Below are 57,671 nucleotides of genomic sequence, written 5' to 3'. Positions count from 1 at the left end.
ATTTTTATAACTTCAATAGCATACAATATGTGACCGCGTGTGTCAACACATGTTGGGGGATTCTTTTATCGTTGTGTTTAGCTTATTCAGCTAAGAAGCTGGATAAATCAACGTCGACACTTGGGCCGAACGTTGACGCGATAGAAACGTGTTGGACGTAAGTGCCCCGCACAGAAGCTGGACGCGCACGAACAACCGTTTCAGCGATTGCCTTTAAGTTGCCAACTAACTTGTCAGCGTCAAAGGAAATCTTTCCGGCAGGAACCGCCACGTTACCGTCCCGGTCAGTCCGGTAGGTCACTTGACCGTTCTTAGCGTCGGAAACCGCCTTGGTGACGTTCATGGTAACCGTCCCCGTCTTAGGGTTAGGCATTAAGCCCTTAGGTCCTAAGACCCGACCTAAACGACCAACTTGGGCCATCATGTCTGGCGTTGCGATGGCAACGTCAAAGTCCAACCAGCCGTCTTGGATGCGTTCAACTAAGTCCTGTTCGCCGACGACGTCAGCACCGGCAGCTTGCGCAGCCTTAGCTTGGTCACCCTTAGCAAACACAATAACCGTGGTTTCTTTACCAGTTCCGTTAGGCAGAACTAAAGCGCCACGTAATTGTTGGTCGGCTTGCTTGGTGTCGACGTTCAGCTTGAAGGCAACTTCAACGGTTGCATCAAACTTAGCGAAATCAATCTTCTTTACTAAATCAACGGCGTCGTTAAGCGCGTAAACCTTACCGGCTTCCACTTGCTTAGCAGCGTCTTGATACTTTTTACCTCGTTTTTGAGCCATGTTTGTGTATTCCTCCTTGCAAATGTGGTTGTAACGGATAAACCTCCCACTTGACACCTTTCATTTTCGTGAAGTGTCCGACTATCCGAAAACTGAGCTTAACCTTCGACCGTGAAGCCCATGCTCCGGGCAGTACCTTCAATCATGCGCATAGCTGCTTCAACGTCAGCTGCGTTTAGATCTTGCATTTTAGTCTCAGCGATTTCCTTAACTTGATCCTTGGTTACCGTAGCAACCTTGTTCGTGTTAGGTTCGCCAGAACCCTTTTCAACACTAGCAGCCTTCTTCAACAGCACAGCTGCTGGGGGAGTCTTAGTGATGAAATCAAAGGAACGATCTTCATAGACGCTGATCACAACGGGAATGATCATACCAGCTTGGTCAGCGGTACGAGCGTTGAATTCCTTCGTGAAGCCCATGATGTTGATCCCTGCTTGACCCAGTGCTGGTCCAACTGGGGGAGCTGGGGTTGCTTTGCCTGCAGGAATCTGCAATTTAACTACGTTAGCTACTTTTTTAGCCACGAGACAATACCTCCTTAAGTCCGTGTGTGGTAACTGGAACCGATCATTTTAGGTTCCTCCCACGTTTAACAGATGCGTAACCGGTACGCATACCTGAAGAGTTTACCACACATCACCCGGCGCCACAAGGGCTTTTTTACCGGGAGTCAATCGTCGTTTAGTTAGGCGCTTAAGCCAAGATGGGATCGACTTGGTCGAAGTTGAGTTCGGTGCTGGTTTCCCGACCGAACATGTCGATGTTGACCTTCAACTTCATCTTTTCGTTGTCGACTTCGGTGACCTTGCCGACCATGTTACTGAAGGCCCCGTCCACAATGGTCACAGAGTCCCCGATGGCCACGTCTAAGTGCGCGTGGCGAGCGGACATGCCAATAGTCTGCATGATGCGTTCCACTTCATCGGGCAGCAATGGCGTTGGCTTACTCCCTTGCCCGTGAGAACCCAAGAATCCAGTCACACCCGGCGTGTTCCGGACGATATACCAAGATTGGTCACTCATGACCATTTCGATGAGCACGTAGCCCGGGAAAGTCTTTTCCATCGTGACCTTATCCTTACCGTTCTTGACCTCGTGTTCCTCTTCTTCCGGGACCACGACCCGGAAGATGTTGTCCTGCATCCCCATGGATTCAGACCGGGATTCCAAGTTCGCTTTGACCTTGTTTTCGTAACCGGCGTAGGTATGCAGCACGTACCATTGCTTTTCTTCTGATTCAACCATTATTTGGTGCACTCCTTTTTTTAGCCAAAATAAAAAAACTTCGCACTACACGAAGTTCCCGTTAGATTCAATATAGCATATTTTTCCGTGTTTGGCCACCAAGACCTTCCCGTTTAGGAAACGAACTTGAGTCCAAACTGGACGACCCAGTCAACGACCGCAAAGAAGATGGCGAACATAATTGAAATGCCCACGACCGTTCCCGTGTCATGCCGGGTCTGCTTAACGCCGGGCCAGGAAACTTGTTTCATTTCTTGACCGACCGCCTTAAAAAATCGGATTAACCGCATGGTGTTGCCTCCCTAACCAATATCTATGGGGCTTACCGCGTTTCACGATGAAGCGTGTATTTCCCACAGTGTTTACAAAACTTATTAACTTCTAACCGTTGCGTCCGGGTCGCGCTTGCTGCGATGGTGTAATTTCGGGACCCGCAAACTGAACAGGCCAAAGCGATCTTTCGCTGAGACATCCTGCCACCACCTTCACTTATCTTCTAGTATAACGAATACTGCAATAGCTTACCATCGTTTTTTACCAGCGTCAATCATTCCGCAAGTAATTGCCGCAGCTTTCGTCGACAGCGGTGCAGCGCCGCCACCACCCGTTCTTTAGGCCATCCCGTTTGCACACTGATGGCTTCCGGGGTTGCCTGCTTGAGCAAGGCGCAAAAGACCGTGCGTTCGACCGGCGATAACCGGGGTAACAGTTGGCCGACCGCCTCTTGGAGTTCGAGGCCCTCACGGACGGTCACCCGGTGATCCACCAGGGTATCCGCAAAAAAGCTACCCTGGGCTTCCACCGAAATCGTCCGCGCCCGCCGCTTTTGCGCCTGACTCTGGCGAATCAAATCATACACTCGGTGCGTCAGTGACAGACGGTAAAAAGCCCCAAAGCTTCTTGACCGCTGGGTGTTGAAGCGGTGCGCCCCGGCGTACAAGACCAGGCGGGCTTCTTGTTCCCAGTCGTCGGCATCGTGGCCCGGCAGATAAAACTGTCGCTGTAACCGGGCCAACACCGGGCGATAACGGGTAAAAAGAATTTGAATTGCCTGTGAATCGTCGTTTCGTTTGATCAACTCAATCAACTGCAGATCATCTAACCCTTCCATTGAAAAAAGCCTCCCCTAGTAAACTTTCTTCAGTCTACCGGGTGGGCTTTTGTTGCCGAAGCGAACGCACGTTTATTTCTTCCGCGGTCGTTTCAGCTTGGCATGTTTCGCCGCCGGGGAACCCGACAGTCGATCGCGCAATTTTTCAAGTTTATATAATTGTTGGTCGTTCCAGGGCGATTTGCGGACCAGGCCCTTGTCGGCGTACTCCCGAGCGGTCTGCTTGACCTCATTTTGCGCCCGTTCGATATCGCGGAGGAGTTCCCCCGCTGGAATCCGCAGGGCCCCTTCGGAGAAGATGGTCCACTGTTCGGCCTGGTCACTAGTGGCCACCGTCACCTGAGTGAAGCGCGTCTGCAACTTCTTGGCTAACTTTTCAATGTAGCTATCCGCCGTCTCGTCACGGTTGGTCCAGGTCACGTGCAGGTCGTACTGCCGGTAGGTCTTGGAGATCCCCGGTACGTACATCGCATCAAACACCACGTAAATGATGGATTCCCGGAGCTTGTGGTAGTTCGCCAGCATGTTGAGTAACTGGTCGCGGGCTTCCGGTAACCGTTCTTGCTGCTTCAGTCGGCCGAGTTCGGGCCAGTTGCCGATCATGTTGTACGCATCGACAATTAAAATGTCCTGTTTCATGTCCCTCACCCTTCTCCTGTCGGCTTAGTGTTGGAGCGGATGACGAGAACTATAGCCTTGATACATCAAGAGTCCCGCCGCCACGCTGGCGTTCAAGCTTTGAACCGTTCCCACCATCGGAATGGTCAACGTCTGGTCCACCGTTTCCTTGAGCAATCGCGAGATGCCCTTGCCTTCGTTACCAATGATGAGCCCCACGGCGCCCTTGGCGTTCCAGTCACGGTAATCGGTCCCGGCCATGTCGGTCCCGAAGATCCACATGCCGCGCTGTTTCAAATCATTGACCGTGTTCACTAGGTTAGTGACCCGGGCAACCGGCACCGTTTCGATGGCCCCGGTCGAGGTCTTGGCCACCGTCGAGGTCAAGCCCACGGCCCGGCGCTTGGGAATAATGATTCCGTGGACGCTACTAGCATCGGCCGTTCGCAAAATCGACCCCAGGTTATGCGGGTCTTCGATGTTATCCAAAATCAAGAAAAACGGGTCTTCGTTATGCTTGACCGCGTTAGCGTAGAGGTCGTCGATGGTGGCATAGTCAAACGCCGCCACGCCTAAAGCGACCCCCTGGTGGTTCTGGTGGTCAGTCAACTGGTCCAACTTTTGCTTAGGGACCTCCGAAATCACTAGGTGCCGGCGTTGCGCCAATTGCCGAATCTCATCAATGGCTTCCGACTTGAGGCCACTTTGTAAAAAGACTTTATTGATGGTTTGTTGACTGCGTAAAGCGGCCACGGCCGGGTGGCGGCCAATCACAAAATCAGTTTGTTCGTCTGCCATTATTCCGTCCGCCCCGCTTCCACTTGTTGAATGCACCAGTTACTAAGTTCATCGACGCGATCTTGTTGGCCACTCAAGGCTAAATAGCCCATCAAGGCTTCAAAACCGGTCGAGATCCGGTAAGTCACCACGTCAGTGTTCTTGGCGTGGGTGTAACTCTTGGCGTTACGGCCGCGTTTGAAGACGGTCCACTCGTCGGCGGTCAACAAGTCGTCGGTCTCCATCAGTGAGATCAACGCCGCTTGGGCCTTGGCCGACACATAATGGGTCGCCGTTTTTTGCAGGTGGTTGGGCTTAGCTAAGCCCTCTTCAATCAAATGTCGGCGAATGATGACTTCGTAGGCCGCGTCACCCATGTAGGCTAAAGCCACGCCGTTGAGTTGTTGATAAGCTGTATTGGTTGTCATGAATTTCCTTTCTTCCACCGGGTGCCTTGGGGTGTATCCTCGAGGATGATCCCCTGGGCCTTCAGTTGTTCACGAATTTCGTCGCTACGCTGGAAGTCCCGGTTCTTACGGGCTTGAACCCGTTCTTGAATTAATGCTTCGATACGGTCGTCGTCTAAGGTCGCCGCTGCCGTTAACTCAACGCCAAAGACGCTGAGCAGATTGAACAACGTTTGACGCATAAACGTCAACGTGTCCTTAAAGACCACGGGGCGTTCGGCGTACACGTTGCCCAACCGGGCCAATTCGTAGACCTCGGCGACCCCGTTTTGAACGTTGAAGTCGTCGTCCATGGCGTCGGTGTAGTCGGCCGTGATTTGGCGTACTTCTTGTTCGATCTTCGGGTCGTGCCCCGCTTCGGCGTCTTGCAACCGATAGCCCATGTTGTCGTAGGCCGTTTGTAACCGTTCCAAGTTCCGCGAGGCGGTATCTAAGTTCTGCTGGGTGTATTGAATCGGCCGCCGGTACTGGGTCGTGGCCATGAAGAACCGTAAGCCCCGTGCGTCCACGGTCTTCAATAGGTCATGGACCGTCACGAAGTTGCCCAGTGACTTACTCATCTTCTGATTCTCGTCACCCACGGTCACAAACCCGTTATGGAGCCAGTAATGGACAAATGGCTTGCCGGTCTCAGCTTCACTTTGGGCCAGTTCGTTTTGGTGGTGCGGGAAGATCAGGTCTTCACCGCCCCCGTGGATGTCGAAAGTCTCCCCTAACAGGTCCGTCGACATCACGGAGCACTCGATGTGCCAGCCGGGACGTCCGGCCCCCCAAGGCGACGGCCAGGAAATTTCGCCCGGTTTAGCGCCCTTCCATAAGGCAAAATCCACGGGGTCTTCCTTACGGTCGGTCTCCTCGTCGGCGGTGTGCTGCGAGGCCCCCGCCTCTAACTCGTCGATGTTTTGGTGAGCCAACTTACCGTAATCGGCAAACTTGCGGGCCCGGTAATAAACATCGCCGTCGGCCGGGTACGCGTAACCCTTCTGGACTAACTTTTGCACGAACTCGATAATCTCTTGGATATAATCGGTCGCCCGGGGATTGGCCGTGGCCGGCTCAACGTTCAACGCCGCCGTGTCTTCCTTAAAGGCCTGGATAAACTTGTCCCCTAATTCGGGCACTGTGATGCCTTCCTTACGGGCTTCATTGATCATTTTATCGTCCACGTCAGTAAAATTAGAGACGTACTTGACCTGATACCCGCGGTATTCAAAATACCGCCGGATCGTGTCGAACGCAATCACGCTGCGTGCGTTGCCAATATGAATATAGTTATAGACGGTTGGTCCACAGACGTACATATTCACGACGCCCGGGGTGATGGGTTCAAATGGTTCTTTTTGTCGCGTCATGGTATTAAAAACTTTGAGCATTCCCGAGGCTCCCTTCACGTCACTTTACACTAGTTAGGTCCATTGTAGCATATTCCGGGCTCAACTCAGAGACTGACGTTACGTCAGAGCACAAACAAAAGGGCCCAGGGGGTAACCCCCAGACCCTCATGGCGGCGTGATCCTTAACCGCCTGATGATGACTAGCCTCGTAGTGCTAGTCGTCACGTGTGTTTGTTGTTTAAGTTAAGCACCCAATTGGTCCAAGGTTTCTTGGATGTGAGCTAAGGCCGTCTTGCGACCCACCAATTCGATGGATTCTGGCAATTCTGGTCCGTGCATTTCGTGGGTCACCGCAATCCGAATCGGCATCCAAAGTTGGCGACCCTTGATGCCAGTTTGGGCCTGGACCTTCTTGATGACGTGGAAGATTTCCACAGAATCAAAGAGGTCGAGCTTCTTAATCTCAGCGGCGAACGCCTTCAAAACAACCGGGGCGGTTTCGTTACTGATTTCAGCTAAAGCGTCCCCTTCAACCTTGTCTGGTTCCTGGAAGAAGACGGAAGCCATGTCGTTGATTTGCGCCATGTAGCTCATTTGCCGTTTGTACAAGTTGATCAGTTGCCGGGCCCATTCGATAGTGGCCGTGTCCGGGTTAGCTGGCAAGTTGCCCGCCTTGATCAATTGCTTCATGGCTAGGTCGGCCACAACGCTAGAATCGGCTTCCTTCACGTACCGGTTGTTCAACCATTCCAGCTTATCGCTGTCAAAGGTGGCCGGGGACTTGCTCAAGCGGTTTTCGTCGTACATCTTGATGAACTGCTTGCGCGTAAAGATTTCGTCTTCGCCGACCGGTGACCAGCCCAACAACAGGATGAAGTTGAACATGGCTTCTGGCAGGTAGCCCAAGTCCCGGTATTGTTCAATGAATTGAAGGACGGACTCGTCCCGCTTGGATAACTTCTTCCCGGTATCCTTGCTGATGATCAAACTCATATGCCCGAACTTCGGGGCTTCCCAACCAAAGGCTTCATAGATCATCAATTGCTTCGGCGTGTTGGCCACGTGGTCATCACCCCGGAAAACGTGGGTGATGGCCATTTTGTGGTCATCCACAACGACGGCAAAGTTGTAGGTTGGCATCCCATCACGCTTGGCGATGACGAAGTCGCCGCCGATGGTATCGGAGTTGAAGGACACCTTGTCCTTGACCATGTCGTCCCACGCGTAGACCTTATCCTTCGGGACCCGGAAACGAATGACCGGCTTCAAGCCCTTGGCTTTGGCCGCGTCGATAGCCGCTTGGCGTTCCTCATCGGACATCCCCGCATATTCGTATTCGTAATGGGGCATTTCGTTGCGGGCCTTTTGGGCTTCCCGGTCGGCTTGAAGTTCCTCTTCCGTCCGGTAAGATTCGTAAGCCTTGCCTTCATCTAACAGTTGTTGGATGAGGGGCGTGTAGATGTCGCGCCGTTCGGATTGCCGGTAAGGACCATAGTCGCCACCGACGTCGGGACCTTCATCCCAGTCCAAACCGAGCCACTTTAAGTTGTCCAACTGGCTCCGTTCACCGTCCGCGATGTTGCGCTTAGTATCCGTGTCTTCGATCCGAATAATAAACTTACCCTTGTTGTGGCGGGCAAACAGATAATTGAAAATTGCCGTCCGCGCGTTACCGATGTGCAGATGTCCAGTGGGGCTCGGTGCATAACGAACCCGAATTGCATTTTTAGCCAAATTGGTTGCGCCTCTTTCTCGTTTTTTTTAGTTGGTGTCGGGTCACCCCGACGTATCCACAGTGCTTTAAGTGTACAATGCTCATCACCAAAAATAAAGGGGTAGTGGCGTTTTGTTGTCAAAGCCCCTTTCCCGGTCGGCGGACACCTCGTTACTTATTGCGTCGCTTGCCAGATGGCTTGTGATCCTCAATGCCCCGTTCGGAGTGGACCGGTTTGGCGAAAATCATCCGCCCCGCATCCGTCTGAATGGCACTGGTGACCACGACGTCCAATTGCTTATTGATGAAGTACTTCCCATCTTCGACCACGACCATGGTGCCGTCGTCGAGGTAGGCGACCCCTTGCTGCCGTTCGGTCCCGTTCTTGACCACCATCACGTGGAGGTTCTCTCCCGGGATGACCCGCGGTTTCAAGGCGTTGGCTAAGGAATTGATGTTTAAGACCTGCACGTTTTGGAACTGGATGACCTTGTTCAAGTTGTAATCGTTAGTCACGATGACACCGCCATCTTTCTTGGCCAGTGCAATCAGCTTGCTGTCGACTTCGGGGATGTCCTCGAAGTCCCCATCATACATCTCGATAGGCATTACGTGTTCATTTTGTAACTTGTTCAAGATATCCAATCCTCGCCGACCACGGACCCGTTTGACCGAGTCGCTAGAATCGGCGATGTATTGTAACTCGTACAATACGAAGTTCGGCACCAACAGCGTTCCTTCCAAGAAACCCGTCTTGGCCAAGTCATAAATGCGGCCGTCGATTAAGATGTTGGTATCCAAAATTTTATAATGGTGAAAATTGGGTTCAGCTGGTTTGTCTAAGACCTTGTCGTTGGTCTCATCGTTGCTCTTCTTAGTTTGTGGTTGGAATAACTTGCGCCATTCTTCAACCCGAATCTTACTGAGCCGAGTCCCCAAGCGAAAGCCAAGATACCCCAACAGAAGCATCAAGATCCACGGAATGACCGTGCTGATGAAAAACGACGGCACCCGAAACAAGAACTGCGAGATCAATAACGCCAGCGCTAAGCCGACAATCGTTAATAAACTTCCGAAAATTAAGGTCATGGGATCTTGCCGGTTCAAATACGCTTCCAGGCGATTCACGCCCTGGACTAAACTGCCGGCAAAAAACGCTCCCAGAATGAGGAAAATAATAGCACCAAGCAAAATATTGACCAGAATATTATCAACGAACAGGCTCGTCACGCCAAAAGCCTGCCACATCCGGGGTAAATACGCTGCCCCTAGCACCGCCCCAATAATGGTAAAGAGGATCAAAACTACCGTTCGCTTCCGATTCTGCATAAACTCACCTCCTTTCATTGCAATTGGCTTATACGCCCAATGCTAACTTCAACGCTTGATGAAGCGTGGACACACCAATCACGTCGATGCCTGCCGGGGGCGTCCACCCCTGCAGGTTGTTCTTCGGCACAAAGATACGTTGGAACCCTAACTTCTTGGCCTCGGCGACTCGCTGCTCGATGCGGCTGACCCGGCGAATCTCACCGGTCAACCCGACTTCACCTACGAAACAATCCGTCGGTGCCGTCGCCGTGTCCCGATAACTAGACGCGATACTCAACGCAATCGCCAAATCGATGGCCGGTTCGTCGAGCTTGACGCCCCCGGCGGCCTTCAGAAAGGCGTCTTGGTTTTGGAGCATCAGATTGGCCCGCTTTTCGAGCACCGCCATCAATAGTGAGACCCGGTTACGGTCCAAACCACTAGCCGTTCGTTGGGCGTTACCGAAGACCGATGGCGTGATCAACGCTTGAACTTCCACTAGAATCGGGCGGGTCCCCTCCATGGAGACCACGATGGCCGACCCGGTCGCATCTTTCAACCGTTCTTCCAAGAAGATTTCCGACGGGTTGGCGACTTCGTAGAGGCCACCCTCCTTCATTTCAAAGATGCCCAGTTCATTGGTCGACCCGAACCGGTTCTTCACGGCCCGTAAGATGCGGTAGGTGTGGTGCAGGTCCCCTTCAAAGTACAGGACCGTATCCACCATATGTTCCAAGATTTTCGGCCCGGCGATGGCACCGCCCTTGGTCACGTGCCCCACGACGAAGATGGTAATGCCGTTGGTCTTGGCAATCTGCATCAATTCACCAGTCACCGCGCGAATCTGGGAGACGGACCCAATCGCCGAATCAATACCCGGCGCCTGCATGGTCTGCACGGAGTCGATGACCACGTAGTCCGGTTGCATCTCTTCGATGTTCGCCCGGATGCTGGCCATGTCCGTTTCCGGATATAAGTACAAATGCTCGGCGTTGACCACCAAACGGTCGGCCCGCATCTTGATTTGACTGGCACTTTCTTCGCCGGAAACGTAGAGAACCTTGCCGCCCGTAGCGCTCAGTTGCCCGGACACTTGCAGGAGTAAGGTGGATTTCCCGATGCCGGGGTCGCCACCAATCAGGATCAACGAACCTGGCACGATGCCGCCACCGAGTACCCGGTTGAGTTCCCCCATCTGGGTCTTTACCCGGGTCTCAGTCGTGTGCTTGATTTCACTCATCAGTTGTGGGTGGGTGTGCTGCCCGCTCACCGTGACCCGAGTAGATTGTGGCTTGACTTCCGGCGTTACTGTTTCTTCGATCATGGTGTTCCATTCCCCACAGTTGGGGCAGCGGCCCAAATAACGGGGCGAGCTGTAATCACAATTTTGACAAACAAATTTAGTTTTAACTTTGGCCACGGCCATCCCCCTATTCTCTAAGTTTATTCTAGCATATCGGCCAGGTGGGACCCACTAGTCCGTTACTGCTGATCCGACGACCCAAAACCCCCAGTCCGTTGCTGTTGCGGTGCTTGTTCAGCATCGGCCAACCGAAACGGCATGAAAATGCCTTGCGCGATGCGTTGCCCCTTTTTGATGGTCACGTCGTGCAGGCTGACGTTGACCAACTGTACAAAGATTTCGCCTTCGTTTTTTTCATTATTATAGTAGTCAGCGTCGATGACCCCGACCCCGTTGGGTAAAATCAACCCGTGCTTCAGCGGGTTACTGGACCGGTTAGCCAATAGTAAGACCTCGTCCGGTTGCATGTACGCCTTGATCCCAGTCGGCACCAAGTAGGGTTTCATCACCCGGTTGCCCGCCGCCAGTTCTTCCGTCGTCAGCGGTTGCCGTTGCCGCAGACGCTTGAAAGCGTGTAAGACATCGTGACGCCAAATCGACGGAAGCACGAAGTCCTCAGCACACTCAAAATCATACCCCGCAGACCGTTGGGTGGTCCGGTAAGGTAAGTTCAATCCCTGGTTGGCATAGCGGTTAACAATTTCAAATCCTCGTTGCATGTCGGCACTCCTTTATCAACTTTACTTAATCAAGACTCTGTTACTAGAATAAGCAACTCGCCGCCAGATTACCAGTCAAAAAGCTTCTCAGCTGAAATGTGTTGACAACCCGTGGCGGATAGACCAAAATCAGAGGTAGAAAATGGTCACGAAAGGAGCCGGCCCATGACAATTCGTGAAACACCCGGCCAATTGACCGCCGTCGTTGCCGATTTCCCCGTTGCGAGTCTGCACTACCTCGTGCTTAACTCGCAACAATGGGTCCTCGAGCAACTCTTCGTGCGGCCCCAACAGCCTGTCGACTTGGCTCAAGAGCTGATTGAACGGTTCAGCCAGTTGGCCACCACCGCACAGGTCACCGTCAAAGTGCTCGACCCGTACGCCAAGCGCTACTTCAGTCAGCACCCGGCACCGGACTTATTGGCCGCTCACCAGTTACCCGTAACGGGACCCGCGGCCGTTCAACCAGTTGCTTTAACTCAGCACCCTACAGAAGAGGAGTAATTTTATTATGGATCAAAACGCATTAAAGGCCCTCGTGGGTCAAGCCGCCGTCAAGTACGTCGAAGACGGGATGATTTTAGGGATTGGGACCGGCTCGACGGTCAAATACATGATCGATGCGTTAGGTGAACGGGTCAAACAGGAAGGCCTGAACATCGTGGGGATTGCCACCTCCGACCGTTCCGCCAAACAAGCCGCCGACCTAGGCATCACCATCAAACAACTCGATGACGTCGACCACCTCGACCTCACCATTGATGGCGCCGATGAAATCGACGACAATTTCCAAGGCATCAAGGGTGGCGGAGCCGCTCATCTCTGGGAAAAAATCGTCGCCATCAACTCCCGTAAGAACATGTGGATCGTCGACGAAAGCAAGCTGGTCCATCACTTAGGAAAGTTTCCCCTACCACTGGAAGTTATTCCATTTGGCTCGACCCACGTGTTAGAGAAGCTGGAGAAGATGGATTTACACCCGGCCTTTCGGTTCAACGCCGATGGCAGTCACGTTTTGACTGACTCTAAGAACTACATCATCGACTTGCACTTGGGACGCATCGACCACCCACACGAATTGGCCAACACCTTAAACGGCATCGTGGGCGTGGTGGAACACGGCTTGTTCCTCGATACGGTCAACACTGTCATCGTGGGCCGGCAAGATGGCCCCGAAGTCTTGAACGCTCGCGACTAATCATCAAAGAAACGATAGGAAAAGGTCCGGAAAAAATCCGGACCTTTTTTAGTAAGTGTTTTAATTGTTTTCGGTAACCGTAACTGCTGACCGATTGCGTTTCAAGAGGAACACCGCCCCCAAGAAGAACGCTGCCGCCAGAAAGGCCGTCAACGGTAAGAGGTGGAACATGCTGGCCGGTAAGACCAAGGCCAGTAACGGGAAGGCGTACGCGGCGGGTAACTTGAGCCGCAAGAGGCCGAGTAAAATGAAGACCAGTGGTTGGGCAATCAAGGTGGTCAAGAACCACGAGGCCACGACCAGGTGAATCCCGACGCCCAGACTTGCCGCCCCGACCAACGCAATGAACTGGCGGATGGCGAGGTGGAAGTCGTAAGTTGGCTTTTGGAGCGTTTCATAGAAAACGACCAAAACCGGTGGCACGGCGGCCATTTGCGGCACCCCGGCGACCCAAACGCCACCAATCCAGATGGCAACCAATAAGGCGAACAGTCCCATCTGCCCCGTCGTGGTGGCCCGTACCGGTTGGGTGTGCGGGTATTGGCGTTGCAGATAGGTCCCCAGCATTAGACCCCCGGTCAAGAGACAAATGGCGACCATGAAGGACCAGTGCGTGGCGTTAACGATCAATGGTAAGAGCCCCGTGGCAAACGACGGTGCTAAGGTGGAATGGACCAACCGCAACCAGATCAACATCCCTAACAACCCCAACAAGACCTTCGCCGCGTACGGCCAGGCCAACTGGTTAGCTAGAAAACCAATCAAAGCGGTTCCCGACGGAGCCCAGAAGACCTTGAACGGCTGGTGAATCCAGTCAGGATTTTGGTAGATCCAGGTCCCGGCGGTCAGCGCACCGACTTCTGGGAGAATTACCTCAGAGTTATTCAGATAAGTGGCGATGGCGACCATCAGGAGGACATAGCCGAATCCAATGAGATAATGACGAACTTCGATAGCGCTGAACAATGTGACCAATTCCTTTCCCTTGTAAATTTTTTGCGCAAACAGAGAGCGATTGTAACATATCATTGGCGTTAATTGTTGTTTCAAACTAAATTTTATATATGAAATCGTTTCCAATTTTAGTTTACTTTCTCCGCAGTCTATCATTCCCCGTTAGCACCTCAGAGCGTGGCCCGACCACCGAAACACCGGCGATAATCCGCGCTGCCCCATTCAAAAAATGAGAGAATTGGCGTACAATGAGAGAATAGTTAGGAGAGTGACGAATTTGAGTAAAGAAATCACGGCGGCACAAACCGCCCAATACCAAAAGGCCCTCACGGCTGATCCAACGGCTAAGGTCATCGAACGCGCCGTCAGCCACCAAGGGATTTTAGCCACTGCGGCCGACTACGCCTCAGATGCCGACATGAGTCCGGTCTTTTCCATTGAATTAGACACGGGCAAGGTTGCCAACCAAAAGCAAAGTGGCCGTTGCTGGATGTTTGCCGCATTGAACACCATGCGGCACCACTTAGCGGACCTCTTTAAGCTCCACGATTTCGAGCTTTCCCAAAACTACACGAACTTCTGGGACAAGTTCGAAAAGGCCAATTACTTTTACGAAAACGTCTTAGCTACGGCTGACCAACCCACGTCTAGCCGGAAAGTTGCCTTCTTGATGGCAACGCCGCAACAAGACGGTGGTCAATGGGACATGCTGTGTGCCATCATCGAAAAGTACGGCATCGTGCCGAAGTCGGTCATGCCCGAAACCTACAACAGCTCCAAGTCCAACGAACTCAACAAGACGTTGAACTTAAAGCTGCGGAAGGACGCCGTGACGTTACGGAAGTTAGTGGCCGACAGTGCCAGTGACGCCGACATCGCTGCCGCTAAGGACAAGATGTTGACCGAAGACTACCGGTTATTGGCCCTAGCCTTGGGTGAACCCGTCACCAAGTTCGACTTCGAATACCGTGACGATAACAAGGACTACCACATCGACAAGGGCTTGACGCCCAAGTCCTTCTTCGACAAATACGTTGGCTGGGACTTATCTGATTACGTATCCATCATCAACGCCCCAACGGCCGACAAGCCCTACAACCACACCTACACCGTTGAATTATTAGGTAACGTGGTGGGCGGCCGCGCCGTTAAGCACTTGAACGTGTCCATGAAGGACTTCAAGACCTTCGCCATCAAGCAACTTCAAGCGGGTCAATCCGTTTGGTTCGGTTGTGACGTGGGTCAAGCGTCCGACCGGCAAAAGGGCATCATGGATCCGAACTACTACCACCAAGACGACCTCTTCAACATCGATTTCTCCATGTCCAAGGCAGAAAACCTGGACTACGGTGAAAGCCTGATGACCCACGCTATGGTCTTAACTGGTGTGGACTTAGTCGATGGTCAACCGACTAAGTGGAAGGTTGAAAATTCTTGGGGCGACAAGGTCGGTACTAAGGGTTACTTCGTCATGAGTGATGCTTGGATGGACAAGTACTGCTACCAAGTCGTTGTGAACAAAGAATTCTTGCCCGACGACTTACGGAAGGTCCAAGAAACCGAGGAACCAACGGTCTTGGCCCCTTGGGACCCAATGGGTGCGTTAGCTTAACGTAACGTATTTCCGATTAAAATCTAAATTAAAAAGACAGCCGCCTGAATTTTCAGACGACTGTCTTTTCGTATCCAATTGACCCACATATATGGGGACCACATCACAAGAACACCAAAGAAATCAACCGGGTAGGAATCACCCCTACATACGTGGGGAACACCCTAAAGAAATCCCATCAGACCGGCATTCTCAAAATCGCTTTAGGCCGTTTTTAGTTAACTCGTAATTTCAGTATACCGTAAATCACCAAGTAATACCTAAGATTTATCCCCCCAACACCATGACTTATCAAGTCCATTTTAGATTAAAAAATAGGTGTGATCCGGTTGCCTCTTGGGCCCCAGCTCACACCTAATTTTTAGTCTCAACACATGCTTCTCCATTTATTTCAATTTTTTCGCTTGGTTCACCGCGGCAAACAAATCCAGCGCCGCCTGTTCGGTGGACCACTTCGGGTACATGGTCCGTTTTTCAAAACTATTCGATAAAAAGACCACGCCCGTCTTGCCGTTGCGACTCAGGACAAAGGTACTTTCGTAAAAGTCCCCCAGGCCGTGCCCGTAATAGCCGGTACGACCTAAATGATAAAGCCCCCCTGCATAGTGACTATCACTCGCCGCCTGATGTAAGATCTGAGCCCCGGTCGGTGTCGACAAGAGCTTACCTTGAATCACCGCCCGTTCGGCCCGGAACAAGTCACCGGCACTCATGGTCGCGTTCCCGGTCGCCACTTCGACGGCCATATCGCTAGTCGCCGGAACGTGGGCTTCCTGGTAGACGCCCGGTTGGTTGCCCCCGTAACTCATGGTCCGGTGCTTGGTCTTACGCTGGAGTTGCGCAAAACTGGTGTGGTTCAAGTCTAGCGGCGTGACCAGTTGTTGGTAGAACAACCGGTAATACGATTCGTGCGTCACCTGGCGTAAAATGCCCGCCAATAACACGAAACTGATGGGTTGGTAATCAAATTGACCGATTTTATCCGGCAGGATGGTCGCCGTTTTGGCGGCGGTCTGGTAGACCTCCTTTTCGGTCAGCGTGGTGTTCGATTCGATGTCCCCCACCACCCCACCGGTCATGTCGAGCAACTGGCGGATGGTGATCTGGTCGCTATGCTTGATTTGCGGGTAGTACTGGTGTAAGCGGTCCGTCAGCTGTAACTGGCCCGCTTGGACTGCGCGCACGACCAAGTAACCCGTCAAGGACTTCTGGACCGAATTGATCAAGTACTGCGTGTCCACCCGGTTCTTCTGGCGTTTGACCATGTTGGCGTAGCCAAAGGCCCGCTGATAAACGACCCGGTCGTTTTTGACCACCAACGCCGTCCCCACGAAACGATGGCCGGTCAACGTTTGGTTGATCTGCGCCGTTAATTGCGGCGTCTTTTGCCCCAGATTCTTGCGGTCAAAGGCCGTGACCTTCTTCGCTCGGTGCGCCTGACTCTGGTCTGCATCCGTTTGGATGGCGTGGCGCGACTGCTTGACGTGCTTGTGATTGACGGCCGCGACCTCGCGCTGGTCAGTAGCGTCTAGCTGATGTACGCCGTACACGACACCCCCGATACCCCCTAAAACCACCAGTAAAATGAGCCAGTGCCCCAAATTTCGCCGATTCATGTTGAAACTCCCCCCTGAAAATCGTTTCACTATTACCCCTGATTATACGAAAAAGTTGGTTAAACACAATCCTTTCCCCTATTGCTTTAACCAACTTAAAGGTCTAACAAATTAAATTATAATGGTGTCTTGGCCAAGACGTTCAAGTGGGCATCGAAGTCATAACGAATTGGCTCCCCGTTGGCTACTTCCACCTTGGCGATGTCGGCGTCCGGCACCCGATCCAAGTACTTGATAAGTGCCCGCAACGTACTACCGTGGGCCACGATCAGTTGGTTTTTGCCGGCCAATAGTCGGGGGGCCACCTGATTGACCCAATAAGGTAATAGGCGGTCGTAAGCCATCTCTAGACTTTCCCCGCGTGGCTCCAGATGCGGGCTGAAGCGGTCATAGCGCCGGTCTTGGTGCACCGTCTCCAGTAAGGGCGGCACCACGTTGAAGCTCCGGCGCCAGATTTTGAGTTGATTGGCGCCGACTTGGGCCTTGACCGCGGCCTTATTTTGGCCCCGTAAGGCCCCGTAATGCCGTTCGTTCAACCGCCAAGATTTATACTCAGGAATCTCAAGCTGGTCAATGCACTCTAAGACGATGTTGGCCGTGACGATGGCCCGCTGGAGCATCGAGGTGTGTAACGCCTCAAACCGTATGCCGGTCTGCGCGACGATTTCGCCAGCTTGTTGGGCCTGCTTTCGCCCCTTAGCCGTTAGGGGCACGTCACTCCATCCCGTAAAAATATTATCTCGATTCGCGACACTTTCGCCATGTCGTAAAATGACTAACGTTGCCATGCCGTCACGCTCCCTTTCTCTTCCAAATACACTGCCTATGATACCATAGCCCTTAAGGGAAGCTAAGCCAACTGGTTTGGGTGTTGACTGACCCATCTTAGGCGACCTTACTCGCTCAACTAAAAACGGCCCGGCAACGTGTGCCGGGCCGTTAGGTGACTCAACCGCCAAAAGCTTTAGTGGGCATCACCGGTTGGATGATTAACTTAATAATTATCATTTTCAGTAGTGGTGTTAGCGTGTGGCAAGTCGGCATCCAAGCCGTCGGTCTCGTCCGCTGATTGAAAGTCACTCGCTGCCATTTCAGCCTGCTTGGCTGCCAATTGCGATTCGCGCGCCTTGACCCGGTTCCCCATGAAGGTGATGACTGAGCCAATCAGGATGACCACAATCCCCACAATGGTATTCGTCAAGATGCGCTCGTGGAGCAATAACGCCGCTAAAATTGGCGCTAAGCCGGGTTTGATGAAGAAGACCAGTGACGCCGTGGAAACATCGGAGCGTTCCATCGCCAGAAAGTAGAAGGCAAAGCCCCCACCCGTGACGCAGACCCCGATGAAGAACAATAGCCAGAAGTATTCCAGGCTAACGTTCTTTAAAATCGGCATCGCCACAAAGTCTTGTAACCCGTTGACGCTATTCAACCCGTTAGCTACGGCGGGAATGTGCGTCAGTAGCATAATTACCAGTAACTCGATGGATCCTGCCAAAAACGTGAAGCAGGTCATGGTAATCCCGTTGAAGTGGTGCCGCACCGACCCCCACCTAGAAACGATACTGTACAACCCGAAGGTCAACGCAGACCCAATGGCCAGCGCCAACCCCAGTGGATTGGTCAAATGCGCCGGGTTCACGATAATGACCAGGCCAATGATGGAGACCACCACGGCGATCAGGTTCGCCCGGCCCAGCCGTTCGTGCAAAATCAAATACGAGAAGATGAGCGCAAACACAGGGTTACAGCTAAAGAGCACGGCCACCGTCGACGCTTGGTCGACCGTGATGGCCAACTGGTAGAGCGTCATACTAATGATGACACAGACCAGCCCCGTTAGGGCAAATAAGGCCCAGTCTTGCCGGGTCAAATGATGTTGCTGCTTAGCGAGCGCCTTTAATGCAATGGGCAGTAAGACGATTCCGCCAATAAAAAAGCGAATCAAATTTAGTTGAATGGGATTGAACGCCCCACCCGCAGCTTTGAGCGCAATTTCCATGGAACTAAACATCAACGTTGAAAATAAAATATACAGCATTGTTTTTCTCAAAACGACAGAAACTCTCCTTTAAATAAGTGTCAGGCAGTCGACTAAGCGACGTGCTGAACGATGACCATTAAAATCGGAATCACCACTAAGCTTAGGAGGGTCGTTTCGGTTACCATGATCGCCGCATAATCAGCATCGGCGTGGTATAATTTCGAGACTACCGGGGCGTTGGTCATGACTGGCATGGCCGCCTGTAGAATAAAAACTTGTTTCATGAGTATCGGCATGTGCGTGGGCAGCACCAGACAAGCCATCAATAAGGGCGCAATGATAAACCGCCCCAGTAAGATGCCCAGACTGTCGCGGTCGATACGGATATTTTGGAGCCCGGCCCCCGCAATCGCGGTCCCGATAAAGATCATCGACAGCGGAATGGTCAGGTTACCAATATAATTGAAGTCTTGCATGATCCAATTGGGCAGTTCGATGCCCAATAAGACCAGCGCAACGGCCACCATGAACCCTAACAGCGGTGGCGAAAAGACCTTTTTCAAGGTCGCTTTTAAACTAAATTCCGCGCTCCCCTGGCCGTCGCGTTGGATCAAGTAGACCCCGAGCGTCCAGAAAAACGTGGTGTTGGCCATGTAGTAGACCAGTACGTACGGCAAGCTTTTCGACCCAAACAGGGCCATGTTGACCGGTAAGCCGACGAAAACGGTGTTGGAATTTAGAAACATCGATTCAAAAAGTCCTCGGTGTTGGGGATTAATGCGTAACAAATGGTACGCAATAATCGACAACCCAAACATAATCAGCATCGACACGATGGGAAACCGTAAGTCTGGCAAGGTACTTTTCAGCTTGGCCGCCGTAAATTTCGAGGTAATGGTACTGATCATGTAAGCTGGTAAAGCAATTTGAGTGACCAGCCGAGCAATCAGCTTGGGCGCCTGGTCATCGAACCAGCCCCGGCGCGCCAAAACGTAGCCCAGCGCAATCATTACTAAAATAATAAGCACGCCGGACACACTATGAACAAAGACCCCCATTTTGCGACCCTCCTCAGTCATTATCATAAAAAATTAAACATTCTTAAGTAACGCCACCCAGTATAGCACATTTCTCAATTTGGCTTGTTAAGTAATCGGTTCCAAATCCATTCTTAGCAGCCTTTGTGCCCCCTTGACAACTTCACAAGCGTGTCCGCTTTTCAACCTGAACCGGCCAAATCGGACTGCTAACTCACCTACTAAACCATTTACGAAAGTCCAAATCTATGGTGTAATAAATGAATTAGGGCAATCATTTGACTAACAGGGTATTAAAATCTTGTTAAGGAACGGCGCGCCTTTCTCAATTCGGTGACGTTCCGTTTTATAATGGGTAAAGATTTTTGACAAAAATGGGGAATAAATTATGCCGAACAATGGAAGTAACCGGCAGAGGTCACCGGAGGACTTTGAACAAGTCTATGACCGCCGTTCAGACCGTAACTCACATTTTAAATCGCCTAAGGTCCATCCACATCGACCCATCTTGTGGGTCATTGTGGCCATTTTATTAGTCTTCTTATCCGCAGGACTCGCCTATGGGTATCACGCGTGGTCCTCCGCTAAGAAAACTTTTAGTGAGACCTACCAATCTTCTAAAATGACCAAGAGCCGAAACGTTTCCAACGTTTTGAAGAAGAACAAACCCTTCTCCATTTTGATGATGGGGACGGATACCGGGGCTCTGGGCCGGTCTGACGTTGGCCGGACTGATACCATGATGGTCGCCACCATCAATCCGCAAAAGGAGACTGCTTATCTGACCAGTATTCCGCGGGACACCCGGGTCACGGTCGGTTCCGGTACCAACGCTTCCGTGCAAAAAATCAACGCGGCTTACACCATTGGGGGCGCTAGTGGTGCCGTGAAGACGGTCGAAAACTTACTGGACATCCCTATCGACTTCTACGCTATCGTCAACATGGGCGGGCTAGAGAAGATGGTCAACGCGGTCGGCGGAGTCGATGTCGTGCCACCACTGACCTTCAAGTACGCCCAAGCTAACGTGAAGAAAGGTGTCAAGGTCCACTTGAACGGGAAACAAGCCCTTTCCTACTCACGGATGCGCTACGATGATCCTAATGGAGATTACGGTCGGCAAAAGCGCCAACGCCAAGTGCTTCAAAAACTAGTGGTCAAGGCCGCGGGCTTATCGTCAATTACCCGCTACCAAAAAATTCTCAAGTCGCTTGATGGGAATTTGAAGACCGACTTGACCTTCGATGATCTGATGCAGATTCGGGCGAAGTACGGTGACGCCTCCCACCATATCAAGTCAGAGACCCTCCAGGGACAAGACGCAATGATTGATGGGGGCTCTTATCAAGTGCCAACCAACAAGGAATTACGCAAGGTCTCAAATCACATTCGCAAGACCCTAGGACTTAAAAGCACTAAGAAATTCACCACTGATGCCGCGACCGATACGACTTCAACCACAGGTACCGATAGTGGCTACGGCTATAGCTACAGTAGTAGCACCACGACTAACGGTTACGGTTACTAATTTTAATTGATAACGATTCAGAGGGGCCCAATTCACTGCGAATTGGGCCCCTTTTTTGATTTTTGGCGGTTGCGCAAAAAACGGACCAGGGGAAATTATCCCCTGGTCCGTTTAGTGCCAATCTCGTCAATCGAGATTGCTCTTTTAAAGGTTAATTCTTAGCTTTGCCCTTAGCGACGGCACTGTCCAACGTGCCGCTATCGTCCTTCAAGACTAATTGACGGTTGGCAAACGTCAACGTCAATCCGTTGCCCAGGTATGGTAACTCGTTTTTCGACGTGTAGAGTTTATACCCCACGTTGTTGGTCAACGCTACCGTATAGTCAGCATCTTCTGACTTACTGAAGACTAACTTGAACGCATTGCCGATGGTGCAGGTGCCACCAACGTCCGAGAACTTATTAGAGCCATCGTCGGCAACTAAGAAGATATAGCCACCATCAATGATTTTATCAGCTAAGTAGTCCTTGGCTTCGTCTTTAATCGTGATATCCATCATCGTTCCTCCTTCAAACCTAAACCATAGTATCTGGTTATCCTGTCAACACCCCTAAGTTACCACAATTAACGACGTGGTATAAAACGATTACACTCGCAAGTTTATAAGGTGAGAATAGCCGGCTTCATTTGAAGGTGATATGGACCGCATTACGCCTTAACTTTTGCTTGATCCGTGTAGACGTAGTCCCGCGTCATTGGTAACCCGGTGCCGCTCGGGGCCTTGACCAGTAAGTACTGCATGACGTCAATGTTGCCAGCTTCAAAGGACGCTGCACAAGCTTGTAAGTACAAGCTCCACATGCGATCGAAGGTTTCACCGTACTTGGCGATAACTTGTGATCGGACCTGTTCATAGTTGTGGTACCAGCATTCTAGTGTCTTTTGGTAGTGCCGGCGCAAGGGTTCAATGTCTGAAAATTGTAGCTGGGCATCCATGATGTGCGTCAGATTTTCGGCAACGTTAGGAATATAACCACCTGGGAAGATGTACTTGGTAATCCACGGATCGACGCCGGCCCCCTGGTGCTGACCGGTGATACCGTGAATCAAAGCCCGACCACCGGGAACCAAGAAATCGTGGACTTTCTGGAAGTAGAGACCTAAGTTTTCCTTGCCAACGTGTTCGAACATGCCGACCGACGTCACGTAATCGTACTGGCCCTTCACTTCACGGTAATCTTCCAGTAAGATGTCAACTTTACCTTCCAAGTGCCGTGCCTTGATCTGTTCCTTGGTGTAGTCGTATTGTTCCTGGCTCAACGTAATCCCCGTGGCTTTTAAGTCGAATTCTTCGGCCGCCATGAAGAGTAACGTTCCCCAACCACTGCCGATATCTAGCAAGCTCTGGCCCGCTTTGGGTGCCAGCTTCCGCAAAATATGGCGGTCCTTGTTCAGTTGAGCTTGCGTCAACGTGTCGTCATCGTGCTCAAAGTAGGCACACGAGTAGGTCAATGTCTTATCCAACCACAGCTCGTAAAAATCATTACCAATATCGTAATGGCTTTGAATATCCTTTTGACTGCTCTTTTCTGAGTGGGACACCTTCGGCAAATGCTTCAAGAAACTATTGTTCTTCAGAAAACTCCCGGCTTTGCGGTAAGCCGAAGCCACTAGCTCTTGGATGCTGCCATCGATTTCAATATCTTTATTCATGTAAGCTTCGCCCAATACCAGCGTTGGCTTATCGGTCATGGCTTTCAAGGGGATCTCCTTGTTCAACCGGACCTTGATGACGGGGTCACCGTCACCGTAAGTTTCGGTCTTGCCATCCCAATACGTGACTTGAATCGTGATATCAAACGCGTGACTAAACAGTCGCCGGTACATCGTTTTTTCTAACATAGCACTATCAATCTCCTCAACTCAACTATTAATTTTCACCGTTCCCCCTGCCGGGTGGGCGCTGGAAACCATTACAGAAAATCTATTGAATATCCTCTTTAATATAAACTAATTAACCCATCATCGTCAATTGACTCACCAACGTCAACGGCCAGTAGGGAGTTAGCCGCCGGTGGCTTCTAAAGTATTAACATCAGCAAGGCCTTTTATAAATCAATTTAAAATTTATACAGACAAAGGTTCAACCATCGGAACAAGCATATTTAGCACTATCGGCTGTTTTTATGATTACTCGTTAAACTTATTATCCCCATAAACCTTCTATGGGCTTGCTTAGTTTTGAGATTGTGCTATGCTGAAGGCGTTATCATTGGGTTTTCAAAGGAAGTGACTTGTCGATGTATCGGTTCTTTGCCCAACCACAAGTTGATCAGGCTCGCCACCGAATTTTCGGCTACGAGGTCCTGTTACGTCAACAAAAGCGTCACGTCTGGGTTCTCCCCGCCTCATTTACGGCCATCTCGGTCCCAGACCAGGCCCGGTTGCTCCAACAAACGGCGACAGCCCTGAACGTTGCCACGACCAATCAACGCCTGGCATTCAACCTCAATCGCCAACAGTTCCAAGACCCCCAAACGCTCACGACCATCGTGAAGTTAAAGCACCAACTAGGGACGGTACCGTTGGTCATTGAACACACGGAGGCGCCCAAATTATCCGAGTTGATTCCCTTTAGTGCCACGCTTCATCGCGCGGACATCCAGCTGGGATTAGATGACGTCGGCACGGGCGTCAACACCTACCATAACGTCAAGTCGCTATTACCATGCGTCGATGAGATCAAGTTTGCCATGCAGAATTTTCGGGCACAGCACAAGCCCGCAGCGATTCAACCCGAGCTAACGTTTTGGACTAAAGTCGCCCGGGAACACCACCTAGAAATCATCTTGGAAGGGATTGAAACTGGCCAAGACCAAGCCTTAGCCCATCATTATGGCATCACATTGCATCAGGGCTATTTATACGGTAAACCTGCTTTGGTCACCGCATAATTCAATCAATCAATTTAATACCACTTAAAAAGCGGACTTCTCACGGCACCAATCCCTGAGAAGTCCGCTTTAATTTTAACGGGGTTAAGCTAACCATCCTAGCCAGTAACCCAAGATACTCAAACCTAAGACTCCTATCAACAACCAGAAGGGTTTAACCCGATGATGTAACAACCATACGCATCCCAAGGTAGCGACTAACGGTAAAAGACCTGGCAACAATTGATTCAACAGGGTCTGAAGGGAGTAACCCGTTTGGTGATCAGTAGTCAACATTGGTTTTAAGGTCAGCTTGACCCACCGCGGAATCATCGCTCCCATCATGAAGAGTCCTACGAGTGACGCCCCGAGCGTAAGTTTCTGTAAAATACCGGTTCCCAGGTCTTGAATGACATCTAACCCGTGCCGATAACCCCAGCGTTGGGCCCACCAACGAAACCCTAAGCGCACAATGTTCCAGCTCACGAAGAACACTACCGGACCCAGGATACCTAGACCACTAAGCGTTAAACTTGCCGCAAAGGCACTTAAAATGGGGCGCCAGGTGCCCCACCACACGGGATCGGTCACACCAGCTAACGACCCCATCATCCCCACTTTAACGGCGTTGATATCTGCATCCGTGAGGGCTTGGCCGTTTGCCCGTTGCTCTTCTAGTGATAAAGTCACCCCCGTAATCAGCGATTGCATATAAGGCATGGTGTTGAACGCCACCAAATGTCGCGTCGCTGCAGTAGCCTGATCCATACGTTGGGTGTACAGCCGTTTAATGGCTGGAATCATGATGTAGCAAAAGCCCAGATTTTGTAAGCGCGGGTAATTCCAGGCCGCTTGTTCCAGTCCCGAACGCCCAAAGATCCGTAACTGGTCCCCCAACGTGAGGGTCTTAGACAACTGTTTAGGTGTCGCCATACTTGCCACTTCCTTCATCAAAAATCATCGAGTTCCCGGTCCAACGCCTCGTCATCGGTCGTCTCCGGAGTTTTTCCGGTCGGCGAATTGGGTCCCGACCCGGTGTGGTTGGGCCACTGCACGTACAACACAGCTAAAGCAATCGAAATCATGCCTAGTGCCAACAAACTTAAGCGCTGGTCCGTTGCCAAAGCAAAGCCCAGAAAGAAAAATGGCCAAAGTTTACGAGTGGCCATAGTGTTGATCACCATTGCAAAACTGACCACGACCAACGCGCCTGCAGCCACCCGAAAGCCGCCCCGCAAAACCGCGGGCAACAGGTGGTACCCCGCGGTTAACCAGTCAGCTGGCAGGCTCATCAAAAGCGCCGCTGGCAATAACGTCCGTAAGCCTTGCAAGCCAGCACTTACTACCTGTAACCGACTGATGCGGTGCAGGTCTCCGGCGGTAGCGGCTTGATCAGCACGGTTCACCAAGGGAATAATCAGCTGACGTAAGCCCAGGGTGCTGAGTTGGCCGACCCAGGCCAACGGCAAAGCCAAGATGACCCCCATTTCCACGGGCAGTTGGGCGGTCCCCGCGACCCACCAAGCCGTGATGACCGCGGCTAGCGCCGGGTCGGGGGCCACCGAAGTGCCAATGTTCATCCAGCCAAACGTAATCAATTGTAGTGACGCGCCCAAAGCCGCCCCCGTCAGCGGCTGGCCTAAAGCAAGCCCTACCAAGGTACAGGCGACAATTGGCTGTTGGAATTGCCATTCATCTACCACGCCATCTAATCCCGCCAGAAAGGCAATGATCAGCACGGCGATAATCCTACCACTCACATTTCTCGATCCCTTCATCAATCGTTGTCACAAAAAGGCCTCGCTCAGGCGCAATCCTGAGTGAGGCTGCCAGACGTTTAACCTATTGTGTGAGGCCTTTTTTGGCGGCCAGCACCAAGAAGTTCTGTTGGTGATCCGTGGGAACCGTCTGGGTATACGCGGTCACCCCAGCATCCTGCAATTGACGCGCCGCCTGGACATCCTGATCATCAGCCGCCACACTGGGCGTCAACATCGTGCGATGCGGCGTGTACGCCAAGTTACCCACGTTGACCCCCGTGGCCTTGAGATCGATACCCTGCGCCACTAGCGCTGCCATTTCAGGCAACGTTTCGGTCAAAATCAACGGCCGAAAGCCATCGAACCGGGCGTCCCGGTAAATCTGAACCATTTTGGCGCTCGGAATCACGTTGACCTTCACGGCCGGCGGGGCCGCCTGCAGAATCAGCGTTTTACGTAACTTATCTTGCGCCACCGTATCGGAAACGACCAGGATACGGTTGGGCCGAACGGCTTTCGTCCACACCGTCGCTACTTGGCCGTGAAGCAACCGACTGTCGACCCGTGCGAGTTGAATCGCCATTGTCATAGTAAGTCGTCATCTCCCATATCTAGTTGTAAATCTAAGTGGCGAATCCCGCCCCGCGCCGTTTGCTCTAGGTGCGGGATCACCTGATCTAAAGATTGTTGCTGTAAAGCCAAGGCTTCAATCAACATGGGCAGGTTCACGCCCGCCAGTAACCCGTAGGTCCGCGGATGCGTCGCCACTAGTTGACTCGCCGTGTTGAACGGTGAGCCGCCCCAAAGGTCGACCAAAAATAAGAGTTCCGTCATGGCCGTCATCTGATCAATCGCGTGTTGATAGCGCTGCGTCAGCGTTTCGATACTCTCATTAGCCGCCAATGAGACGGCCGCAACGTTATGTGTCTTTCCAAAAATCATTTCGGCACTTTGCAAAATGCCGTGGGCAAAATCTCCATGTCCCGTTACAATTATGGCCAGCATGCTGCCACCTCTTCAACGTTTCCTTTTAAATTTAGACTGACTTTAATATAGCATAAAAGAGCGGTTACATCTACCTTACTCCGTAACCCTAACCCAATAATCTCAGCATTTCGGCCGGGGTCTGAAAGGAGACATCGGGTACCAAATCCGGGTGCTTGCCATTCCAAGCCGCCAGTCCGAATTCGACTTGCGCCGCGTGGGCCGCCTCGACGTCATACAGGGTGTCACCCACATAAACCGTGCTGGCTGGGTCGGCTCCTAGCCGTTGCATGGCTAGTAAGATGCCATCTGGTGCGGGCTTGCCGTGGGCCACATCTTCGGCGACCACGGCCTGACTAAAGTAAGGGGCCAACCCCTCATGGACCACGTCTCGGTCGTATTCAAACCGACGTTTCGATGTCATGATGGCCAGTTGGGCCCCCCGCGTCTGCAACGCTTGTAACGCGGCTTTGACCCCGTCGTAGACCGCAACGGTTGCACGATAATCGGCTGTCCGGGGCCCCCACAACGCCAATACCTCCTCGACATCGGGCACCTGCAAACGAATCAAGGCGTCACGACTGGGAATGCCAAAGGTCGTGGCCAGTTCCGCGTAGGGACGATCCATCCCCCGTTCGTGTAGAATCGCCTGCAGCGACTTGATGTACATCGCCTCGGTGTCCAGTAAGGTGCCATCAATATCAAAAATAAAACTTTTCATAGTTGCCTCCTTGATTACTAGTTAATGAATCCATCAAAAAAGGGAAGCTGATCGCTTATGATCACCTTCCCTAGTGTAGCATGCTTTTAAATTTACGACTCAAACTTCGGTTGCGCGTCGGTCGGAACCGCGGCTTCGTCCGCTTGGTCCGCTGACAAGAAGTCTTCGGAACGCTTCAAGTTCCGCAGTTGGTGTACGGCCCGAATCCAGGATGGCACCAAGATAGCGCAGGAGCCTAACCAAGCCAGTGGTTCCGCCGAAACGGCCCCGCTATAACCAAAGGCCTCGACCATAAACAAAGCGGCAAAGACCCGCATGGTCAATTCGCCGACCCCAGCTAGAGTTGGCAGTACCCGCCGACCTAAGCCCTGCAGGGTATTTCGAATGATGAACAGGACACTCAACAAGAGGTAAGTGCTCCCAATGATGTTGAAGTAGGTCTGGGATAATTGAATAACGTGTTCATCGGCAGTCCCGATGATCAACGTGACGATTGGCTTGCCAAAGAAGATGACTAAGCTTCCCGCAGCGACCGCAAAGATGCCAGATAACCAGAGGGTCTTCTTAACCCCTTCGAGGATCCGGCCATACTTGCCGGCCCCAAAGTTTTGGGCCGCGAAAGTCGCCATGGTGACCCCAAACGAGGACATCGGCAACGAGCACAGTTGGTCAACCTTGGACGCTGCCGTGGAAGCCGCTACGGAATCGGTCCCTAAGGAGTTCAATGCTGCCTGCATCACCATCGTCCCAATGGCAATGATGGAGAGTTGAAAGCCCATCGGCATCCCAGTGGAGAAGTGGTCCCAGAGTTCCTTGATAGTGACCGTAAAGTCGGACTTAGAGATGTGCAGAACCGGGATTGAGCGCATAATATACAAGACGCACAATAAAGAAGCCACGACCTGTGAGATCACGGTCGCCCAACCGGCACCGGCCACGCCCATGTGGAAAACCAGAATGAAGAGGAGTTCCAAAACAACGTTGACGATGGTCCCGATGACCAAGAAAATCAGTGGCGTCCGCGAATCACCCAGCGCCCGAATAATGTTCGAGAGCAGGTTGAAGGCCATTGACGCAAAAATCCCGATGAAGATAATGCTGATGAACGTCCGCGCATTAGCAAAAATGGACGCTGGCGTTTGCATCAACTTCAAAATAGGGTCGACAAATGTCAGGGCCAACGCCGTCAAGACAATCGTCATTAAAATCGAAATGACAATGCTCGCCGCAAACGACCGCCGCACGCCGTGATAATCACGAGCGCCGTAACGCGTCGCGGTAATGATGGCTAACCCGGCAGTCAGACCTTGAGCGAACCCAATAATCAAAAAGTTAATGGACCCCGTGGCGCCGACTGCGGCCAGGGCTTTGACCCCCAAAGTCTGCCCGACAACCACGGTATCAGAAACGTTATATAATTGTTGGAATAAATTACCTATTAACAGTGGAATCGTAAAAAAGAAAATAAGCTTTAAGGGCTTCCCCGTGGTTAAGTCGTTCATATGCCGACCTCCTTTGAAAATTTTGCCCGTGTTTTCAAGCACAGGACCATTACTATACCGCCTCTCAGCAGAATTGTCACCTAAAAAGCTCACACAATTTTCAGAAAATTTGTACGAACATTTAAAGCAGTATTCTACGCCCTTCTGACGCACTTGGGAAGAGCCAAACCGCCTAAAAACGATTGCAACCCGTAATTGTTATCCTTTTGTCACATAAACTGCCCAAATGTGGGCATAAAAAAATCGCTACCCCGAAGGTAACGATTTTTAATCCAATTAGTGCGGCCAAGAAGATTCGAACTTCCACCGGGTTTACCCCGACAAGATCCTTAATCTTGCGCGTCTGCCAATTCCGCCATGGCCGCGTTAACTCACAAGAGATAGTATACCAAATGGAAATGGTCCTCGCAATCCCTTTTTGTGAGTTATTTGAATTTTTATGCTTTAAGCATCCGTCAAGACCGTGGCGCCGTGCTCATCCAATGGGATGATGCGCAGGCTCCCCGGTAAATCGTGGGTGGTCAATTTGTTACGTAACAGGGTCAATTTAGCCTGTGACCCCAGCGTGACGACTGTTGGGCCGGCCCCACTGAGGTAGGTGCCACTAATGCCCAGGTCGTGGGCCGTTTCGCGAATGAGTTTTAACTCCGGCACCAGTTGTGAACGCGCCTGTTCGTGGAACTCATCGCGTTCGATCATCTTCGCCGCTAAGTCCCACTTATTTTCTAACACCGCCGCGACCAAAACGTTGGCTACCCCACTAGCATGGACCGCCTTCTTGAAGCTGACCTGCTTAGGCAGTGCCGCCCGACTCTTATTGGCTAAGAGCGTCTGCGCGGGAATGAAGACCAACGCTGACAGATTCGGTAAAGGCAACTGCAACGCATCTGCCTGGCCCGCCGCATCCACAGTGGCCACAGCAGCCTGGCCCAACAAAGCGGGCGCCACGTTATCCAAGGCGCCGCCTAACTTGACCGCCCAGTTTAGTTGGTCGGCAATGCTGAGGTCCATTTCGCCTAATTCATTGGCAATCTTAATCCCCGCAATCAACGCACTGGTCGAGCTACCCAATCCCCGGGAAACCGGGATATCAGACATTACGGTCAACTGATGCGGCGTCAACTTGGGGTTAACCTTCAGAGCTGTTTGGACCATCAGGTTATGCTCATCACGTGGAATATCCGTTCCTAAAGCGTGGTTGACCCGCCAATTTTCGGTTTTTTCTTCGATGATGACGGTCAAATACAAGTGTAAAGCCGCCCCAATAGAATCAATGCCTGGGCCCAGGTTCGCCGCCGTAGCGGGAACTCGAATAATTGTCTTACCCATCTGCCATTCCCCCTTATGTCTCTTGTGGTCGTTGCGTGGCTAGGACCGTCCCTTGATACTGCAAACGCCCGCGACACCGACCACAGACTAGTCGCGTCACATCAATCCGCCGGAGTCGGTAGTAGCGTTGCGCACACTGCGTGCACACGTAAACTTGAAAACGACGTTTGCGGTGCACCGTAGTGCTTGGGGCCGGGGCGTAACGCAATCCGCCAACTCGTGCCAGAAGTTGCTGGAACGCCTTAGTCCGATGCTGCCCCGATTGACCAGCCAAGTGGAGATGATAGTGACACAACTCATGCTTGATGACCCCAATCAGGGTCGCGCGACCGTGTTCACTTAGCATCTTTGGGTTGAGTTCCAAATTATGGTCCTGTAACCGATAACGGCCACCAGTGGTCTTCAAGCGGGCGTTGAACGTGGCTTGGTGCCGGAAGGGCCGGTGAAAACTGGCCATTGAGATTTGCTCCACTAACCGCTGCAATTCAAGATTGGTCACCTAACCATCCCTTCCATGATACCACGTTATGCGGCGCGACTCGTGACGATTCGATTGCCTACTGCACGCTGGTCATAATCCGCTGAGTCGCCGCGGTGACCTTGGTCATCGCGTTCTCCTGTGTCTTTTCTGCTGCATCAAAGGCCGCTTGATCCACTGTTTGTTGGTCAGCATCGAGGCTATCCGTCATCGACTGACAGCCTGCTACGTAGGTCCGGTAAGCCGCCACTAACGCTTTGTGCTTGCCCAGGATACGGACGGGCACGCTGGCGTTTTGCAACTGGTCCAGCTTGCCTTGGTACGCCGTGGTCCCCGCTTGAAAGTGGGTTTTGATGTCGGTCAAATCGGCCACCGTCAACTCCGCCACGGTCCCGTTATCCAAGGCCTTGCGGACGGTCTCAAAGTCGGTGTTCATTTGGTCGGCTTCGTCTTCCGTCCCCTGCAGGACTTGGGACAGGGTGCCGATGTAAGTACTCATATTAACTTTTCGCATGGGTTGCCTCCCTTACTTGTCCTGCCAGAACGTATCGTACACATTGACTGGCATGTGGCGCTTGTGGGCCGTCTTATGGTACCACGCCTCGATCTTCTCGGCGGCTGCCTGACTAACCGTTCGGCCTTCCAAATAATCGTCAATATCTGTGTAACGCACGCCTAACGCCGCTTCATCGGGAAGAGCTGGCCGGTCGTCTTCAAGGTCGGCCGTCGGCACCTTCTTATACAGGTGCTCCGGGGCGCCTAAGGTGGCGAGCATGGCCGCCCCCTGGCGCTTATCTAGCCGCCAGATAGGACAAATGTCCGTGGCGCCATCCCCGTACTTGGTGTAAAACCCGGTCACGGCTTCGGCCGCGTGGTCGGTGCCAACGACGGCTCCAGCACGGGCACCGGCAATCGCGTATTGCGCGATCATCCGTTGCCGAGCCTTGATATTACCCTTGTTAAAGTCACTGATGGTTTCCTGGTTTGCTGCCACAGCCGCTTCCATGGCGTCAGTCGCCGGTTGGATGTTGACCCGTTGGACCTCATCGGCGCCCATAAAGTCGATAGCGGCCATTGCGTCGGCCTCGTCGGCCTGTTCCCCGTAAGGTAAGCGGACCGCAATGAAGCGGTAATCGTTATCGCCCGTTTCTTGACGGAGTTCCGTTACGGCCTGTTCACACAGTGCCCCGACTAAGGTCGAATCTTGGCCCCCGGAAATCCCCAGGACTAAGGTCTTCATGAAATCGTATTGTTGTAAATAAGCCTTGAGAAAGTCGACGCTCCGCCGAATCTCGGCGGCCGGGTCGATCGTTGGTTGGACCTTCAAGGCCTCAATGATTGCTTTTTGTTGTTCCCGCATCGTGAATTACCCCCTCAATACCGGTCTATTCCGGCATCTTTTGCACGTAACTGTGAATCTGCTTGATGATAGCCATCTTCTGGTCCCAGCACTTTTGTGACAAGTCGACCGGGTACTTTTGTGGATTCAAGTCCCGCTTGTATTCAGGCCATAAGTTGGCAAGGGCCCCGCGGCATCGGTCCCGGACCGCCGACAAGCTCGGCAACTTGTAGACCAGCTTCCCATCTGCAAAGATGGGCTGGAGAATCGGCCGGGCGTTGAAGTCCGTCACCGTTTTACTGATGTAGGTGTAGCTTGGATGGAACATGTACAGGGCCTCTTCGTTTTGCGGGTCTTCGTCGACTAAGGAAACGTAGTCGCCTTCCGTCTTGCCATCGGTCTTCTTGGTGATGCGCCAAACTTGCTTCTTACCAGGCGTCGTCACCTTTTCGGCGTTGTTGGACAACTTGATGGTCGGTTTAAGCTGACCCTCATCGTCCGCAATGGCCACCATCTTGTACACGGCGCCTAAAGCTGGTTGGTCAAAGGCCGTGATCAGCTTCGTCCCGATGCCCCACACATCGATCTTGGCGTCTTGCATCTTCAAGCTTTGAATCGTCTTTTCGTCCAGGTCATTCGATGCGTAGATTTTAGCGTCCGGGAAGCCCGCTTCGTCTAACTTTTGCCGGACCCGCTTTGACAGGTAGGCCATATCGCCAGAGTCGATCCGCACCCCCTGGAAGTTGATGCGGTCGCCCATCTCTTGGGCTACCTTAATGGCGTTCGGTACCCCGCTGCGTAACGTGTCGTAGGTGTCGACCAAAAAGACACAGTCGTGATGGGTCTCAGCGTACGCCTTGAAGGCCTGGTAATCATCCCCGTAGGTCTGAATCAAGGAGTGGGCATGCGTGCCGCTAATCGGAATCCCAAAAAGCTTACCAGCCCGCACGTTCGACGTGGCGTCAAACCCACCGATGTAGGCGGCTCTGGTTCCCCAGATGGCGGCATCAAATTCCTGAGCCCGCCGTGTCCCAAACTCCATCAACGCATCGTTGCCGGCCACGGAACGAATCCGGGCTGCCTTGGTCGCAATCAAAGTTTGGTAGTTGAGAATGTTCAAAATCGCCGTTTCCACTAACTGGCAGTCGGCTAATGGGCCTTCCACTTGTAAGATAGGTTCGTGGGCGTAAACCAGTTCCCCTTCAACGGCCGAGCGAATCGACCCGGTGAACTTAAAGTTCTTGAGGTAAGTTAAAAATTCTTCGGGATAGTTTTCAGCTTCCCGTAAGTAATCAATATCCGTTTGGGAAAAATGCAATTTTTGGATATAATGGACCACGTGTTCTAATCCCGCATAAACGGCGTACCCGTTGTGAAAGGGCATGTCACGGAAGAACACCTCAAAAACGGCGTGCTTGTTGGCAATGCCTTGTTGGAAGTACGTCTGGATCATGTTGATTTGATAGGCATCCGTATGGAGCGTATAGCTATCGTCAGGATACAAGTTCGTCATAATGGATTTTACTCTCCTTATAGGTTTCACTGTACTAATTCACAGACTCATGACAATTAAACTTAACTGTTCTATTTTAGCATGAAACCAATCTAAAAATTCTTAATTTCAATAGTAACAGGAACAAAATGACCGGCCCACTAATTTGTCTTACAAATTGGCTAATGATTATTCAGCCAACTTAGCCGGCTTCGAAAGGAAGTTCACCTATGTCCGCTACATTCCCGACCGTCACGGTCCTCGAGATTCCCTTCATCAAGACCACCCAAGCCCAGTTTTTAACCACCTTGCAGCAACGAATCACGCAACAGGAAAACACCTTCGTGGTGACCGCTAATCCGGAAATCGTGATGTACGCTCACGAACACCCCGACTATCAAGCTACCATTCAGGGTGCTGATTTTGTGACTCCCGATGGCATCGGCATCTTAAACGGCGCGCAGATTTTGGGCCAGCCCTTACCGGAACGCATCACCGGGTTCGACACGCTTCAAGCCCTCTTGACCTGGGGAAGTGACCACCACCGCTCCGCTTACTTTGTGGGCGCCAAGCCGGAAGTCGTCGCTAAACTCGCAACTCGCTTGCCTCAAGCCTACCCCGGCTTGGACATCGTCGGCCTCAAAGACGGCTACTTTCAAGACGCTGCACCCATCGTCGCCGACATCGCCGCCAAACAACCGGACATGGTCTTTGCGGCCCTGGGCTTTCCTAAGCAAGAGAACTTCATCGCCACGCACCGGCAAGTTACTCAAGGTCTATGGATGGGGGTCGGCGGAAGCTTTGACGTGCTGGCGGGGACCGTTCCTCGCGCCCCTCAATTCTGGCAGGACCATCATCTGGAATGGCTCTACCGAACACTGAAGGACCCCAAACGGCTCAAGCGCATCGCCGTCATCCCCCGTTACCTGCACCTGGTCAAGCGTCAGGCTAAACAACAATAACCCATAATCACGTTAAATCAAAGGGCCTCACAGCCACGTCTTCGCTGGCTGTGAGGCCCTTTTGGTCGCTCAGGATTACTTTTCCAAATAAAATTCAAACCGTTCGCCCACGTATTGGGTCCGCACGTATTCGAAGGGGGTCCCGTCTTGCAGGTAGGTCACTTGCCGTAACCGCAAAATGGCATCGCCACGCTTGATCTTCAGATATTCCGCAATCCGTTCGGAAGCCGACATTGCGGAGACCGTTTGTTGCGCCTTGCCGGGATTCAATTTCTTTTTATCTTCCAAGGCCCGGTAAAGCGAACTGGTTACTTCTTTTTTGTTCAACCCTTTGACCAGGCGGTCCGGGACCGTGGCCACTTCAAAACAAATCGGCACGTCATCCCCGTAGCGAATCCGCTCCATCCGCAAGACGACATCGTCTTCGTGGAGTTTGAGCTTCTCGGCTTCACTCAACGAGGGACTCATCACGTGATACGAGATGGTCTTACTCGACGGTTGCTTGCCCTGAGCCAGCATCAGGTCCGTAAAACTGGTGACCCCAGACATCTTTTCTTGGACCTTTTGATTAGCCACGTAGGTGCCAGAACCCACTTGGCGTTCCAGGATACCCTCGTCGACTAAGGTCTGAATGGCTTGCCGTAACGTCATCCGACTCACATCAAAATCGCGTGAGAGCTCCCGTTCGGAAGGGATTCGATCCCCCACCGCCCACTTTCCGGCTTCGATGGCTCGTTTAATATCGTTATGAATTTGAATATAAATCGGTGAACTCACAGCACCCAACATCCCTTCTAGATTGTTTCTATTTCGTGGTTCCCGTCATCCGGCGCCCCAAACTGTACGTGGCTTGCAACTGTAAGTCACGCGTCATCAAGTTGAGGTCCGCATCCCGGCCCACGGTGATTTTTCCTTTACGCGTTAAGCCAAATTCTTCGGCTTGGTTGACCGCACTCATCTGGACCGCATCGGCCACGCCACAGCCCGTAAAGGCGATGACGTTGCGGAAGGCCTCGTCGTACCGCAAGACCGACCCCGCCAGGTTGCCGCTCTCTAAGCGTGCCTGGCGGTCCTTGACGATGACTTTTTGCCCGCCCAGTTCACTGACGCCTTCGGGCATCCCCTTAGCGCGCATGGAATCCGTCACTAGCTCTAAGCGGTGCGGGCCCTTTTGCTCGTAAGCCAATTTGACCATGTCCGGCACGTTATGGAACCCGTCACAAATGATTTCACAATACAGGTTATCTTCCAACATGGCGTGCCCGGTAACCCCCGGTTCACGGTGCCGTAACCCTCGTTGCGCGTTGTACAAGTGGGTCACGTGGGTCGCCTTACTGGTCAACAACTGTGCGCGCGTCGCGTTGGAGTGACCGACCGACGGCACGATACCGTTAGCCAGGCAATAGCTCTCAAATTTAGCGGCGCCTGGGTCTTCCGGCGCATAGGTGATCAACTTGACTCGGTTGCCCGATAACTCGTTCCAGTGAGCCAACAAGGCCACGTCGGGGTCCTTGATGTACTTTTCCGGTTGGGCCCCCTTGAAGATGGCCGCAATGAACGGCCCTTCCAAATGGACCCCTTGAATCACCGGATTCTTTTCCGCCGCCTGTGCAATGCCTTGCATCGCGTGGTCGATGGCGTCATTGGACTGGGTCATGGTCGTTGGAAAGACGGTCGTGATCCCCTCACCGATCATTTTGGTGACCATAGTATCAATCTGGTCGGGATCCCCGTCCATGCTGTCGAACCCGTAGCCCCCGTGGCTGTGCACGTCGATAAAGCCCGGCACAATCGTTTGCCCCGTGACCACGTGGACTTCATCTGCCGGTTGGGGCCGAAACTCAGCCACCGGCCCGACCGCCGTAATTTGTTGGTCAAAGCGGACGTACCCGTCGGCAATGACCTCATCCCCAGTATAAATTTTAGCGTGTTTTAAGACAATGCTCATAATGCTCCTCCTCGATTAAGGCCCAACTAACAACATTGTCATTATAATCGGTATAGACCATCGTTGCAAGTCAGAACTTAGTGGCGACCCGCTTGATCTTTCGCTACCGTGGCGTCGATGCCTTTGACGACTGATGTCATCAAACCGGCTTCTTCCATGGCCAACAAACCAGCCACGGTACTGCCCCCTGGTGAGGCGACTTGGTCGATCAAGGCAAACGGAATTTTGTCGCTCTTCAAGACCATTTTGGCCGACCCCAACGTGGCTTGCGCGGCAATCTGGGTCGCCTGGGCCTTGGTCAGGCCATACTTCACGCCGGCCCGGCTAAGACTATCGATAAACAAGTCGATGTAGGCTGGCGAACTCCCCGCTAACGCACTAAAAATTCCAAATTGGTCTTCAGCGAGTTGCGTGGTGGTCCCAATCGCGCCAAAGACGCCTAACGCACTGGTCAGTTTGCCACCGGTCAGTTGAGAATTAGCCGCTACAGCGGTCATCCCCGCCCTAATTTCCACGTTCACGTTCGGGAGCGTCCGCAAAATCGGCACCTTTGTTCCCACAATGTCGCCCATGGTCGCTAACGACAACCCCGCCACGATCGAAATCAACGTGGTCTGGCCGTCGGCGAGTTGGGGTTTGATTTCCCGTAACACATCTGGAACCACGTTGGGCGTGACCGCCAGGACCACTAAATCGCTTTGCGTTGCCACGTCGGCATTGCTCGCCGCCGTCATCAACCCATGCTGTTTGGCGTACGGCGCATAATTTTCCTGTCGCCGGCTATGCACGATGATGTCTTCCGGTAAAAACGCCTTTGCTTGGAGCAGGCCGGCGATAATCGCCTGGGCCATCCCACCAACACCAATAAAACCAATATTCATCATAAATCCCCCTAAACGCCGCCCGACACTGTCGGTGTCGTCGATTATTTGTCCGGTGATGCCTCCACCATGGTAGCGAATACATCGAAATTGGTCTAAGACTGGCCGCCGTTCCGGTTTGTTCGAGGACCTGTCTCGAAACCAACGGACCCGTAATTTGGTCTAACCGGTCTGCACCATGATTAAGTCGACTTTAGCGAAAAAAACGGCACTTGTCAATTTATCGCCGGGAGAAAACCAGTCACTGCAGGGGCAGACGCCGAAAATTGGATAGAAAAAGGATCTATAGTATCTGTTATTGAGACTCAAGATAGACTTGGGTGTTCGCAACAGATGATATAGAACCAGAATTTTCGGACGCATACCTTTTTACAACCCACATAGCTACTTTAATCATTTGACCTGTTTACTTGACCCAGAGCAGTCCCTAATAACTAAAAGTCATATTACTTTTTAGGATAAAATATTTTAGCCCATAGTTCAGAAAGAAAGGCAAAGACCAATTGAAAAATAGTCACTATCAATGTATTTTCCCAATAGCCAACTAAGTATTTCTTGAATTTTTTAAAAATTATAAATCATCTTCAAATATAATTTAAAGCACCACAGCCGTAACAGCCTTTGCCAAACGCTTTGCCGTCTTCTTTGAACATCCAAGTCCTCTCAAGAAGCTTGCGACAGCATGCTGAACATCTTTCTCACCACCAGATAGTTTAACAACCATTTTCAGCTTAGTTACTTCCAAAATAATCTATCAACTTCACTTGACGAAGAACCAGATTATCAATAATCGCTTACAAAGAGCAAAAAAAAAGAAACCCAGGATAATCCCAAGTTCCCACCGCGGTGATTCATCTGATTGGGCTAGCTGGGTTCGAACCAGCGCATCACGGGATCAAAACCCGTTGCCTTACCACTTGGCTATAGCCCAAGAATATGGAGGGGAGTGGATTCGAACCACCGAACCCGAAGGAGCGGATTTACAGTCCGCCGCGTTTAGCCAGACTTCGCTACCCCTCCAAAAAATGAAACGTCGTAACGAATCAACTTCACTATCATACAAAATTCTGCATAAACCGTCAAGCCTTTTTCTAACTTTTTTTAGGTCAAGGTTAAAATTCGTAACCGTCGGCGCCATTCCGTCATGAAATCCCCACTCTCCCACTCATTCAAGCGATGATTGTGGTACCCCAGCGCTTGGTTATAGTACCAGGTATTGCTGAGGTGTTGCGGCCAGTAATGCCGGTGCATGTGCCCAAAGACAACTACGGGGACCTGGTATTGCGCAAACAATTGTCCCAGACGCGGACTGCCCATGACGGCATTAGCCATGTTCCAGAAGCGGTTGTCTTGGGTGTAAACGATGTATTCACGACGGGGGACAAAGTGCGTCATCACCAGGACTTGCTTCTGGGCCGCTTGAGCTTGGGCTAATTGCGCCGTTAATTGCCCGTAGACCCGTTCGAAGCGCTGGGGGTCACTCAAGTCCTGGGGAATGCTGCTATCGACCCAGAAGGCGTTTTTCCAGGCTTGAAAGTTGCGCCCCACTAAATTATCCGCAAAACCGTAGTCGTACCAGCCATTGTTGCCGATAATGCGCCAGTTGGTCCCCGCCACGTCCAGAAATTGGTTGTGCAAATACGTGGGCGTCAGTGGCGTTTCCAAGGCCGCGGCACTCACGTCATGCAACATATCGTGGTTACCCGCAATAAAGCGGACCTGTGCCGGGGCCAGTTGCGTTTGCAAGGCCTGGGCAATTCGTACAGACTGGTCAAAATGATTCGAGAGGTCGCCCGCAATCAGGTAAAGTCCCACTCGTTGTCGCTTCAAATAAGCTACCTGCTGGGTAATGATTTGGGCTGGGTCCACTCGGTTCACGTCAAAATGCAGATCACTGATTAGCGCTACGCGTACCATGTCCATTCCCCCTTTCGTGGCCAGCAAAAAATTGCCCGCCTAGATGACCTAGCGTAGCACTTTTTCGCGTTAAAACCTATTTAATTCCCGCCATTAATTTCTTCAGCGGTTTAACCAGCATAAACAAGATAACCCCGGCAACCAGGGCAACGATAGCGACTCCCATAAAGTAAGCCACTTCGTTTTCTGGGGTGTAGAGTTTAACGATTTGCGCGTTGACCGCTTGCCCAGCGGAGTCCGCTAAGAACCACATACTCATCATCTGTGACTGGAAGGCCCGTGGCGCTAACTTCGTGGTGACGGACAATCCAATCGGGGAAATCAGCATTTCGGCAATTTCCACGATGGCCCAACTGCCGACCAGCCATAACGGACTGACCTTGGCACTGGTCCCAAACATCATGACTGGAACCACCATCAGCAGGTAAGAAACCCCGGCAAAAATCATCCCAGTCGCAAACTTAGTAGGAGAACTTGGTTGGTTCTTACCCCAACGGTCCCACAAGAAAGCAAAGATTGGCGTGTAGATCAGGATGAACAACGGGTTCAAGGATTGATACCAAGCTGGTAAGATATGCAGGCCCAAGAAATTGTTGTTCGTCTGGTCGGCCGCAAACAGCGCCAGAACGGATGACCCTTGTTCTTCAATGGCCCAGAAGACGGCCGCGGCAATAAACAGCCCTAAGTAAGCCCAAACATGCTTCCGTTCGGTGGTATTAACCTTTTTACTCGTTAAGAAGAGCGTAAAGTAAACCACTGGTGTGGCAATCGCAATAATAGAAAGTAACAGGATAAAGCTATTGATGTTCAGTGAGCCCATAAGCCCCATTAACAAGAGAATTAATGCGAACGCCACCAAACCAATGATGACCCGAACTGACAACTTCTTTAAGTCGCCCGGTTCCAGTGGATCGGTCGGGTACAAGCTATCCTTGCTTAAGTACTTGCGCCCACCGAACCAGTATTGAATCAAACCAAAGAACATCCCGATAGCGGCTAAGGAGAACCCTAAGTGGAAGTTGTAGTCTAATCCTAACCAGCCCACAAGGTATGGGGCAACTAACGACCCTAAGTTAATCCCAAAGACGAAGATGGTAAACCCTGAATCCCGACGAGGATCACCGGTATCGTACAAGCCCCCGACCATTTCGGAAACGTTGGGCTTCAATAACCCGGTCCCCAGCACAATTAGTAAGATGGATACAAATAGGGCCATCTTGCCGGCGGGGATTGATAAGGCGATGTGCCCGAACATGATGAAGACCCCACCGATGAACACGGTCCGGCGACTTCCCCAGACCCGGTCACTTAAATAGCCCCCTAAAACGGCGGACAAATAAACCATGGACCCGTAAATCGACATAATCGAGGCGGCGGTTCCCTGATCGAACCCTAAACCACCCTTAGTAACTGAGTAGTACATGTAGTAGATCAGGATGGCACGCATGCCGTAGTAACTGAATCGTTCCCACATTTCGGTGAAGAACAGTGTGGATAATCCACGCGGTTGGCCAAAGAAAGATTTATCTTGGCTGACTTCCGATTTGTTGTTCAAGTTGATAATACCTCCATTGCATTCTGACAAAAACTATATTTATGCTCCGTAAGGAATAACGGTCGACCCACTGCATACGAACATCTCATAGGTCTCTCATAAAACATAGTGATAATTATAATCCATAGAAGGCCATTACGCAACGGCTTTCGGAATGTAAGCGCCTTTAAACAGCTAAAAGCCGGGCTTGAATAATGAATAAAAAATTGACTCGAGCATGCAATCTTCTTATTTTTTATTCATTTCGCTCTTAAAAACGAGTCCGTTTTTTATGAGTCACCACCCCTCCTTAAAATTTAAAAAATTCAGCCAATATCGGCTGAATTTTTTAAAAGTTGTTTTATTTTGATAATAATGCTTGAACCAGGTCATAATTGCTCTCAACGGCCATGAGGGTGTCCAGTACGTGACACCCCAAAACATTGGGACTTGCCTGTCGATCAGCTAAGCGCGCAGTCAATTGGTTCTGCAGCCGATGAGCAGTTACCAACTGATCATGTCCGGCTTGTAACTCAAGGACGCCCGTTTGATGATATGTCTGGATGGCCTGAAATAACGTTTGTTTCGCCTGGCCAGCTGTCGTGAGGACCTGCATGGCCAGTTGGTCGTTCGTCGGGGTCATTTTAGAGGCTCGCAACGGCTTTTCCCGCCGTTAGCCCTAATGTTTGACTTGCAAACTTAACCAGGGCCTTACTGTTTAGCCAGCCATAAATGTCATTGGGAATCACCGCAACGTTGACGTTAGCTGTCCACGCGGCATCTAGTTGGTCTTGATAAGCGACTTGCGGGGCTAATAAGACTAAATCCTGTTCAGCCAATTGTGCGGGCGTTAGCTCTGCAAAACTAGTTGCCGTAAACCGTAAGGAGACCCGCCGGGCTTCGGCAACTCGTTTGGCTTCTCCCAGAAATAAGTGACTAGAAATCCCCTGACCACAAACTAATAAGACGTTTTTCATAATGCGCATCTCCCTTTTTATCTGTTTCTTCGATACTTCTAGAATAGCACTAAGTTAAGTATACCACAAGTATTATATTTAAAAATCAATACCCAAAAATAAGCTCAAAATATTATCAAACCGGCAATTATAAGACTATACCAATTATTGCAATTGACCTATACCAGTTAAGAAAGCGATTACAGCGGCAGGGCTAGTCGTGGCCGCATCACGTCACATTATCAGTTTAGGCAGCCACCGGGAAAAAAGCCACAAAAAAACATCATTCACCGAAGTGAATGATGTCATTAAGATGCCGGCTGAGGAATTCGAATCCCCGACCCTCGGTTTACGATACCGATGCTCTACCAGCTGAGCTAAGCCGGCATACTTGCTAATAGATTAGCACAACTCCGGCAGGCGGACTCGAACCGTCGACAACCTGATTAACAGTCAGGGGCTCTACCAACTGAGCTATGCCGGAATAATCGCGTGGCAACGTCCTATCCTCGCAGGGGGCGATCCCCCAACTACTATTGGCGTGCTGAAGCTTAACTTCCGTGTTCGGCATGGGAACGGGTGTATCCTTCAGGCTATCGCCACCACACTATTGAGAGCTTATTCCCTCAAAACTAGGTATTACCAATTATCTCCTGAGAACACCAATCACTTGGTTAAGTCCTCGACCGATTAGTACTGGTCCGCTCCACGCCTCACGGCGCTGCTACTTCCAGCCTATCTACCTGATCATCTCTCAGGGGTCTTACTTCCATAAAGGAATGGGAAATCTCATCTTGAGGCGAGTTTCACACTTAGATGCTTTCAGCGTTTATCTCATCCATACATAGCTACCCAGCGATGCGCCTGGCGGCACAACTGGTACACCAGAGGTATGTCCATCCCGGTCCTCTCGTACTAAGGACAGCTCCTCTCAAATTTCCTACGCCCGCGACGGATAGGGACCGAACTGTCTCACGACGTTCTGAACCCAGCTCGCGTACCGCTTTAATGGGCGAACAGCCCAACCCTTGGGACCGACTACAGCCCCAGGATGCGATGAGCCGACATCGAGGTGCCAAACCTCCCCGTCGATGTGGACTCTTGGGGGAGATAAGCCTGTTATCCCCAGGGTAGCTTTTATCCGTTGAGCGATGGCCCTTCCATACGGTACCACCGGATCACTAAGCCCGACTTTCGTCCCTGCTCGACCTGTCTGTCTCGCAGTCAAGCTCCCTTCTGCCTTTACACTCGTCGAATGATTTCCAACCATTCTGAGGGAACCTTTGGGCGCCTCCGTTACTTTTTGGGAGGCGACCGCCCCAGTCAAACTGCCTACCTGACACTGTCTCCCGCCACGATGAGTGGCGCGGGTTAGAGTGTTCACACAGCGAGGGTCGTATCCCACCAGCGCCTCCATCGAAACTAGCGTTCCGATATCTACGGCTCCGACCTATCCTGTACAAGCTGTGTCAACACCCAATATCAAGCTACAGTAAAGCTCCATGGGGTCTTTCCGTCCTGTCGCGGGTAACCTGCATCTTCACAGGTAATATAATTTCACCGAGTCTCTCGTTGAGACAGTGCCCAGATCGTTACGCCTTTCGTGCGGGTCGGAACTTACCCGACAAGGAATTTCGCTACCTTAGGACCGTTATAGTTACGGCCGCCGTTTACTGGGGCTTCATTTCTGGGCTTCGCCGAAGCTAACTCATCCACTTAACCTTCCAGCACCGGGCAGGCGTCAGCCCCTATACTTCATCTTACGATTTTGCAGAAACCTGTGTTTTTGATAAACAGTCGCCTGGGCCTTTTCACTGCGGCTACACTTGCGTGTAGCACCCCTTCTCCCGAAGTTACGGGGTCATTTTGCCGAGTTCCTTAACGAGAGTTCACTCGCTCACCTTAGGATACTCTCCTCGACTACCTGTGTCGGTTTGCGGTACGGGTAATTAAGATCTCACTAGAAGCTTTTCTCGGCAGTGTGACGTGGAGCACTTCCCTACTAAAATTCGGTCCCCGTCGCGCCTTGTCCTTAGCGATAAGCATTTGACTCATCACCAGACTCAGCGTTTGGACGCACATTTCCAATCGTGCGCATGCTTTAGCCTCCTGCGTCCCTCCATCGTTCAAACAATCTTAACTAGTACAGGAATATCAACCTGTTATCCATCGCCTACGCCTTGCGGCCTCGGCTTAGGTCCCGACTGACCCTGGGAGGACGAGCCTTCCCCAGGAAACCTTAGTCATTCGGTGGATCAGATTCTCACTGATCTTTCGCTACTCATACCGGCATTCTCACTTCTAAGCGCTCCACTAGTCCTTGCGGTCTAGCTTCGTTGCCCTTAGAACGCTCTCCTATCACGCAACATAGTTGCGTCCACAATTTCGGTAATGTGCTTAGCCCCGGTATATTTTCGGCGCAGAGTCACTCGGCTAGTGAGCTATTACGCACTCTTTAAATGATGGCTGCTTCTGAGCCAACATCCTAGCTGTCTATGCAATTCCACATCCTTTTCCACTCAGCACATATTTAGGGACCTTAATTGGTGGTCTGGGCTGTTCCCCTTTCGACGGTGGATCTTATCACTCATCGTCTGACTCCCGGATATAAATCAGTGGCATTCGGAGTTTATCTGAATTCAGTAACCCATGATGGGCCCCTAGTCCAAACAGTGGCTCTACCTCCACGATTCTTCATCCGAGGCTAACCCTAAAGCTATTTCGGAGAGAACCAGCTATCTCCAAGTTCGTTTGGAATTTCACCGCTATCCACACCTCATCCCAGCATTTTTCAACATACACGGGTTCGGCCCTCCAGTGCGTTTTACCGCACCTTCAGCCTGGACATGGATAGGTCACCTGGTTTCGGGTCTACGTCAACTTACTGAAACGCCCGTTTCAGACTCGCTTTCGCTACGGCTCCGGTCTTTACACCTTAACCTTGCAAATTAACGTAACTCGCCGGTTCATTCTACAAAAGGCACGCTATCACCCATTAACGGGCTCTAACTAATTGTAGGAACATGGTTTCAGGAACTATTTCACTCCCCTTCCGGGGTGCTTTTCACCTTTCCCTCACGGTACTGGTTCACTATCGGTCACTAGGGAGTATTTAGCCTTGGGAGATGGTCCTCCCGGATTCCGACCAGGTTTCACGTGTCTGGCCGTACTCAGGATCCTGAACTGAGGGTCAACGATTTCGCCTACGGGGGTATCACCCGCTCTGCCACACCTTCCCAGATGTTTCGGCTATCACTGACTTTGGTAACTCAAATGTTCAGTCCTACAACCCCAACAAGCAAGCTTGTTGGTTTGGGCTGTTCCCCGTTCGCTCGCCGCTACTTAGGGAATCGAATTTTCTTTCTCTTCCTGTGGGTACTTAGATGTTTCAGTTCCCCACGTCTGCCTCAACTCAAGTATGTATTCCCTGAGTTGTAATCATCGGTAAAGATGATTGGGTTTCCCCATTCGGAAATCTCCGGATCAAAGCTTACGTACAGCTCCCCGAAGCATATCGGTGTTAGTCCCGTCCTTCATCGGCTCCTAGTACCAAGGCATTCACCATGCGCCCTTCATAACTTAACCTAACGGCCACTTCGTGACCGCTGATTAATTGAGTATTAGCGAATAAACTAATTAAAAAACTCAAAATAAACGCGGTGTTCTCGGTTTAATTATCTTTAATAATTAAAGGAAAATAATTGATAATATCTAGTTTTCAAAGAACAAACTTAATGCTTTTTCGCATCAATGGAGAATAACGGGATCGAACCGTTGACCTCCTGCTTGCAAAGCAGGTGCTCTCCCAGCTGAGCTAATTCCCCATATCGACCTTACGGTCAATGGGCATAAATGGACTCGAACCATCGACCTCACGCTTATCAGGCGTGCGCTCTAAACCAGCTGAGCTATACGCCCAAAATAGCACATAAGGTTTGAGGGTAAATCCCTCAAAACTGACCATTGTTTCAACAAAGTATGTGTAGGCCTCCGTATTATTCCTTAGAAAGGAGGTGATCCAGCCACAGGTTCTCCTACGGCTACCTTGTTACGACTTCACCCTAATCATCTGTCCCACCTTAGGCGGTTGGCTCCAAAAGGTTACCTCACCGACTTTGGGTGTTACAAACTCTCATGGTGTGACGGGCGGTGTGTACAAGGCCCGGGAACGTATTCACCGCGGCATGCTGATCCGCGATTACTAGCGATTCCAACTTCATGTAGGCGAGTTGCAGCCTACAATCCGAACTGAGAACGGCTTTAAGAGATTAGCTTGGCCTCACGACTTCGCGACTCGTTGTACCGTCCATTGTAGCACGTGTGTAGCCCAGGTCATAAGGGGCATGATGATTTGACGTCATCCCCACCTTCCTCCGGTTTGTCACCGGCAGTCTCACCAGAGTGCCCAACTGAATGCTGGCAACTGATAATAAGGGTTACGCTCGTTGCGGGACTTAACCCAACATCTCACGACACGAGCTGACGACAACCATGCACCACCTGTCATTCTGTCCCCGAAGGGAACGTCCTATCTCTAGGATTGGCAGAAGATGTCAAGACCTGGTAAGGTTCTTCGCGTAGCTTCGAATTAAACCACATGCTCCACCGCTTGTGCGGGCCCCCGTCAATTCCTTTGAGTTTCAACCTTGCGGTCGTACTCCCCAGGCGGAGTGCTTAATGCGTTAGCTGCGGCACTGAAGGGCGGAAACCCTCCAACACCTAGCACTCATCGTTTACGGCATGGACTACCAGGGTATCTAATCCTGTTTGCTACCCATGCTTTCGAGCCTCAGCGTCAGTTACAGACTAGACATCCGCCTTCGCCACTGGTGTTCTTCCATATATCTACGCATTCCACCGCTACACATGGAGTTCCACTGTCCTCTTCTGCACTCAAGTCATCCAGTTTCCGATGCACTTCTTCGGTTAAGCCGAAGGCTTTCACATCAGACTTAAATAACCGCCTGCGCTCGCTTTACGCCCAATAAATCCGGACAACGCTTGCCACCTACGTATTACCGCGGCTGCTGGCACGTAGTTAGCCGTGGCTTTCTGGTTGAATACCGTCACGATGTCAACAGTTACTCTGACACCCGTTCTTCTTCAACAACAGAGTTTTACGAGCCGAAACCCTTCTTCACTCACGCGGCATTGCTCCATCAGACTTGCGTCCATTGTGGAAGATTCCCTACTGCTGCCTCCCGTAGGAGTCTGGGCCGTGTCTCAGTCCCAATGTGGCCGATTACCCTCTCAGGTCGGCTACGCATCATCGCCTTGGTGGGCCGTTACCTCACCAACAAGCTAATGCGCCGCGGAACCATCCAGAAGTGATAGCCGAAACCATCTTTCAAACAAAAACCATGCGGTTTTTGTTGTTATACGGTATTAGCACCTGTTTCCAAGTGTTATCCCCTGCTTCTGGGCAGGTTTTCCACGTGTTACTCACCAGTTCGCCACTCGCTTTAAGAAGAAATCAGTGCAAGCACGTCAATCAACCAAAGCTCGTTCGACTTGCATGTATTAGGCATGCCGCCAGCGTTCGTCCTGAGCCAGGATCAAACTCTCATCTTAAAGATGATAAGCTCGAATAGCTCATCGATTGTTGTTACATTTTAAAAGCGAATTGACTTCGCAAATATTGTTTGGGTTTGAATAAATTCAAACCGCCCTACACATATTTGGTTTGTCGAAACAATGTTCAGTTTTCAAAGATCTACCAAGTTATCTAATGAAGTGATTGCTTCATGACAACTTTTAAAGTATAGCATGTCATCAATTCCTTGTCAATAACTTTTTTCACCGATAATTTGAATATATATTCAAATTATCACGGAAGCCGTCATCGACTTGATTTCTTGAATTGACAACATAAAACATTGTATCAGTTGCACTTGTCGGCGTCAAGCTTAAATTTAAATTGCGGATAGATATCCATAAATCAAATCTTTATGCATTCAGCTGCTTTGTGACAACAGCTAATATCATATCAATCATTCCCAAGTCGGTCAAGCTTTTTCGTCAATAAATAACTAAAAAGCCTTATTCTCAGTTAATCTCTCACTTTAGACCACTTAAGAGGCTAAACAAAACGGAACCCACAGCACCAGACCATTTAGTCTGGACCGCCGGGTTCCGTTTCGTTATCGCTATAACTTCAATCCAAGAACGACCGCTTGATTAATCACGATACCGTCGAACCGGTCGGTCCCGACTACTCGTGGCCAACTGATTCAAGAAGCGGGCCAACAGCGTGTGCATGGTCTCCTCATCCGTGGCGTCCGCCAACGCAACTTTAGTCCGGGCCGCGTGCGGAATCCCTTTCAGATAGTAGGCCACCTGATTGCGAAAGTCGCGGGGGCCATCTTGGGGGCCCTTGGCTAAACATAGCGCGTGCAAATGTGCCTGGGCCCATTTTACCTTCTGTGTTGGGGTTGCTTCCGGTAAGAGTTCCCCCGTTGTCAGGTAATGATTAACGCGTTTCAATAACCAGGGATTCCCCATGACGGCACGCCCAATCATCACAGCATCCGCGCCAACTTCCGTCAACATGCGTTGCGCATCTTGTGGCGTCCGCACATCGCCGTTGCCCATAAAGGGAATGGTCAGCTGTTGAGCCACTTGCGCCAACAACTCCCAATCGGCGTGTCCCTGATACATTTGTTTCCGTGTCCGCCCGTGCATTGCCAGGGCGCTAGCCCCCGCACTTTGCGCCGCCAACGCGTTATCCACTGCGTACAAGTGGTGGTCATCCCAACCGGTCCGCATCTTGACCGTGACCGGCTTGTCTACGGCCGCCACGACTGCTTTAACCATGTGGTAGACCTTATCTGGATCCAGTAGCCATTTTGCCCCGGCTTCCGTATTAACCACCTTATTGACCGGGCAGCCCATATTAATATCAATGATATCGGCTGGAGTCTGTTGATCCACAAACTGAGCGGCCTGGACCAAAGTTTCCTCGGTGCCGCCGAAGATTTGGATGCTCATGGGGTGTTCGTGCGGATTGACCGCCATCATGTCTAAGGTTCGAGGATTCTGGTAGTGAATCCCCGCTCCTGAAATCATCTCGCATTCGACCAAACCAGCGCCAAACTCCTTACAAATGACTCGAAAGGCCACGTTCGTCACCCCCGCCATCGGGGCCACGACCACCCGGTTAGGAATCGTGACGTTGCCAATTTTCCAAGGCGTATCGTTCATTATTTCGCCTGGGCGTGAGCTAAGATTGCCCGCAAGTCATCTTCTGAGAACTGATACTTGTTCCCACAGAAGTGACAAACGGCTTCGGCTCCGTGATCTTGATCGATCATCTCTTGAATAGCGTCGGCTGATACGGACGCCAGTGCGGAAGCAAAGCGGTCCTTTGAACAATCACACTTGAACTCGACCGGCAGCTTTTGCAAAATTTGAATGTCTTCGTCTGGGAATAAGAGTCGTAAAATGTCTTCCGGCTTTTGACCGTCCAAGAGGAGTTCCGACACCATCGGCATTTCCTTGAGCCGTTTCTCCAGTCGCGCAATTGCTTCGTCTGAAGCACCAGGCATCACCTGAATCATAAATCCACCAGCGACTTTGACCGTGTTATCAGGTTCTACGAAAACTGAGACCCCCACGGAACTTGGAATCTGTTCAGACTTCGCCAAATAATAGGTAAAGTCTTCACCCAATTCACCTGAAACCAATGGGACTTGGCCGGTGTACGGTTGACCTAACCCCTGATCCTTCGTGACCGTCAACATCCCGTTAGTGCCAACCGCCTTTTTAACGTCCAGTTTGTGCTTAGGGTTCAACGGCAAGCTCGTGTGCGGGTATTGGAGGTAGCCTTTGACCGTTCCGTCCGCATTGCCGTCCGCCACAATGGCGCCGACTGGACCGTGGCCGTCGACCTTGACCGTTAACTTCTCATCACCCTTAAGCAGTGACGTTGAGAGTAACACTGTCCCAATCAGGGTCCGGCCTAACGCCGCCGTTGCCGCGCTCCAACTATCATGGCGCCGTTGAGCCTCCGCGACCGTATCCGTTGCGTCCATGGCGTAAGCCCGAAACATGCCATCCGCAATTAAACTCTTAATTAAGTAATCTGCCATTCGTTTGTCTTTCCTTTCACCTGTCAGTTTATCATGCCTTACCATACCAAAAAAACGCGCTTTTGCAAATATCCCGCCTCTTAACATCCCAGACCAGAAACACAAAAAGGCCTGGGAAACAGTTCCCAGGCCCCTTGATGGTAGTGCTTATTCGGAATCATCTGAATGGTGCTCATCATCCGCTGCTGAGCTAGCCGCAGAACTCGATGCGGAGGAATCCCCGTCACCAGTTTGGTTGGCTTCGCTGCTGGCTGCTGACGACGCTAATTTCGCTTGCGTGTCGGCGTGACGAGCCGCTTCCCGACGTTCTAGTTCACGCTTGGATTCTTCAAACGTGGCCGCCTTTTCACTCGGAAATTCAGCATCGCTGTCCTTTTCCGGCATCTTCCCAGTCTGATACAAACTGAGAATTTGCTTTTCGTCCAGCGTCTCGTACTTCAGCAAGGCTTCCGCAATAATCTTGTGTTCTGCCTTGTGCTCTTCGAGGATCTTCCGTGCCGTCTCGTGCCCTTCGTTAATCAGGCGCCGGACTTCACTGTCAATCAAGCTGGCCGTGTGTTCAGAGTAAGCGGGTTGGTTATAGTACCCGGCCCCAGCAAATGGTTGGCCACCGGCACTTTCCAACGCCACCGTTCCGACGGCGTCACTCATTCCGTATTGGGTCACCATGGCCCGCGCAATCTGCGTGGCTTGCTCAAAGTCATTCGAAGCCCCGGACGATTCGGAATGGAAAATCAATTCTTCGGCCGTCCGACCACCCATTAACCCGGCAATTTGTTCCATGGCGTTCTTCTTAGACATCAACATTTGATCTTCTCGTGGCAACATGATGGCGTACCCGCCAGCACGGCCCCGCGGAACGATCGTGACCTTATGAACAACCCGGGCGTCGTTCAAGACCAAGCCCACCAGTGTATGACCGGCTTCATGGTACGCCACGGTCTTGCGTTCCTTAGGACTGATGACTCGGTCCTTCTTAGCAGGCCCGGCAATGACTCGGTCTTCGGCTTCGTCTAAGTCGGAAGCATCGACCTGCGTCTTATTCCGCCGAGCAGCTAACAAGGCCGCTTCATTCAAGAGGTTTTCCAAGTCAGCCCCGACAAAGCCCGGCGTCTGCTTGGCGATTTCTTTCAAATCGACATCATTAGCCAATGGCTTGTTCTTGGCGTGGACCTTCAGAATGGCTTCCCGACCCTTAACATCTGGTCGGCCAACCAAGATCTTCCGGTCAAACCGTCCTGGCCGTAGTAAGGCGGGGTCCAAAACATCGGACCGGTTCGTCGCCGCCATGACAATGACGCCTTCGCTTCCGGTAAACCCGTCCATTTCAACCAGTAATTGGTTCAGCGTTTGTTCTCGTTCGTCGTGGCCACCGCCCATGCCGGCACCCCGTTGACGACCAACCGCATCGATTTCATCAATAAAGATGATAGAAGGTGCGGCCTTCTTGGCCTGTTCAAACAGATCCCGGACACGGCTAGCCCCGACACCAACGAACATTTCCACGAAATCAGAACCTGAAATCGAGTAGAATGGAACGCCAGCTTCACCGGCAACGGCCTTCGCCAACAACGTTTTCCCAGTTCCTGGCGGGCCCTCGAGCAAGACCCCGGATGGTATCCGGGCGCCCAACGAAACAAATTTCCGCGGATTCTTCAAGAACTCAACCACTTCGACCAGTTCTTGCTTTTCCTCTTCCTCACCAGCAACGTCCGCAAAGCGAACCTTGTTCTCTTTACTGTCCGCCGGTTTGGCTTTGGACTTCCCAAAGTTCATGACTCGACCATTGCCGCCACCTTGGCCGGCTTGACCCATCATCATGTAGAAGAAGAAGAAGAAGAAAATGACTAGTGGTGCAGCGTAAACTAATAAGTTCAGCCAGAAGCCGCTTGATTCCTCCGCTTTGGTATTCATCTTGACATTGTGCTTCTTGGCAGTCTTATCAATCGCGGAAACCGTCGAGTTGTTAGTCAAGACTTGGGTGCTAAAGGCCGTTACAGCAGTACTCTTCGAACCACCTAGGCTAAAGCCGGTGTTCGTGGTCCGCTTTTGCGCGTTCCGGTACTCCCCGGTAATCTTGTAGACGCCCCCGGAAGGCTGAATAGAAAAACTCTTAATCTTATTCGCGTTCAGGTCTTTGACGAATTGACTCGATTGGATTTCTTGGGATTGTGAGTTGGTGTTATTTCCATTAAATAAATAGAACACACCAATGATCAACAAGAAGACCACAATGTAAAACAGGCTGCTACGAAACAGTCCGTTTCGTCGATTATTCATGTCGTGCCTCCTTTACCCACAGTTCCCAATCTAATCACAGATGGGAACGAAATTTAGAGCTTATGCCCCTTTAACTAAATAAGATGTTATCACAATTGACTATCGTTGACTAATTATTTATCTATAAACTGCCGGCTTCAAAACACCGACGTACGGGAGGTTACGATATTTTTCGTCGTAATCCAACCCGTAACCCACGACAAACTCACTAGGGACGTTGAAACCTACGTAATCCGCCTTGGCTTCAACCACGCGGCCACTCGGTTTATCCATCAACGTGCAGACCTTAATGGACTTGGCTTGCCGTTCCTTCAGTAAGTCTTCCAAATACTTCAAGGTCCGTCCGGTATCGATAATGTCTTCAACTAACAAAACGTCCCGTCCGGCAACGTCTGTGTCTAGGTCCTTCAACAGGGTGATGGTCCCCGAAGAAGCCGTGCCCCCGTGATAACTAGAGACATCAATGAAGTCAATTTCGGCGTAAATATCCATGTCCCGAATCACATCGGTCATGAATAAGATAGCCCCCTTTAAGACACAGATAATCAACGGCGTCTTTCCTTGGTAATCCTTTGCCAACTGGGTCCCTAAACGTTTACAAGCCGCGGCTATGTCTTCCTCGCTGTACAGGACCTTTTCAATATCGTTATTCATGCTGTTCCCCTTTCGCCGATCTTGGCTGAATGCCAATGTGATAGTTTGTCGTGTGTGCCCGTGGCGGTAAGACCGACCACTTCACACCCAGAGCCGCCAAAACGGCGCCCTGCGCGGTGACTAAAACGGCCACCTGCGCCCGTTGCGCTCGGGGCACCTTCGCGTTGATCAGTGCGCGCCGAACCGTCTGATGTTGCCCATTAGCTAACCGCAAAGTATCAGCAGCTTGCCACGAGCGGACCGTCAACGGAAAATCAGCGGTGGTCAACGCGACCACTTGCCGCTGGGGCAACGCCGCGGGTGGCGTTTGAAAAACGCCCAGCAACCGATTGTCCCCAACCGGTTGCCATTGGTTCAAGTCTACCATAAAACTAAATTTCGCCACGGATTTTTCTCCGAATTTTGTGGACTTTTTTAAGTGAAATGTCCGGTACTGCTTCGTCAGGACCCAACCGGCCCCCAAGTCAATCTGGCCTGTGGCTCGTTGCGCGTTCCCTAACAGGTGCAATGCCTGGTCGAGCCGGGTCGCTTGCGTACTTAAAGTGGGCGCTAGTCGCTTGATCAGCCGCGCTAACAATAACCGTTGTTCGCTCACCGGCTGAGCTAGCAGTAACGGGATTCGCCCACTAACCGGCTGCCAATTCGTGACGATGATCGCCAGTTGCGCGTCCAACGCCCGGTCAGCCACTTGCAGGACCGCCGTAAGTTGCTGGCCGTAGTCGACCAGGTGGGCGCCGGCCTGCGGATTTTGCTGGTGTAACACCGGTAGTACCTGGTGCCGGATTCGGTTGCGACTAGCCACTAAATCTTGATTCGTCGCGTCTTCAAACCATGGAATCTGTTGTGTCGTGGCGTACGTGCGTAACTGTTGCTTGGTAAAAGGCAGTAATGGGTGAATCACCCGCCCCACGCCTAACGGTCGACTCGCCGCCATTCCCGTGAGTTGGGCCAGATTGCCGCCGCGCAAAAGCTTGAGCAAAATGGTCTCGGCCTGCTCATCGCTTTGGTGCGCCGTGGCGACCCAGTCAGCGTGCTGTTGCCGGAGTTGTTCGGCAAAGAAAGCGTACCGAAACTGCCGGGCCGCATTCTCCAGTCCCTGTTTGGGGTGTTGGGTACGCGGCCAGTGGGTCACCACTAACGGCAACTGCCGCTCGGCACACCACCGCGTCAAAAAGGCTTCTTCGCGTTGGCTCTGGGCCCGTAGTTCGTGGTTCACGTGCACCACGGTCAACTGGGGCCGCTCAGCCGTTGGCAAGTTTGCCAGTAAGGTCAACAGCACCATCGAATCCACCCCCGTCGACACGGCCACCAATCCCCGCTTAGCCTGAGACCAGGAGTGCTGGCGCCAATGCCGCCGAAATTCAGTTTCCAATGTCACGTGGGCCCTCCCCCTTTACTTGACCCGGCCACTCTAAAACAAAAGGGCCGCAACGGGTGCGACCCTTGTTCGTTCTTGATCGTCAACGTGGCGAGCAGGTTCTAGCTCCGCCGACCGCCACGACCGCCGCGCTTACCTTCAGTATTGCGTTTGATCGTTGCTAACCGGTCTTCACTTTGCTTCAAGAACCCCGACATCATATCGTCAAAATTCTCTTTATGGTTCGAGTGATGCCCAGCAAATCGGCCGTTAGCCGATCCATGGTGGGAGCGTGAGCCATTATTTTCAAAGCGCCGATTACCACCATGACCGTGCTCACCGTGACCGCCGCAGTTATTATGGAAGTTGCCCCGGTGTTCGTTGCCGCCGCGATGATCGTTATTGTGCGGTCGATGGGCGTGTTCAGTTGCTGGGCGATCTTTTGCCTTACGGATCGATAACCCAATCTTCCCATCATTACCCACAGTCAAGACCCTAACTGTGACCTCATCACCTACGGATAAAACGTCGTGAATATCCTTCACGTATCCGTCAGAAATTTCACTAATGTGGACTAACCCGGTCTTGTGGTCACCCAAATCAACAAATGCGCCAAAGTTCGTAATTCCGGAGACCTTTCCGGAAACCTTAGCTCCAACCTCGATTGCCATAAACAAGAAGTTCCTCCTTAAAATAAGTGCCTTCAGTATACCACAACTCAAGCTAATCCCAAACCTTCAAAATCGGGTTTATTTCGCGGTGCGAGTGGGACGACGTCACCGTGAATTTTCCGTGATTTTGGCCTTTCAGTTACACTTGATTGCACCCTGAAAGTGGACTGGTCATTCCCTCCAGCCAACTACCATTCAGTCTAACATGTTTCTTTGGTCCACCCCCAAAAATAATCAGAAAACTTCGGGTTATGGTAACCGTTTTACTAGGTCAGCCACCTAACTGATTGCCCGCTCACTGAACAAGGTGACACGCAAAAAAACGAGCTTCCAGGGGGGGTGCCCCCTAGAAACTCGTTAGTCCGTTTAATTTGTCCCTACTTCTCAGTCACGTCCTTAGCGTGATCTCCGGGTAAGCTATAAATAGTCTCCCCGGACTTCGAGTAGTAATACTTCGAGCGAATCAACTGCCCCAAGTAATCCTTATTATTGAGCTGTTTAACTTTTAACTTCAACTTAGCGTTGGTGTCCTTGGCCTTATCCAAGCGTTGTTCGCTGGCTTCGACTTTCTGGTTAACGTGATGCAGACTTGCGTTCGTCCGGACCAATTGAACCCCCAAGATCAGCGCAAACACAGCAAAAACCGCAAAAATCCGTAATGCTCGCCGCACCCGTCGCCGTTTCAACCCATGATGCTGAATCGACACCGTGGGTTCCTTTTGTCGTGCTAGCTGTCGTGCATACTCATTTTCTAAGTGTTGGACCTTGGTTGTTTGGACCGGTTTATCGTCTGCCATTCTCGTTCACCCCACAGAACTCTACCAGATTAGTTAACTTGAGTATAGCAACTTTCAAATTGACCGTCTAGTTTATTGACCACAATGTAAAACATTCGTCATATTTAATCGGTTAAAGTTGCCGAAAATCTTGAGCGTAGTCTTCCTTGACGATGGTGTACATCCGTTCCGCATCGTCCTTCTTGGTGGTTTCTAACAAAGCGTCAACCTTGACAGTTAACGTCTTATTACCAAACTTGATCACCAACTCGTCGTTCGTCGCCACGTCACTTGAGGACTTGGCGACCTTGCCATTGATCAGAATGCGACCCTTGTCGGCGATTTCTTTAGCGACCGACCGCCGCTTGATAATCCGTGAGACTTTCAAAAATTTATCTAAACGCATTTTATTTTCCTCCATGTTGAGTCAATTTTTGCCAGTAACGTAAGAGCCCCGCCGCGTGCGGTAAGGTTAGCCATTCACGCACGGTGAGTAACCGGCAACTAAGCGCCGCCACGATAAACACCACGACGCCCACGCCAATCACCACGACCAAGGCCCCACCGATTGCTAAGCGACTCTGGGTAAGGGCCGGGATCAGAGCCTGCAAGCTCAGTTTAGCGATCGTTACAGTGGCTACCATCCCGGCTAAACACCCGATGAGTTTCACCCCGAACGCCACGGTCCAGATTCCCCGGCGCAACTGCGGTGCCGAGCCGAACCAAATGATGGCTGTCATGACCGCTAAACTGCCGACGGTCACCAGACTGGCGCCCAGGCCACCCCAAAGGTGCACGGCGGTCTGATTCACGCTAGCTTTGACCACTAAGCCGCTCAGTAACGCGACCACGGTCAATTTAAACTGATTGCGACTCTGTAACACACTATTATAGGTTTGAATCAGCGTCGCAAACACGATGCTGCCCATATAAATCGCCAGCATCTCCGTTCCCTTTGCATCCCCAAAGAGCAACTGGTTGATCCAGGGCATCAGGGTAATCAAGCCTGCACTGGCCGCCGTTGCAATCACCAAAGCCAGCCGCATCATGGTGGTGGTCAGGCGTTTAAAGGTCTGAGCTTGCCGGTGATGGGCCGCACTGGTCAAGGCCGGCAACAATGACGTTGCAAAAGCAACCGCCACGACCAAACCTAATTGGACCAGGGGCTGGGCCCGATCATAGACCCCCTTTAAACTCTTGGCGGCCGAATTACTCATCCCACCAGCGACTAGCCCGTTTTTAACGGTAAAGGAGTCAATCAACTGCAAGACCACCATGATGGCCGTTAACAAGCACAGGGTGCCACCTTCGACCAATAACCGGCGGCCTAAATGTGGCGTTGCCGTTACGGGTCCACTCACCGGTCGGCGCCAATGCGGTAGAGCGGCCCAAGCAGCTAAGGCGGCCAAGGTCCCACTGACCATGGTGCCGGTCCCCATCGCGTAGACTGACCAGTCGTGGGTGGTCGCCCACCAGGCAACCACCAAAATAATCACGACACGCACTAGTTGTTCGATGACCTGTGAGCGAGCCGTGGGGAACATCTGTAACCTTCCCTGGTAATACCCGCGGCTTACGGCTAACTCGGGCATCACCAGAAACATCCAGGAGACCATCCGAATCAAAGCGGTCAACCGGGTGTCCCCCATGCCTAAGGCTAGCCCGGGCGCCCCCAATTGCAATGCCAAGAACAATCCCACGGCCAGCCCCAACGTCCAGTGGTAGACCCGCCGAGCGACCCACTGCTGACTGGCCAGGTCGGGCGCGTCCGCCACTAACTTAGAAATGAACACCGGTAATCCGCTCAAAGCCAAAGTCATGCCAATCCCGTACAACGGGTAGACTTGCTGGTAGACGT

General features: G+C 51.6%; 54 protein-coding genes, 7 tRNA genes, 3 rRNA genes and 1 other annotated feature (2 of these 65 running past the window's edge). Of the genes, 6 read left to right on the top strand and 58 right to left on the bottom strand.

Translation table 11 applies throughout. The annotated features are described in order from the left end of the window. Window positions 1-11, bottom strand: a sequence feature (ribosomal protein L10 leader region) (it extends 118 nt beyond the left edge of the window). 71 nt (window positions 12-82) lie between these two features. The 14 genes from rplA to H3M12_RS06025 all read right to left on the bottom strand — a co-directional run bounded on the left by rplA (window position 83) and on the right by H3M12_RS06025 (window position 11,383). Beyond that, the gene (rplA, locus tag H3M12_RS06090; RefSeq protein ID WP_129031202.1) at window positions 83-784 is read right to left on the bottom strand and encodes a 50S ribosomal protein L1; all 702 of its coding nucleotides are present in this window, start codon (window positions 782-784) and stop codon (window positions 83-85) included. A gap of 98 nt (window positions 785-882) precedes the next feature. Then, entirely contained in the window at window positions 883-1,308 is a 426-nt protein-coding gene (rplK, locus tag H3M12_RS06085) for a 50S ribosomal protein L11 (RefSeq protein ID WP_129031203.1), read from the bottom strand. Between the two features lie 169 nt (window positions 1,309-1,477). Then, on the bottom strand, window positions 1,478-2,029 hold the full coding sequence (gene nusG / locus H3M12_RS06080) for a transcription termination/antitermination protein NusG (RefSeq protein WP_129031204.1): 552 nt from the start codon (window positions 2,027-2,029) through the stop codon (window positions 1,478-1,480). A 113-nt stretch (window positions 2,030-2,142) separates the two neighbouring features. Then, entirely contained in the window at window positions 2,143-2,319 is a 177-nt protein-coding gene (gene secE / locus H3M12_RS06075; protein WP_129031205.1) for a preprotein translocase subunit SecE, read from the bottom strand. A gap of 32 nt (window positions 2,320-2,351) precedes the next feature. After that, window positions 2,352-2,501: a 50S ribosomal protein L33 gene (rpmG, locus tag H3M12_RS06070; RefSeq protein WP_129031206.1), complete on the bottom strand. Its 150-nt coding sequence runs from the start codon at window positions 2,499-2,501 to the stop codon at window positions 2,352-2,354. Window positions 2,502-2,576: 75 nt separating this feature from the next. Further along, on the bottom strand, window positions 2,577-3,140 hold the full coding sequence (locus H3M12_RS06065; protein ID WP_129031207.1) for a sigma-70 family RNA polymerase sigma factor: 564 nt from the start codon (window positions 3,138-3,140) through the stop codon (window positions 2,577-2,579). A 72-nt stretch (window positions 3,141-3,212) separates the two neighbouring features. Continuing rightward, complete coding sequence (locus H3M12_RS06060) at window positions 3,213-3,779, bottom strand: NYN domain-containing protein (RefSeq protein ID WP_129031208.1); 567 nt, start codon at window positions 3,777-3,779, stop codon at window positions 3,213-3,215. 24 nt (window positions 3,780-3,803) lie between these two features. Then, complete coding sequence (gene rlmB, locus H3M12_RS06055; protein ID WP_129031209.1) at window positions 3,804-4,556, bottom strand: 23S rRNA (guanosine(2251)-2'-O)-methyltransferase RlmB; 753 nt, start codon at window positions 4,554-4,556, stop codon at window positions 3,804-3,806. After that, entirely contained in the window at window positions 4,556-4,963 is a 408-nt protein-coding gene (locus tag H3M12_RS06050; RefSeq protein WP_129031210.1) for a Mini-ribonuclease 3, read from the bottom strand. The genes rlmB and H3M12_RS06050 overlap by 1 nt, the downstream gene beginning before the upstream one ends. Then, window positions 4,960-6,375 carry a cysteine--tRNA ligase gene (gene cysS, locus H3M12_RS06045; protein ID WP_129031211.1) on the bottom strand — a complete coding sequence of 472 codons (1,416 nt, stop codon included), beginning with the start codon at window positions 6,373-6,375 and terminating at the stop codon, window positions 4,960-4,962. Before cysS ends, H3M12_RS06050 begins: the two co-directional genes overlap by 4 nt. A gap of 204 nt (window positions 6,376-6,579) precedes the next feature. Beyond that, the gene (gene gltX / locus H3M12_RS06040) at window positions 6,580-8,070 is read right to left on the bottom strand and encodes a glutamate--tRNA ligase (protein WP_129031212.1); all 1,491 of its coding nucleotides are present in this window, start codon (window positions 8,068-8,070) and stop codon (window positions 6,580-6,582) included. Between the two features lie 151 nt (window positions 8,071-8,221). Further along, complete coding sequence (locus H3M12_RS06035; RefSeq protein ID WP_129031213.1) at window positions 8,222-9,379, bottom strand: PIN/TRAM domain-containing protein; 1,158 nt, start codon at window positions 9,377-9,379, stop codon at window positions 8,222-8,224. Window positions 9,380-9,407: 28 nt separating this feature from the next. After that, window positions 9,408-10,781, bottom strand: coding sequence for a DNA repair protein RadA (radA, locus tag H3M12_RS06030; RefSeq protein WP_129031214.1), 1,374 nt, complete (start codon window positions 10,779-10,781; stop codon window positions 9,408-9,410). 62 nt (window positions 10,782-10,843) lie between these two features. Beyond that, complete coding sequence (locus H3M12_RS06025; RefSeq protein ID WP_129031215.1) at window positions 10,844-11,383, bottom strand: dCTP deaminase/dUTPase family protein; 540 nt, start codon at window positions 11,381-11,383, stop codon at window positions 10,844-10,846. Window positions 11,384-11,548: 165 nt separating this feature from the next. Here H3M12_RS06025 and H3M12_RS06020 point away from each other — a divergent pair, with 165 nt between their 5' ends. Then, window positions 11,549-11,887 (top strand): acetyltransferase, encoded by a 339-nt coding sequence (locus tag H3M12_RS06020; RefSeq protein WP_129031216.1) that lies wholly within the window; start codon window positions 11,549-11,551, stop codon window positions 11,885-11,887. 7 nt (window positions 11,888-11,894) lie between these two features. After that, entirely contained in the window at window positions 11,895-12,581 is a 687-nt protein-coding gene (rpiA, locus tag H3M12_RS06015; RefSeq protein WP_129031217.1) for a ribose-5-phosphate isomerase RpiA, read from the top strand. A 60-nt stretch (window positions 12,582-12,641) separates the two neighbouring features. Here the strand turns inward: rpiA and H3M12_RS06010 are convergent, their stop codons facing one another. Continuing rightward, a complete protein-coding gene (locus H3M12_RS06010; RefSeq protein WP_233449138.1) occupies window positions 12,642-13,631 on the bottom strand; it encodes a hypothetical protein in 990 nt (329 codons plus the stop codon). Window positions 13,632-13,812: 181 nt separating this feature from the next. Between H3M12_RS06010 and H3M12_RS06005 the strand changes: the two genes are divergently transcribed. Further along, complete coding sequence (locus tag H3M12_RS06005; protein ID WP_129031218.1) at window positions 13,813-15,147, top strand: C1 family peptidase; 1,335 nt, start codon at window positions 13,813-13,815, stop codon at window positions 15,145-15,147. Window positions 15,148-15,533: 386 nt separating this feature from the next. Here the strand turns inward: H3M12_RS06005 and H3M12_RS06000 are convergent, their stop codons facing one another. The 4 genes from H3M12_RS06000 to H3M12_RS05985 all read right to left on the bottom strand — a co-directional run bounded on the left by H3M12_RS06000 (window position 15,534) and on the right by H3M12_RS05985 (window position 19,805). Beyond that, a complete protein-coding gene (locus H3M12_RS06000) occupies window positions 15,534-16,763 on the bottom strand; it encodes a serine hydrolase domain-containing protein (RefSeq protein WP_129033416.1) in 1,230 nt (409 codons plus the stop codon). A 116-nt stretch (window positions 16,764-16,879) separates the two neighbouring features. Next, window positions 16,880-17,551 carry a 2,3-bisphosphoglycerate-dependent phosphoglycerate mutase gene (locus H3M12_RS05995; RefSeq protein WP_129033415.1) on the bottom strand — a complete coding sequence of 224 codons (672 nt, stop codon included), beginning with the start codon at window positions 17,549-17,551 and terminating at the stop codon, window positions 16,880-16,882. Window positions 17,552-17,757: 206 nt separating this feature from the next. After that, complete coding sequence (locus H3M12_RS05990; RefSeq protein ID WP_182150510.1) at window positions 17,758-18,816, bottom strand: DMT family transporter; 1,059 nt, start codon at window positions 18,814-18,816, stop codon at window positions 17,758-17,760. A gap of 41 nt (window positions 18,817-18,857) precedes the next feature. Then, entirely contained in the window at window positions 18,858-19,805 is a 948-nt protein-coding gene (locus H3M12_RS05985) for an AEC family transporter (protein ID WP_129033413.1), read from the bottom strand. A 367-nt stretch (window positions 19,806-20,172) separates the two neighbouring features. Between H3M12_RS05985 and H3M12_RS05980 the strand changes: the two genes are divergently transcribed. Then, window positions 20,173-21,312 carry an LCP family glycopolymer transferase gene (locus H3M12_RS05980; RefSeq protein ID WP_129033279.1) on the top strand — a complete coding sequence of 380 codons (1,140 nt, stop codon included), beginning with the start codon at window positions 20,173-20,175 and terminating at the stop codon, window positions 21,310-21,312. A gap of 151 nt (window positions 21,313-21,463) precedes the next feature. On the opposite strand, the gene H3M12_RS05975 is transcribed toward H3M12_RS05980, so the two are convergent. Continuing rightward, window positions 21,464-21,808, bottom strand: coding sequence for an iron-sulfur cluster biosynthesis family protein (locus H3M12_RS05975; RefSeq protein WP_170955013.1), 345 nt, complete (start codon window positions 21,806-21,808; stop codon window positions 21,464-21,466). A 152-nt stretch (window positions 21,809-21,960) separates the two neighbouring features. Next, window positions 21,961-23,154 carry an SAM-dependent methyltransferase gene (locus H3M12_RS05970; RefSeq protein WP_129033277.1) on the bottom strand — a complete coding sequence of 398 codons (1,194 nt, stop codon included), beginning with the start codon at window positions 23,152-23,154 and terminating at the stop codon, window positions 21,961-21,963. Between the two features lie 398 nt (window positions 23,155-23,552). On the opposite strand from H3M12_RS05970, the gene H3M12_RS05965 reads away from it, so the two are divergent. Further along, window positions 23,553-24,206: an EAL domain-containing protein gene (locus H3M12_RS05965; RefSeq protein ID WP_129033276.1), complete on the top strand. Its 654-nt coding sequence runs from the start codon at window positions 23,553-23,555 to the stop codon at window positions 24,204-24,206. 84 nt (window positions 24,207-24,290) lie between these two features. Here the strand turns inward: H3M12_RS05965 and H3M12_RS05960 are convergent, their stop codons facing one another. From H3M12_RS05960 to H3M12_RS05905, 12 genes are all read right to left on the bottom strand, one after another. Further along, on the bottom strand, window positions 24,291-25,118 hold the full coding sequence (locus tag H3M12_RS05960; RefSeq protein WP_170955012.1) for a PTS system mannose/fructose/sorbose family transporter subunit IID: 828 nt from the start codon (window positions 25,116-25,118) through the stop codon (window positions 24,291-24,293). A 17-nt stretch (window positions 25,119-25,135) separates the two neighbouring features. Continuing rightward, a complete protein-coding gene (locus H3M12_RS05955; RefSeq protein ID WP_225423572.1) occupies window positions 25,136-25,945 on the bottom strand; it encodes a PTS sugar transporter subunit IIC in 810 nt (269 codons plus the stop codon). 82 nt (window positions 25,946-26,027) lie between these two features. Next, a complete protein-coding gene (locus H3M12_RS05950; RefSeq protein ID WP_129033273.1) occupies window positions 26,028-26,534 on the bottom strand; it encodes a PTS system mannose/fructose/N-acetylgalactosamine-transporter subunit IIB in 507 nt (168 codons plus the stop codon). Beyond that, window positions 26,531-26,950, bottom strand: coding sequence for a PTS sugar transporter subunit IIA (locus H3M12_RS05945; RefSeq protein WP_129033272.1), 420 nt, complete (start codon window positions 26,948-26,950; stop codon window positions 26,531-26,533). Before H3M12_RS05945 ends, H3M12_RS05950 begins: the two co-directional genes overlap by 4 nt. A gap of 88 nt (window positions 26,951-27,038) precedes the next feature. Then, window positions 27,039-27,650 carry an HAD family hydrolase gene (locus tag H3M12_RS05940; protein WP_129033271.1) on the bottom strand — a complete coding sequence of 204 codons (612 nt, stop codon included), beginning with the start codon at window positions 27,648-27,650 and terminating at the stop codon, window positions 27,039-27,041. 92 nt (window positions 27,651-27,742) lie between these two features. Continuing rightward, the gene (locus tag H3M12_RS05935) at window positions 27,743-29,152 is read right to left on the bottom strand and encodes an MATE family efflux transporter (RefSeq protein ID WP_225423571.1); all 1,410 of its coding nucleotides are present in this window, start codon (window positions 29,150-29,152) and stop codon (window positions 27,743-27,745) included. A gap of 280 nt (window positions 29,153-29,432) precedes the next feature. Beyond that, window positions 29,433-29,517: transfer RNA gene (locus H3M12_RS05930), tRNA-Leu, on the bottom strand. Window positions 29,518-29,596: 79 nt separating this feature from the next. Beyond that, window positions 29,597-30,481, bottom strand: a complete 885-nt coding sequence (thrB, locus tag H3M12_RS05925; RefSeq protein ID WP_129033270.1) for a homoserine kinase — start codon at window positions 30,479-30,481, stop codon at window positions 29,597-29,599. Window positions 30,482-30,494: 13 nt separating this feature from the next. Then, on the bottom strand, window positions 30,495-30,980 hold the full coding sequence (locus H3M12_RS05920; protein ID WP_129033269.1) for a SprT family protein: 486 nt from the start codon (window positions 30,978-30,980) through the stop codon (window positions 30,495-30,497). Between the two features lie 58 nt (window positions 30,981-31,038). Further along, a complete protein-coding gene (locus tag H3M12_RS05915) occupies window positions 31,039-31,473 on the bottom strand; it encodes a hypothetical protein (protein WP_129033268.1) in 435 nt (144 codons plus the stop codon). A gap of 12 nt (window positions 31,474-31,485) precedes the next feature. Beyond that, a complete protein-coding gene (gene nadE, locus H3M12_RS05910; RefSeq protein WP_129033267.1) occupies window positions 31,486-32,319 on the bottom strand; it encodes an ammonia-dependent NAD(+) synthetase in 834 nt (277 codons plus the stop codon). Window positions 32,320-32,344: 25 nt separating this feature from the next. Then, window positions 32,345-33,811, bottom strand: coding sequence for a nicotinate phosphoribosyltransferase (locus tag H3M12_RS05905; RefSeq protein ID WP_129033266.1), 1,467 nt, complete (start codon window positions 33,809-33,811; stop codon window positions 32,345-32,347). A 209-nt stretch (window positions 33,812-34,020) separates the two neighbouring features. On the opposite strand from H3M12_RS05905, the gene H3M12_RS05900 reads away from it, so the two are divergent. After that, a complete protein-coding gene (locus H3M12_RS05900; protein ID WP_129033265.1) occupies window positions 34,021-34,752 on the top strand; it encodes a WecB/TagA/CpsF family glycosyltransferase in 732 nt (243 codons plus the stop codon). A gap of 75 nt (window positions 34,753-34,827) precedes the next feature. Here the strand turns inward: H3M12_RS05900 and H3M12_RS05895 are convergent, their stop codons facing one another. The 25 genes from H3M12_RS05895 to H3M12_RS05775 all read right to left on the bottom strand — a co-directional run. Next, a complete protein-coding gene (locus H3M12_RS05895; protein ID WP_129033264.1) occupies window positions 34,828-35,529 on the bottom strand; it encodes a GntR family transcriptional regulator in 702 nt (233 codons plus the stop codon). Between the two features lie 28 nt (window positions 35,530-35,557). Further along, the gene (gene nagA / locus H3M12_RS05890) at window positions 35,558-36,700 is read right to left on the bottom strand and encodes an N-acetylglucosamine-6-phosphate deacetylase (protein WP_129033263.1); all 1,143 of its coding nucleotides are present in this window, start codon (window positions 36,698-36,700) and stop codon (window positions 35,558-35,560) included. Between the two features lie 77 nt (window positions 36,701-36,777). Beyond that, complete coding sequence (proC, locus tag H3M12_RS05885) at window positions 36,778-37,581, bottom strand: pyrroline-5-carboxylate reductase (RefSeq protein ID WP_182150509.1); 804 nt, start codon at window positions 37,579-37,581, stop codon at window positions 36,778-36,780. Between the two features lie 859 nt (window positions 37,582-38,440). Continuing rightward, window positions 38,441-38,512, bottom strand: a tRNA-Gln gene (locus H3M12_RS05880). Between the two features lie 6 nt (window positions 38,513-38,518). After that, window positions 38,519-38,601 (bottom strand) — tRNA-Tyr (locus H3M12_RS05875). A gap of 81 nt (window positions 38,602-38,682) precedes the next feature. After that, window positions 38,683-39,498, bottom strand: coding sequence for a metallophosphoesterase (locus tag H3M12_RS05870; protein WP_129033261.1), 816 nt, complete (start codon window positions 39,496-39,498; stop codon window positions 38,683-38,685). 76 nt (window positions 39,499-39,574) lie between these two features. Beyond that, a complete protein-coding gene (locus H3M12_RS05865; protein ID WP_182150508.1) occupies window positions 39,575-41,053 on the bottom strand; it encodes a peptide MFS transporter in 1,479 nt (492 codons plus the stop codon). 340 nt (window positions 41,054-41,393) lie between these two features. Next, the gene (locus H3M12_RS05860) at window positions 41,394-41,675 is read right to left on the bottom strand and encodes a PTS lactose/cellobiose transporter subunit IIA (RefSeq protein ID WP_129033259.1); all 282 of its coding nucleotides are present in this window, start codon (window positions 41,673-41,675) and stop codon (window positions 41,394-41,396) included. Window position 41,676: 1 nt separating this feature from the next. Further along, entirely contained in the window at window positions 41,677-42,009 is a 333-nt protein-coding gene (locus H3M12_RS05855) for a PTS sugar transporter subunit IIB (RefSeq protein ID WP_129033258.1), read from the bottom strand. Between the two features lie 293 nt (window positions 42,010-42,302). Next, a tRNA-Thr gene (locus H3M12_RS05850) sits at window positions 42,303-42,375 on the bottom strand. Window positions 42,376-42,399: 24 nt separating this feature from the next. Further along, window positions 42,400-42,472, bottom strand: a tRNA-Asn gene (locus H3M12_RS05845). 6 nt (window positions 42,473-42,478) lie between these two features. Continuing rightward, window positions 42,479-42,595, bottom strand: a 5S ribosomal RNA gene (rrf, locus tag H3M12_RS05840). A gap of 63 nt (window positions 42,596-42,658) precedes the next feature. After that, window positions 42,659-45,573, bottom strand: a 23S ribosomal RNA gene (locus H3M12_RS05835). Window positions 45,574-45,739: 166 nt separating this feature from the next. Next, window positions 45,740-45,812, bottom strand: a tRNA-Ala gene (locus H3M12_RS05830). 19 nt (window positions 45,813-45,831) lie between these two features. Beyond that, a tRNA-Ile gene (locus H3M12_RS05825) sits at window positions 45,832-45,906 on the bottom strand. 88 nt (window positions 45,907-45,994) lie between these two features. Continuing rightward, window positions 45,995-47,559, bottom strand: a 16S ribosomal RNA gene (locus H3M12_RS05820). Together the 16S, 23S and 5S rRNA genes with 4 tRNA genes alongside form the textbook arrangement of a ribosomal RNA operon. 606 nt (window positions 47,560-48,165) lie before the next feature. Continuing rightward, window positions 48,166-49,188, bottom strand: coding sequence for a tRNA dihydrouridine synthase DusB (gene dusB, locus H3M12_RS05815; RefSeq protein ID WP_129032646.1), 1,023 nt, complete (start codon window positions 49,186-49,188; stop codon window positions 48,166-48,168). Continuing rightward, entirely contained in the window at window positions 49,188-50,075 is an 888-nt protein-coding gene (gene hslO / locus H3M12_RS05810; RefSeq protein WP_129032647.1) for an Hsp33 family molecular chaperone HslO, read from the bottom strand. The genes dusB and hslO overlap by 1 nt, the downstream gene beginning before the upstream one ends. A gap of 147 nt (window positions 50,076-50,222) precedes the next feature. After that, the gene (gene ftsH, locus H3M12_RS05805) at window positions 50,223-52,355 is read right to left on the bottom strand and encodes an ATP-dependent zinc metalloprotease FtsH (RefSeq protein ID WP_182150507.1); all 2,133 of its coding nucleotides are present in this window, start codon (window positions 52,353-52,355) and stop codon (window positions 50,223-50,225) included. A gap of 117 nt (window positions 52,356-52,472) precedes the next feature. Next, window positions 52,473-53,009 (bottom strand): hypoxanthine phosphoribosyltransferase, encoded by a 537-nt coding sequence (hpt, locus tag H3M12_RS05800; protein WP_129032649.1) that lies wholly within the window; start codon window positions 53,007-53,009, stop codon window positions 52,473-52,475. Beyond that, complete coding sequence (gene tilS, locus H3M12_RS05795; protein ID WP_129032650.1) at window positions 53,002-54,387, bottom strand: tRNA lysidine(34) synthetase TilS; 1,386 nt, start codon at window positions 54,385-54,387, stop codon at window positions 53,002-53,004. Before tilS ends, hpt begins: the two co-directional genes overlap by 8 nt. Window positions 54,388-54,488: 101 nt before the next feature. Next, window positions 54,489-55,037 carry a S1 domain-containing RNA-binding protein gene (locus H3M12_RS05790; RefSeq protein WP_129032651.1) on the bottom strand — a complete coding sequence of 183 codons (549 nt, stop codon included), beginning with the start codon at window positions 55,035-55,037 and terminating at the stop codon, window positions 54,489-54,491. 377 nt (window positions 55,038-55,414) lie between these two features. Next, complete coding sequence (locus H3M12_RS05785; protein ID WP_129032652.1) at window positions 55,415-55,834, bottom strand: FtsB family cell division protein; 420 nt, start codon at window positions 55,832-55,834, stop codon at window positions 55,415-55,417. Between the two features lie 112 nt (window positions 55,835-55,946). Further along, complete coding sequence (locus H3M12_RS05780) at window positions 55,947-56,219, bottom strand: RNA-binding S4 domain-containing protein (RefSeq protein ID WP_129032653.1); 273 nt, start codon at window positions 56,217-56,219, stop codon at window positions 55,947-55,949. A 1-nt stretch (window position 56,220) separates the two neighbouring features. Then, window positions 56,221-57,671: the 3' portion of a polysaccharide biosynthesis protein gene (locus H3M12_RS05775; RefSeq protein ID WP_129032654.1), read on the bottom strand. Its footprint extends 130 nt past the window's final position; the window shows 1,451 of its 1,581 coding nt (coding positions 131-1,581); the start codon falls outside the window, past its right edge — the gene reads right to left on this strand; its stop codon occupies window positions 56,221-56,223.

The sequence above is a fragment of the Levilactobacillus suantsaii genome, from assembly GCF_014069315.1.
Classification (GTDB): Bacteria; Bacillota; Bacilli; order Lactobacillales; family Lactobacillaceae; genus Levilactobacillus; species Levilactobacillus suantsaii.
Note: the sequence above shows the minus strand (reverse complement) of the source record. Positions and strands in the feature narration are given on the sequence as shown.

Coding starts and splice junctions, on each gene's coding strand:
- rplA (WP_129031202.1), bottom strand. CDS start 784: ATGGCTCAAAAACGAGGTAAAAAGTATCAAGACGCTGCTAAGCAAGTG.
- nusG (WP_129031204.1), bottom strand. CDS start 2,029: ATGGTTGAATCAGAAGAAAAGCAATGGTACGTGCTGCATACCTACGCC.
- secE (WP_129031205.1), bottom strand. CDS start 2,319: ATGCGGTTAATCCGATTTTTTAAGGCGGTCGGTCAAGAAATGAAACAA.
- rpmG (WP_129031206.1), bottom strand. CDS start 2,501: ATGTCTCAGCGAAAGATCGCTTTGGCCTGTTCAGTTTGCGGGTCCCGA.
- H3M12_RS06065 (WP_129031207.1), bottom strand. CDS start 3,140: ATGGAAGGGTTAGATGATCTGCAGTTGATTGAGTTGATCAAACGAAAC.
- H3M12_RS06060 (WP_129031208.1), bottom strand. CDS start 3,779: ATGAAACAGGACATTTTAATTGTCGATGCGTACAACATGATCGGCAAC.
- rlmB (WP_129031209.1), bottom strand. CDS start 4,556: ATGGCAGACGAACAAACTGATTTTGTGATTGGCCGCCACCCGGCCGTG.
- H3M12_RS06050 (WP_129031210.1), bottom strand. CDS start 4,963: ATGACAACCAATACAGCTTATCAACAACTCAACGGCGTGGCTTTAGCC.
- cysS (WP_129031211.1), bottom strand. CDS start 6,375: ATGCTCAAAGTTTTTAATACCATGACGCGACAAAAAGAACCATTTGAA.
- H3M12_RS06035 (WP_129031213.1), bottom strand. CDS start 9,379: ATGCAGAATCGGAAGCGAACGGTAGTTTTGATCCTCTTTACCATTATT.
- H3M12_RS06025 (WP_129031215.1), bottom strand. CDS start 11,383: ATGCAACGAGGATTTGAAATTGTTAACCGCTATGCCAACCAGGGATTG.
- H3M12_RS06020 (WP_129031216.1), top strand. CDS start 11,549: ATGACAATTCGTGAAACACCCGGCCAATTGACCGCCGTCGTTGCCGAT.
- rpiA (WP_129031217.1), top strand. CDS start 11,895: ATGGATCAAAACGCATTAAAGGCCCTCGTGGGTCAAGCCGCCGTCAAG.
- H3M12_RS06000 (WP_129033416.1), bottom strand. CDS start 16,763: ATGAATCGGCGAAATTTGGGGCACTGGCTCATTTTACTGGTGGTTTTA.
- H3M12_RS05995 (WP_129033415.1), bottom strand. CDS start 17,551: ATGGCAACGTTAGTCATTTTACGACATGGCGAAAGTGTCGCGAATCGA.
- H3M12_RS05985 (WP_129033413.1), bottom strand. CDS start 19,805: ATGGGGGTCTTTGTTCATAGTGTGTCCGGCGTGCTTATTATTTTAGTA.
- H3M12_RS05980 (WP_129033279.1), top strand. CDS start 20,173: ATGCCGAACAATGGAAGTAACCGGCAGAGGTCACCGGAGGACTTTGAA.
- H3M12_RS05975 (WP_170955013.1), bottom strand. CDS start 21,808: ATGGATATCACGATTAAAGACGAAGCCAAGGACTACTTAGCTGATAAA.
- H3M12_RS05970 (WP_129033277.1), bottom strand. CDS start 23,154: ATGTTAGAAAAAACGATGTACCGGCGACTGTTTAGTCACGCGTTTGAT.
- H3M12_RS05965 (WP_129033276.1), top strand. CDS start 23,553: ATGTATCGGTTCTTTGCCCAACCACAAGTTGATCAGGCTCGCCACCGA.
- H3M12_RS05960 (WP_170955012.1), bottom strand. CDS start 25,118: ATGGCGACACCTAAACAGTTGTCTAAGACCCTCACGTTGGGGGACCAG.
- H3M12_RS05950 (WP_129033273.1), bottom strand. CDS start 26,534: ATGACAATGGCGATTCAACTCGCACGGGTCGACAGTCGGTTGCTTCAC.
- H3M12_RS05945 (WP_129033272.1), bottom strand. CDS start 26,950: ATGCTGGCCATAATTGTAACGGGACATGGAGATTTTGCCCACGGCATT.
- H3M12_RS05940 (WP_129033271.1), bottom strand. CDS start 27,650: ATGAAAAGTTTTATTTTTGATATTGATGGCACCTTACTGGACACCGAG.
- H3M12_RS05935 (WP_225423571.1), bottom strand. CDS start 29,152: ATGAACGACTTAACCACGGGGAAGCCCTTAAAGCTTATTTTCTTTTTT.
- thrB (WP_129033270.1), bottom strand. CDS start 30,481: ATGGGTAAGACAATTATTCGAGTTCCCGCTACGGCGGCGAACCTGGGC.
- H3M12_RS05915 (WP_129033268.1), bottom strand. CDS start 31,473: ATGCGAAAAGTTAATATGAGTACTTACATCGGCACCCTGTCCCAAGTC.
- nadE (WP_129033267.1), bottom strand. CDS start 32,319: ATGCGGGAACAACAAAAAGCAATCATTGAGGCCTTGAAGGTCCAACCA.
- H3M12_RS05905 (WP_129033266.1), bottom strand. CDS start 33,811: ATGACGAACTTGTATCCTGACGATAGCTATACGCTCCATACGGATGCC.
- H3M12_RS05900 (WP_129033265.1), top strand. CDS start 34,021: ATGTCCGCTACATTCCCGACCGTCACGGTCCTCGAGATTCCCTTCATC.
- nagA (WP_129033263.1), bottom strand. CDS start 36,700: ATGAGCATTGTCTTAAAACACGCTAAAATTTATACTGGGGATGAGGTC.
- proC (WP_182150509.1), bottom strand. CDS start 37,581: ATGAATATTGGTTTTATTGGTGTTGGTGGGATGGCCCAGGCGATTATC.
- H3M12_RS05870 (WP_129033261.1), bottom strand. CDS start 39,498: ATGGTACGCGTAGCGCTAATCAGTGATCTGCATTTTGACGTGAACCGA.
- H3M12_RS05860 (WP_129033259.1), bottom strand. CDS start 41,675: ATGACCCCGACGAACGACCAACTGGCCATGCAGGTCCTCACGACAGCT.
- H3M12_RS05855 (WP_129033258.1), bottom strand. CDS start 42,009: ATGAAAAACGTCTTATTAGTTTGTGGTCAGGGGATTTCTAGTCACTTA.
- dusB (WP_129032646.1), bottom strand. CDS start 49,188: ATGAACGATACGCCTTGGAAAATTGGCAACGTCACGATTCCTAACCGG.
- hslO (WP_129032647.1), bottom strand. CDS start 50,075: ATGGCAGATTACTTAATTAAGAGTTTAATTGCGGATGGCATGTTTCGG.
- ftsH (WP_182150507.1), bottom strand. CDS start 52,355: ATGAATAATCGACGAAACGGACTGTTTCGTAGCAGCCTGTTTTACATT.
- hpt (WP_129032649.1), bottom strand. CDS start 53,009: ATGAATAACGATATTGAAAAGGTCCTGTACAGCGAGGAAGACATAGCC.
- H3M12_RS05790 (WP_129032651.1), bottom strand. CDS start 55,037: ATGGCAATCGAGGTTGGAGCTAAGGTTTCCGGAAAGGTCTCCGGAATT.
- H3M12_RS05785 (WP_129032652.1), bottom strand. CDS start 55,834: ATGGCAGACGATAAACCGGTCCAAACAACCAAGGTCCAACACTTAGAA.
- H3M12_RS05780 (WP_129032653.1), bottom strand. CDS start 56,219: ATGCGTTTAGATAAATTTTTGAAAGTCTCACGGATTATCAAGCGGCGG.